This window comes from Streptomyces sp. GL_140 (assembly GCF_057834465.1).
This window is the reverse complement of sequence record NZ_CM174404.1, coordinates 4449144-4502433: the sequence shown is the minus strand read 5'-3', so window position 1 is coordinate 4502433 and position 53290 is coordinate 4449144. Positions and strand designations below refer to the sequence as shown.

At 72.7% G+C, this 53290-nt stretch carries 59 protein-coding genes (1 of these 59 running past the window's edge); 32 read left to right on the top strand and 27 right to left on the bottom strand.

From position 1 onward, the window contains the following. Positions 1 to 187 precede the first annotated feature (187 nt). Positions 188 to 391 carry a cold-shock protein gene (locus AC3IYJ_RS21050; RefSeq protein WP_202202768.1) on the top strand — a complete coding sequence of 68 codons (204 nt, stop codon included), beginning with the start codon at positions 188 to 190 and terminating at the stop codon, positions 389 to 391. Between the two features lie 200 nt (positions 392 to 591). Here the strand turns inward: AC3IYJ_RS21050 and AC3IYJ_RS21045 are convergent, their stop codons facing one another. Together AC3IYJ_RS21045 and AC3IYJ_RS21040 are read right to left on the bottom strand one after the other, a co-directional pair. Then, a complete protein-coding gene (locus AC3IYJ_RS21045) occupies positions 592 to 1479 on the bottom strand; it encodes an IS3 family transposase (RefSeq protein WP_489396336.1) in 888 nt (295 codons plus the stop codon). Beyond that, positions 1476 to 1775, bottom strand: a complete 300-nt coding sequence (locus tag AC3IYJ_RS21040) for a transposase (protein ID WP_489396335.1) — start codon at positions 1773 to 1775, stop codon at positions 1476 to 1478. The genes AC3IYJ_RS21045 and AC3IYJ_RS21040 overlap by 4 nt, the downstream gene beginning before the upstream one ends. A gap of 1221 nt (positions 1776 to 2996) precedes the next feature. On the opposite strand from AC3IYJ_RS21040, the gene AC3IYJ_RS21035 reads away from it, so the two are divergent. Beyond that, a complete protein-coding gene (locus AC3IYJ_RS21035) occupies positions 2997 to 3335 on the top strand; it encodes a MerR family transcriptional regulator (RefSeq protein ID WP_266879683.1) in 339 nt (112 codons plus the stop codon). Positions 3336 to 3406: 71 nt separating this feature from the next. On the opposite strand, the gene AC3IYJ_RS21030 is transcribed toward AC3IYJ_RS21035, so the two are convergent. The 8 genes from AC3IYJ_RS21030 to AC3IYJ_RS20995 all read right to left on the bottom strand — a co-directional run bounded on the left by AC3IYJ_RS21030 (position 3407) and on the right by AC3IYJ_RS20995 (position 7952). Beyond that, positions 3407 to 4615, bottom strand: a complete 1209-nt coding sequence (locus AC3IYJ_RS21030) for a PP2C family protein-serine/threonine phosphatase (RefSeq protein ID WP_489396334.1) — start codon at positions 4613 to 4615, stop codon at positions 3407 to 3409. Between the two features lie 330 nt (positions 4616 to 4945). Continuing rightward, positions 4946 to 5122 (bottom strand): hypothetical protein, encoded by a 177-nt coding sequence (locus tag AC3IYJ_RS21025; RefSeq protein ID WP_489396333.1) that lies wholly within the window; start codon positions 5120 to 5122, stop codon positions 4946 to 4948. A 67-nt stretch (positions 5123 to 5189) separates the two neighbouring features. Beyond that, the gene (locus AC3IYJ_RS21020) at positions 5190 to 5363 is read right to left on the bottom strand and encodes a CsbD family protein (protein WP_489396332.1); all 174 of its coding nucleotides are present in this window, start codon (positions 5361 to 5363) and stop codon (positions 5190 to 5192) included. A 579-nt stretch (positions 5364 to 5942) separates the two neighbouring features. Further along, on the bottom strand, positions 5943 to 6131 hold the full coding sequence (locus AC3IYJ_RS21015) for a DUF6381 family protein (RefSeq protein WP_489396331.1): 189 nt from the start codon (positions 6129 to 6131) through the stop codon (positions 5943 to 5945). Positions 6132 to 6261: 130 nt separating this feature from the next. Further along, positions 6262 to 6429, bottom strand: coding sequence for a hypothetical protein (locus AC3IYJ_RS21010; RefSeq protein ID WP_489396330.1), 168 nt, complete (start codon positions 6427 to 6429; stop codon positions 6262 to 6264). Between the two features lie 30 nt (positions 6430 to 6459). Next, entirely contained in the window at positions 6460 to 6816 is a 357-nt protein-coding gene (locus AC3IYJ_RS21005) for a PRC-barrel domain-containing protein (protein ID WP_489396329.1), read from the bottom strand. An 86-nt stretch (positions 6817 to 6902) separates the two neighbouring features. Beyond that, the gene (locus AC3IYJ_RS21000; protein ID WP_489396328.1) at positions 6903 to 7211 is read right to left on the bottom strand and encodes an STAS domain-containing protein; all 309 of its coding nucleotides are present in this window, start codon (positions 7209 to 7211) and stop codon (positions 6903 to 6905) included. Between the two features lie 72 nt (positions 7212 to 7283). After that, positions 7284 to 7952, bottom strand: coding sequence for an HSP18 transcriptional regulator (locus AC3IYJ_RS20995; protein ID WP_489396327.1), 669 nt, complete (start codon positions 7950 to 7952; stop codon positions 7284 to 7286). A gap of 129 nt (positions 7953 to 8081) precedes the next feature. On the opposite strand from AC3IYJ_RS20995, the gene AC3IYJ_RS20990 reads away from it, so the two are divergent. From AC3IYJ_RS20990 to AC3IYJ_RS20980, 3 genes are all read left to right on the top strand, one after another. Beyond that, on the top strand, positions 8082 to 8516 hold the full coding sequence (locus tag AC3IYJ_RS20990) for an Hsp20/alpha crystallin family protein (protein ID WP_489396326.1): 435 nt from the start codon (positions 8082 to 8084) through the stop codon (positions 8514 to 8516). 98 nt (positions 8517 to 8614) lie between these two features. Next, the gene (locus tag AC3IYJ_RS20985) at positions 8615 to 9010 is read left to right on the top strand and encodes a DUF2267 domain-containing protein (protein WP_489396325.1); all 396 of its coding nucleotides are present in this window, start codon (positions 8615 to 8617) and stop codon (positions 9008 to 9010) included. A 63-nt stretch (positions 9011 to 9073) separates the two neighbouring features. Continuing rightward, a complete protein-coding gene (locus AC3IYJ_RS20980) occupies positions 9074 to 9517 on the top strand; it encodes a DUF2267 domain-containing protein (RefSeq protein ID WP_489396324.1) in 444 nt (147 codons plus the stop codon). 317 nt (positions 9518 to 9834) lie between these two features. Here AC3IYJ_RS20980 and AC3IYJ_RS20975 read toward each other — a convergent pair whose 3' ends face one another. Further along, a complete protein-coding gene (locus tag AC3IYJ_RS20975; RefSeq protein ID WP_489396323.1) occupies positions 9835 to 10752 on the bottom strand; it encodes a hypothetical protein in 918 nt (305 codons plus the stop codon). Between the two features lie 693 nt (positions 10753 to 11445). Between AC3IYJ_RS20975 and AC3IYJ_RS20970 the strand changes: the two genes are divergently transcribed. The 5 genes from AC3IYJ_RS20970 to AC3IYJ_RS20950 all read left to right on the top strand — a co-directional run bounded on the left by AC3IYJ_RS20970 (position 11446) and on the right by AC3IYJ_RS20950 (position 13657). Continuing rightward, the gene (locus tag AC3IYJ_RS20970; RefSeq protein ID WP_489396322.1) at positions 11446 to 11910 is read left to right on the top strand and encodes a hypothetical protein; all 465 of its coding nucleotides are present in this window, start codon (positions 11446 to 11448) and stop codon (positions 11908 to 11910) included. 73 nt (positions 11911 to 11983) lie between these two features. Then, positions 11984 to 12214 carry a hypothetical protein gene (locus AC3IYJ_RS20965; RefSeq protein ID WP_489396321.1) on the top strand — a complete coding sequence of 77 codons (231 nt, stop codon included), beginning with the start codon at positions 11984 to 11986 and terminating at the stop codon, positions 12212 to 12214. Positions 12215 to 12451: 237 nt separating this feature from the next. After that, positions 12452 to 13027, top strand: a complete 576-nt coding sequence (locus tag AC3IYJ_RS20960; protein WP_489396320.1) for a DUF5994 family protein — start codon at positions 12452 to 12454, stop codon at positions 13025 to 13027. Positions 13028 to 13067: 40 nt separating this feature from the next. Then, positions 13068 to 13334 (top strand): hypothetical protein, encoded by a 267-nt coding sequence (locus tag AC3IYJ_RS20955; RefSeq protein ID WP_489396319.1) that lies wholly within the window; start codon positions 13068 to 13070, stop codon positions 13332 to 13334. 50 nt (positions 13335 to 13384) lie between these two features. Then, positions 13385 to 13657, top strand: coding sequence for a hypothetical protein (locus tag AC3IYJ_RS20950; RefSeq protein ID WP_489396318.1), 273 nt, complete (start codon positions 13385 to 13387; stop codon positions 13655 to 13657). A 49-nt stretch (positions 13658 to 13706) separates the two neighbouring features. Here AC3IYJ_RS20950 and AC3IYJ_RS20945 read toward each other — a convergent pair whose 3' ends face one another. Then, positions 13707 to 14546, bottom strand: a complete 840-nt coding sequence (locus tag AC3IYJ_RS20945) for an oxidoreductase (protein ID WP_489396317.1) — start codon at positions 14544 to 14546, stop codon at positions 13707 to 13709. Between the two features lie 117 nt (positions 14547 to 14663). Between AC3IYJ_RS20945 and AC3IYJ_RS20940 the strand changes: the two genes are divergently transcribed. The 3 genes from AC3IYJ_RS20940 (at position 14664) to AC3IYJ_RS20930 (ending at position 18029) form a co-directional block, all read left to right on the top strand. Continuing rightward, positions 14664 to 15119, top strand: a complete 456-nt coding sequence (locus tag AC3IYJ_RS20940; protein WP_489396316.1) for a MerR family transcriptional regulator — start codon at positions 14664 to 14666, stop codon at positions 15117 to 15119. 590 nt (positions 15120 to 15709) lie between these two features. After that, positions 15710 to 15898, top strand: coding sequence for a hypothetical protein (locus tag AC3IYJ_RS20935; protein ID WP_489396315.1), 189 nt, complete (start codon positions 15710 to 15712; stop codon positions 15896 to 15898). Between the two features lie 16 nt (positions 15899 to 15914). Beyond that, entirely contained in the window at positions 15915 to 18029 is a 2115-nt protein-coding gene (locus AC3IYJ_RS20930; protein WP_489396314.1) for an MMPL family transporter, read from the top strand. Between the two features lie 70 nt (positions 18030 to 18099). On the opposite strand, the gene AC3IYJ_RS20925 is transcribed toward AC3IYJ_RS20930, so the two are convergent. Continuing rightward, positions 18100 to 18624 carry a hypothetical protein gene (locus AC3IYJ_RS20925; protein WP_489396313.1) on the bottom strand — a complete coding sequence of 175 codons (525 nt, stop codon included), beginning with the start codon at positions 18622 to 18624 and terminating at the stop codon, positions 18100 to 18102. Between the two features lie 240 nt (positions 18625 to 18864). On the opposite strand from AC3IYJ_RS20925, the gene AC3IYJ_RS20920 reads away from it, so the two are divergent. The 4 genes from AC3IYJ_RS20920 (at position 18865) to AC3IYJ_RS20905 (ending at position 23417) form a co-directional block, all read left to right on the top strand. Next, positions 18865 to 19035: a hypothetical protein gene (locus tag AC3IYJ_RS20920; protein ID WP_489396312.1), complete on the top strand. Its 171-nt coding sequence runs from the start codon at positions 18865 to 18867 to the stop codon at positions 19033 to 19035. Further along, complete coding sequence (locus AC3IYJ_RS20915; RefSeq protein WP_489396311.1) at positions 19032 to 21353, top strand: TOMM precursor leader peptide-binding protein; 2322 nt, start codon at positions 19032 to 19034, stop codon at positions 21351 to 21353. Before AC3IYJ_RS20920 ends, AC3IYJ_RS20915 begins: the two co-directional genes overlap by 4 nt. Before the next feature lie 148 nt (positions 21354 to 21501). Beyond that, complete coding sequence (locus tag AC3IYJ_RS20910; RefSeq protein WP_489396310.1) at positions 21502 to 22740, top strand: sensor histidine kinase; 1239 nt, start codon at positions 21502 to 21504, stop codon at positions 22738 to 22740. Between the two features lie 68 nt (positions 22741 to 22808). Beyond that, the gene (locus AC3IYJ_RS20905; RefSeq protein ID WP_489402875.1) at positions 22809 to 23417 is read left to right on the top strand and encodes a response regulator transcription factor; all 609 of its coding nucleotides are present in this window, start codon (positions 22809 to 22811) and stop codon (positions 23415 to 23417) included. Positions 23418 to 23460: 43 nt separating this feature from the next. Here AC3IYJ_RS20905 and AC3IYJ_RS20900 read toward each other — a convergent pair whose 3' ends face one another. The 4 genes from AC3IYJ_RS20900 to AC3IYJ_RS20885 all read right to left on the bottom strand — a co-directional run bounded on the left by AC3IYJ_RS20900 (position 23461) and on the right by AC3IYJ_RS20885 (position 26549). Then, the gene (locus AC3IYJ_RS20900; protein ID WP_489396309.1) at positions 23461 to 24066 is read right to left on the bottom strand and encodes a response regulator; all 606 of its coding nucleotides are present in this window, start codon (positions 24064 to 24066) and stop codon (positions 23461 to 23463) included. Next, complete coding sequence (locus AC3IYJ_RS20895) at positions 24063 to 24782, bottom strand: sensor histidine kinase (protein WP_489396308.1); 720 nt, start codon at positions 24780 to 24782, stop codon at positions 24063 to 24065. Before AC3IYJ_RS20895 ends, AC3IYJ_RS20900 begins: the two co-directional genes overlap by 4 nt. Positions 24783 to 24784: 2 nt before the next feature. After that, positions 24785 to 25522, bottom strand: coding sequence for an ABC transporter permease (locus AC3IYJ_RS20890; RefSeq protein ID WP_489396307.1), 738 nt, complete (start codon positions 25520 to 25522; stop codon positions 24785 to 24787). Between the two features lie 85 nt (positions 25523 to 25607). Next, positions 25608 to 26549, bottom strand: coding sequence for an ABC transporter ATP-binding protein (locus tag AC3IYJ_RS20885; RefSeq protein ID WP_489396306.1), 942 nt, complete (start codon positions 26547 to 26549; stop codon positions 25608 to 25610). 388 nt (positions 26550 to 26937) lie between these two features. On the opposite strand from AC3IYJ_RS20885, the gene AC3IYJ_RS20880 reads away from it, so the two are divergent. From AC3IYJ_RS20880 to AC3IYJ_RS20835, 10 genes are all read left to right on the top strand, one after another. Next, the gene (locus AC3IYJ_RS20880; RefSeq protein WP_489396305.1) at positions 26938 to 27114 is read left to right on the top strand and encodes a thiazolylpeptide-type bacteriocin; all 177 of its coding nucleotides are present in this window, start codon (positions 26938 to 26940) and stop codon (positions 27112 to 27114) included. Positions 27115 to 27223: 109 nt separating this feature from the next. Continuing rightward, on the top strand, positions 27224 to 29902 hold the full coding sequence (locus tag AC3IYJ_RS20875) for a lantibiotic dehydratase (RefSeq protein ID WP_489396304.1): 2679 nt from the start codon (positions 27224 to 27226) through the stop codon (positions 29900 to 29902). Further along, positions 29899 to 31041 (top strand): hypothetical protein, encoded by a 1143-nt coding sequence (locus tag AC3IYJ_RS20870; RefSeq protein WP_489396303.1) that lies wholly within the window; start codon positions 29899 to 29901, stop codon positions 31039 to 31041. Before AC3IYJ_RS20875 ends, AC3IYJ_RS20870 begins: the two co-directional genes overlap by 4 nt. Then, positions 31038 to 32762, top strand: coding sequence for a hypothetical protein (locus AC3IYJ_RS20865; RefSeq protein ID WP_489396302.1), 1725 nt, complete (start codon positions 31038 to 31040; stop codon positions 32760 to 32762). The genes AC3IYJ_RS20870 and AC3IYJ_RS20865 overlap by 4 nt, the downstream gene beginning before the upstream one ends. Next, positions 32759 to 34762, top strand: coding sequence for a TOMM precursor leader peptide-binding protein (locus AC3IYJ_RS20860; RefSeq protein WP_489396301.1), 2004 nt, complete (start codon positions 32759 to 32761; stop codon positions 34760 to 34762). Before AC3IYJ_RS20865 ends, AC3IYJ_RS20860 begins: the two co-directional genes overlap by 4 nt. Positions 34763 to 34811: 49 nt before the next feature. Continuing rightward, complete coding sequence (locus AC3IYJ_RS20855) at positions 34812 to 36557, top strand: lantibiotic dehydratase C-terminal domain-containing protein (protein WP_489396300.1); 1746 nt, start codon at positions 34812 to 34814, stop codon at positions 36555 to 36557. Beyond that, entirely contained in the window at positions 36554 to 36925 is a 372-nt protein-coding gene (locus AC3IYJ_RS20850; RefSeq protein ID WP_489396299.1) for a hypothetical protein, read from the top strand. The genes AC3IYJ_RS20855 and AC3IYJ_RS20850 overlap by 4 nt, the downstream gene beginning before the upstream one ends. Beyond that, entirely contained in the window at positions 36906 to 38837 is a 1932-nt protein-coding gene (locus tag AC3IYJ_RS20845; RefSeq protein WP_489396298.1) for a hypothetical protein, read from the top strand. The genes AC3IYJ_RS20850 and AC3IYJ_RS20845 overlap by 20 nt, the downstream gene beginning before the upstream one ends. After that, positions 38830 to 39552 carry a hypothetical protein gene (locus tag AC3IYJ_RS20840; RefSeq protein ID WP_489396297.1) on the top strand — a complete coding sequence of 241 codons (723 nt, stop codon included), beginning with the start codon at positions 38830 to 38832 and terminating at the stop codon, positions 39550 to 39552. The genes AC3IYJ_RS20845 and AC3IYJ_RS20840 overlap by 8 nt, the downstream gene beginning before the upstream one ends. An 11-nt stretch (positions 39553 to 39563) precedes the next feature. Next, positions 39564 to 40796 carry a hypothetical protein gene (locus AC3IYJ_RS20835; protein ID WP_489396296.1) on the top strand — a complete coding sequence of 411 codons (1233 nt, stop codon included), beginning with the start codon at positions 39564 to 39566 and terminating at the stop codon, positions 40794 to 40796. A gap of 22 nt (positions 40797 to 40818) precedes the next feature. On the opposite strand, the gene AC3IYJ_RS20830 is transcribed toward AC3IYJ_RS20835, so the two are convergent. From AC3IYJ_RS20830 to AC3IYJ_RS20810, 5 genes are all read right to left on the bottom strand, one after another. Further along, positions 40819 to 42381: a multicopper oxidase family protein gene (locus AC3IYJ_RS20830; protein ID WP_489396295.1), complete on the bottom strand. Its 1563-nt coding sequence runs from the start codon at positions 42379 to 42381 to the stop codon at positions 40819 to 40821. Between the two features lie 137 nt (positions 42382 to 42518). Beyond that, a complete protein-coding gene (locus AC3IYJ_RS20825; RefSeq protein ID WP_489396294.1) occupies positions 42519 to 43925 on the bottom strand; it encodes an MFS transporter in 1407 nt (468 codons plus the stop codon). 149 nt (positions 43926 to 44074) lie between these two features. Then, positions 44075 to 44425, bottom strand: a complete 351-nt coding sequence (locus AC3IYJ_RS20820; protein WP_489396293.1) for an ArsR/SmtB family transcription factor — start codon at positions 44423 to 44425, stop codon at positions 44075 to 44077. Between the two features lie 78 nt (positions 44426 to 44503). Beyond that, the gene (locus AC3IYJ_RS20815; RefSeq protein ID WP_489396292.1) at positions 44504 to 45874 is read right to left on the bottom strand and encodes an FAD-binding oxidoreductase; all 1371 of its coding nucleotides are present in this window, start codon (positions 45872 to 45874) and stop codon (positions 44504 to 44506) included. A 109-nt stretch (positions 45875 to 45983) separates the two neighbouring features. Then, positions 45984 to 46496: an MgtC/SapB family protein gene (locus AC3IYJ_RS20810; protein ID WP_489396291.1), complete on the bottom strand. Its 513-nt coding sequence runs from the start codon at positions 46494 to 46496 to the stop codon at positions 45984 to 45986. Positions 46497 to 46665: 169 nt separating this feature from the next. On the opposite strand from AC3IYJ_RS20810, the gene AC3IYJ_RS20805 reads away from it, so the two are divergent. Continuing rightward, on the top strand, positions 46666 to 47031 hold the full coding sequence (locus AC3IYJ_RS20805; protein WP_489396290.1) for a hypothetical protein: 366 nt from the start codon (positions 46666 to 46668) through the stop codon (positions 47029 to 47031). Here AC3IYJ_RS20805 and AC3IYJ_RS20800 read toward each other — a convergent pair. After that, the gene (locus AC3IYJ_RS20800; RefSeq protein ID WP_489396289.1) at positions 46985 to 47458 is read right to left on the bottom strand and encodes a carboxymuconolactone decarboxylase family protein; all 474 of its coding nucleotides are present in this window, start codon (positions 47456 to 47458) and stop codon (positions 46985 to 46987) included. The two genes, AC3IYJ_RS20805 and AC3IYJ_RS20800, sit on opposite strands and share 47 nt — an antisense overlap. Before the next feature lie 230 nt (positions 47459 to 47688). On the opposite strand from AC3IYJ_RS20800, the gene sigJ reads away from it, so the two are divergent. After that, entirely contained in the window at positions 47689 to 48609 is a 921-nt protein-coding gene (gene sigJ, locus AC3IYJ_RS20795; RefSeq protein ID WP_489402874.1) for an RNA polymerase sigma factor SigJ, read from the top strand. A gap of 69 nt (positions 48610 to 48678) precedes the next feature. Here the strand turns inward: sigJ and AC3IYJ_RS20790 are convergent, their stop codons facing one another. After that, positions 48679 to 49632 (bottom strand): alpha/beta fold hydrolase, encoded by a 954-nt coding sequence (locus AC3IYJ_RS20790; RefSeq protein WP_489396288.1) that lies wholly within the window; start codon positions 49630 to 49632, stop codon positions 48679 to 48681. A 107-nt stretch (positions 49633 to 49739) separates the two neighbouring features. Between AC3IYJ_RS20790 and AC3IYJ_RS20785 the strand changes: the two genes are divergently transcribed. Then, positions 49740 to 50372 (top strand): TetR/AcrR family transcriptional regulator, encoded by a 633-nt coding sequence (locus AC3IYJ_RS20785; RefSeq protein WP_489396287.1) that lies wholly within the window; start codon positions 49740 to 49742, stop codon positions 50370 to 50372. On the opposite strand, the gene AC3IYJ_RS20780 is transcribed toward AC3IYJ_RS20785, so the two are convergent. Both AC3IYJ_RS20780 and AC3IYJ_RS20775 read right to left on the bottom strand, forming a co-directional pair. Continuing rightward, positions 50338 to 51555: a sensor histidine kinase gene (locus tag AC3IYJ_RS20780; RefSeq protein WP_489396286.1), complete on the bottom strand. Its 1218-nt coding sequence runs from the start codon at positions 51553 to 51555 to the stop codon at positions 50338 to 50340. The two genes, AC3IYJ_RS20785 and AC3IYJ_RS20780, sit on opposite strands and share 35 nt — an antisense overlap. Beyond that, positions 51552 to 52208: a response regulator transcription factor gene (locus AC3IYJ_RS20775; protein WP_489396285.1), complete on the bottom strand. Its 657-nt coding sequence runs from the start codon at positions 52206 to 52208 to the stop codon at positions 51552 to 51554. Before AC3IYJ_RS20775 ends, AC3IYJ_RS20780 begins: the two co-directional genes overlap by 4 nt. A 217-nt stretch (positions 52209 to 52425) precedes the next feature. On the opposite strand from AC3IYJ_RS20775, the gene AC3IYJ_RS20770 reads away from it, so the two are divergent. After that, complete coding sequence (locus tag AC3IYJ_RS20770; protein ID WP_489396284.1) at positions 52426 to 52956, top strand: hypothetical protein; 531 nt, start codon at positions 52426 to 52428, stop codon at positions 52954 to 52956. A 106-nt stretch (positions 52957 to 53062) separates the two neighbouring features. On the opposite strand, the gene AC3IYJ_RS20765 is transcribed toward AC3IYJ_RS20770, so the two are convergent. Next, a complete protein-coding gene (locus tag AC3IYJ_RS20765) occupies positions 53063 to 53260 on the bottom strand; it encodes a hypothetical protein (RefSeq protein ID WP_489396283.1) in 198 nt (65 codons plus the stop codon). Here AC3IYJ_RS20765 and AC3IYJ_RS20760 point away from each other — a divergent pair. Beyond that, positions 53232 to 53290, top strand: the start of a protein-coding gene (locus tag AC3IYJ_RS20760; RefSeq protein ID WP_489396282.1) for a peptidoglycan-binding protein. 937 nt of this gene lie beyond the right edge of the window; the window shows 59 of its 996 coding nt (coding positions 1–59); it begins with the start codon at positions 53232 to 53234; the stop codon falls past the right edge of the window. The genes AC3IYJ_RS20765 and AC3IYJ_RS20760 overlap by 29 nt on opposite strands.

Genomic DNA, 53290 nt, shown 5'->3' with positions numbered 1-53290 from the left:
AACCTTGCTCCCCATGGTGACGGGCTGTTGGGGCGTGTAGCGTCTGCGTTAGCTGTCGTGGTTCGGAAGTCCCCTTTACCCACGCCTTGGTGTGGTTCTTTTGCTGTGCAGTGCCGCAGGAACCAGGACGATCACCTCCGCCTTCCGCATGGAGCGGGAGGCGTTCATCGACTGGAAGGCATAAGACATGGCTACGGGAACTGTGAAGTGGTTCAACGCCGAAAAGGGCTTCGGCTTCATCGCCCAGGAGGGTGGCGGCCCGGACGTCTTCGCCCACTACTCCGCGATCAACTCCTCGGGCTTCCGCGAGCTCCAGGAGGGCCAGGTCGTCACGTTCGACATCACCCAGGGCCAGAAGGGCCCCCAGGCCGAGAACATCAACCCGGCCTAGCCCTCCCCACCACGCCCGCGCGGCCACCGCGATCGGCGCTCACGGCTGTCCATACAGCTCGCGGGCGCCGCCCAGCGGACATCTGCGATGCCGGCGGGATCCGAGGAGTACCAGATCAGGGCCGCGCAGCGTTTGCTGCGCGGCCCTGATCTGCATCTGTAGCGGACTGAAGTTTCCCCGTGATCTCGGACACTCGTTCGTTACGCGGCGAGGGTGTGCTGTTGCCGCTGTCGGGTCTCGGCTGGGGTGAGGTAGCCGAAGACCTTGTGCTTGCGGAGCCGGCGGCGGTTATAGAAGGTCTCGATGAAGTCGAAGACCTCGGCACGGGCGGTGGCCCGGTCGGGCCAGACGCGAGTGCCGATCTCTTCTTTGAGTAGGGCCCAGAAGCTCTCCGCGGCGGCGTTATCGAAGCAGGATCCGGTGCGTCCGCAGCTCTGGCGGAGGCCCAACTCGGCTATTTCACACCGGAATTGGTTGCTGGTGTATTCGCTACCGCGGTCCGAATGCACTATGCAGCCGGGCCTGAGGCGGCCGCGGCCGGCAGCCATCTTCAACGCGTCGACGACGAGGGTGGCGCGGTGGTGGTCGGCCATGGAGTAGCCGACGACCTCGCGGGTGGCCAGGTCCAGCCAGCAGGCGAGGTAGAGCCAGCCCTCGCCGGTGGGCAGGGCGGTGATGTCGCCGACCAGCTTCGCGCCGGGGATCTCGGCGTGGAAGTCGCGGCTGATCAGGTCCGGTGCCGGCTTCGCCTTCCTGTCAGGCCGGGTCAGCGATCGTCTCTTGCGACGGTGGGCGCCCTGGATGCCGTGCTCGCGCATCAGACGGGCGATGCGCTTGCGGTTCACGCACCGTCCCAGCCGCCGCAGTTCGGCGTGGATGCGCGGGACACCGTAGGTCTGGCGGGAGGCGACGTGGATGACGGCGATCTCGTGCACCAGGGCCTCGTCGGCTGCCAGGCGGGAGGCCCGGGACTTCGCCGCGGCGAGCCAGGCGTAGAAAGAGGAGCGGGCCACCTTCAGCAGCCTGCAGAGGAAAGCGACGCCGTGGGTGGTCTTCTCCGCCTCGATGAACGCGTACGTGTCGTTCACCGATCGCTCTCCTTCGCGAAGAAGACCGCGGCTTTTCGCAGTACCTCGATGGTCTTGGCCTGCTCGGCGGCGAGCTTGCGCAGCCGCTTGAGCTCCTCCCTCTCGGCCATGGTGAGCTCACCGGGCCGTCCCTCGCCCCGGTCCGTCTTGGCCTGGCGGTACCAGCCGCGCAGGGACTCCGAGCTGATGCCCAGGTCCCGGGCGACGGCGGTGACCGTCTTACCCGTGGAGTCGACGAGCGCGATCGCGTCCCGTTTGAACTCCTCGGTGTACCGCTTCGTGTACTTGCTTCCCACCTGGTGCTACTTCCTCTGGAACCTCGGGTCCCAGTCTCCAGGTGTCCACGATCAAGGGGAAGGTTCAGACCGACCGACGGGGAGACTGACCGGCGGCTGTCCGTCTCCTTCACCCCGTCCCGCGACGTCCTCGCGTGGGATCAGTGCCGCTCTGTCCCGCTTACCTCTGGCCGGCAGGGGCACGCAGGGCCATGACGGTGAGCCCGTGATCGCGTCAGGCCGGTTCGGTCAGGGCGTGGTCGGCATGGGGAAGCTCGGAGACGTGAGCCGCCGTCCCTTCCAAGGGCAGGAGAGGGCGCAAGGAGCACGAGACCGGGTTTCGGTCGTGATCGACTTCCCAGGTCGACAGGGCAGCGGGAGCGGCCGGGATCGACAACCGCTCGCCGCAGTGGCGTGGCGAATCCGGCGGGCGTCCGGTGTCCAGGTCCAGCTGGGCAGTCCCGGGAAGCAGCCGTGTTCGAGCCCGATTACCTTCCGACCAGCCGAGAGTAAATCTATCTCGGTCGGAGTAGACATTGGGCGGTGGCGTGGTTATGGTTTCTCTCGTAGCCCAGAGAGACAGCAGGGCCTGGCAGAGATGAACTGCCGGGCAGCAGTACACGCGGTACCCGTAGTTGCAGTGCGCAGAGCGGTGCGGTGGTGGAGTTCCGAAGCCAGGGCTGGTGCAGGACGGCGACGGGACTGACGACCGGACCGGGTGGCCCGCAGTGATCAGGGGCCACCACATGCAGTACCCAGCAGTGAAGTCAGTGAGCAGCACCTCGGTGAAGGCGTCGGCTGCGGGCGCGCGCACCGGGAAGTTCGGCAGTGGGGTTCCAAGCCAGAGCAGACGCACGACGGGCGACGGGGCTGGCTGCCGAAACGTGGCGCTAGGGCAGGCCGCAAGCAGTACAGGCGGTACGCAGTAGAGCAGTGAGCAACACCGGCAGTACGCAGTCCCCCGCTTGGTAAGCAGTTGATCACCGAGGGAAGAACGGAGGAGCTTAGCGCCATCAGGATCGCCCGGGCCGGCAGGTCGAAGCCCGGGTACCGCAGGACATCGTTAGTGAGGTGGTCTCCGGTCAAGCAACCGCGATCCCCGCATCCCGATCACGCATGAGTCGGGTCCGCGGACACAGGAGGCCGGCGCAGTATGAGGGCCGGCAGATGGTGTAGTAGTTCCTTCGGGGCCCTGGTGCCATAGGCACCAGGGCCCCTCCACGCGTTCCAGAAAGAGGTTCAATGACAGCAGATGACTCGTTCGGCCGTCTCGACGACGACGACTACCCCGCCTACACCATGGGCCGGGCCGCAGCCATGCTCGGCACCACCCAGGGATTCCTCCGCGCCCTGGGCGAGGCCCGCCTCATCACCCCGCTCCGCTCGGACGGCGGTCACCGCCGCTACTCCCGCTACCAGCTGCGCATCGCCGCCCGCGCCCGCGAACTCGTCGACCAAGGCACCCCGATCGACGCCGCCTGCCGCATCATCATCCTCGAAGACCAACTCGAAGAAGCCCAACGCATCAACGCCGAATACCGCCGCGCCAGCGAATCCTCCGCTCCACCCGCCTCGGCCTGAGGTGATCGCGCCCGTCGGCATCGGCGGGCTCACGATCATCTCGGCCCGCGGCTCGGGCGCTGGACGGAGTGCTACTCGGGCGGCGAGGCTTCTGCGAGGTCCGCCCCGGCGTCGGCGCTGCGCGTGGCCTGGTGCGTACCGTGCCAGTCCAAGCACATGACCGTCGCGTCGTCCTGGAGACGTCCGTCATGGGCGCGCAAAACCTCTGCGACCAGGGCGCGGGCGGCCTCACGTGGGTGGAGATCGCCTGTGCTCACGATCAGGGAGAACAGGTCGACATCAACGGCGCGGCGCTCCAGCATGCCGTCGGTAAGCATCACGAGCCGGTCACCCGGCCGCAGGTCCAGCCGCTGCACCCGGTAACCGGTACGTGGCCGGACCCCAAAGGGCAGATCCACTTGGGGAACCAATTCCTCAACCTTTCCCTGCCTCAGGCGCAGCGGCCAGGGGTGCCCCGCGTTGACGAACTCGGTGGACCCGTCGAGCAGGCTGACGCGCAGCAGCTGTCCGGTGACGAAGCCCCGCCTGCCGTCGTCCACGATCGCTTGGTTGGCCTCGACAGCCTGTTCTTCGAGATCGGCCCCGGCACGTCGCGCCCTGCGCAGGGCGCCCACGGCCAGGGTGGCGAGAAGCGCGGCTTCCACGTCGTGGCCCATGGCATCGGTGACGGAGAGCTGCATGGTGTCGCGGTCGACGACGTAGTCGAACGTGTCACCGCCGACGTACGTCGCCGGTTCCAGTGCTCCGGCGACCGTGAACTGGGCCGCCTCACATGCCAGTGAGGCGGGGAGGAGCCGGTGCTGGATCTCGGCCGCCAGGTTCAGGGGACGCGTACGGCGGCCCCATTGATAGACATCGGTGAAGGACCGGTTGGCGATGACGATGTAGGCCAGGGCGTGCGCGGTCGCGGCGATCTGCCTCATCCCGTCGTCGTCGGGATGGTCCGGCAGGAACAGTTCGAGCAGGCCGATGGCGTCACCGCGGTTGGTGACGGGCGCCACCACCCTGACCAGACCGTCGCCCTCCAGCTGGACGGCAGGCCGTTGTGTGCGCAATACGTCCGCGTAGAGGGTGCCCGGCAGAGCGATGCGCTCAGGGGGGTCACCGGCCTCGACGTAGTCGGCTGCCCCGAGCCGCACCACGGACGAACCGCTGAAGTCCACGATCAGGAACGTGACCGCAGCAGCGTTCAGGCGGTCCCTGAGCATCCGGGCGACGACATCCAACGACTCGACTGGGGAGGCGGATTCCGCTGCCGCGAGCGTGTCCGCGAGATCCATCTGCGCAGGCCGCTCACCGCCGCCGAGCCCCTGACCGGCGCCCCTATCTGGCTCCGTCGGGGGCATGGTTGCTCCTCTCCTCCTCCGACACGATGGGAAGTCGGCCTCTCCCGGGACCTGCTCCCCGTCGCTCTTCCCGGAGCACCCGAAGCCCACACCCGGCACTGATCCGGACTACCCGCTGGGCCGGCCGTTCCCAACCCTGCACGAGGACCCGTACGCCAGTAGGCCGCTACGCCCCGTGCAGGCCGTGCTGCCGAGCTGCTTCACCCGAACAGCGGGCAGCGGCCCGCGTACTCGGGGAGCGTCGTCGCCATCGCTGCCTGGGAGTCACTGTCCGGCCACAGGCGTAGCGCGCACGCCCGGCATGGGCCAGGTCAACACCCTGGCGGTGTACTCCTTGGACGTCTCATCACCTGAACGGGCTCCTGCGGACCCGCCGACCAGCGCGGCCAGCGCGGCCAGCGCGGCCAGCGCGGCCAGCGCGGCCAGCGCGGCCAGCGGCACCTTTCCTGATGGCCATACCTGGCACCTCCGGGGACCCGCCGTGCTGTCGGCAGGACGGGCGCAGTGGTCAGTGCTTGAAGGCGTCCTTGATCTTCGCCCCGGCCTGCTTGATGTTGCCCTTCACCTGGTCACCGCGACCTTCGGCCTGCAGGTGCCAGTTGCCGGTGATACGGCCAACGGCCTTCTTGGCACCGCCCTCGACCGCCTCGGCCTTGTGGGCGATCTTCTTGCCGATACTCATAGCTGGCCACCCTTCCTGAGTGCTCCGGCATGTGGAGACCTACCGGGGCTCCGATCGGTGTGTGAACGGGTTGAGCCCCCTCCGGTGCTCTCCGCCCGGGTTGGGCTCCCGCCCACCCGTCGCCTGTGGGCGGGCGATGCCACGCTGGTCCACGACATCGGCGCGGTCGTTGCCGACGGTGGTCCCCCGGCGCGACGTGTCGTCGTCGGCGTCCTCCTGTGGATCCTGGGATCCGTCGGACACAAGGTCGGCGGACGGCGGCATTACTGGTAGCCGCACCTGCCCCCGCGGGGAACACTCGTTCCCGCACGACCCCCGACGCCGAGGATGCGCACAGCACGGCCGCCCCACGGCCCCCGGCGCGCCTCCGGCACTCGCGTCCGCGAATCTCCGCCGGCGTACTGCTCCTCATCGCCGAAATGCTCTACCTCGCCGTGAGATCGGTACTGCACTGGCGCCGCCCGGCCCACTGACCCGCCTGCCACCACCCCGCCGTTGTACGCAAAACACCGGCCGGTGTCTCCCTCACGCAGAGAGGATCGCGTGGGAAGCCACCGGCCGGTACATGTCTCAGGGCCGTCACATGGGGTCGACGTCCCCGAGGCCCCGCTCGCTCTCCTTCTTGCTCTGCTCCGAGAGCCGCATCGCCTTGTCCTTCAGCCGCTGGCGCTCCGCCGGGTCGGTGGCACGCTCCGCGGCCTGCTCAAGCTTGGCCGCCTGGTCACGCATCTGTTGGGCACGGCTGCCGGACTCGCCTGCAACGCTCATGATCACTCCTGGGATCTGGGGGAGAGCGGATGCCACCAGCGAAACAGCACCCCCACGCCCGCGCATCCCGAACGGTCACCCACCGCTATCCCCGCAGCACAGGCCGGGTACCGAAGGTCACCCGGTGTTCTCAGCGGATGTGTCGGCGTCCGGCGCGACGCCCGCGCAGGCCCAGGTAGACCAGGGCCGCCACGAAGAGCAGGATGCCGATGAACAGCAAATAGAGCATGCCTTTGGCAGCAACGCCGATGATGCCCAGCACCATCGCCACGATGACCAGGATCAAGAAGACCTTCACGACGTGGACACCTCCTAGAGCGAATGGGGCTCAGCGGCGCGCGAGCTGCCGCTCGCCGCCCGCACCGGGCCGGTAGGTGAGGCCGTAGTGCTGGAAGATGCTCGCCTCTTCCTCCGCAGGCAAGACGTCGTCCGTACCGATCGATGGGCTCTTCTTCACCAGCGCCTTGTCGTAGTCGACCTTGACGTACCCCGGCCCGACGATCGCGCCGACCAGCGGAACGAAGACCAGCCGGTGCCGGGTGGGCAGCCCCACCAGCACGGTGGCCATGGCCGGTTCGTCCGTGCTGGTGTCCACGTAGATGGCCTCCAGGGCGCCGATCCTGTGCCCGCCCGAGTCGACCACGTCGTGGGTACGCCACTCGCGAATGTCCGCTGCCTGGATCATTCTCAGGTCCCTTCGCACGATCACAGCCCGGCCGGTGCACTTCCTAGCCTGCCCCCGCCTGACGGGGGAAACCAGTTCGGCACACCCTAAGCAAGGCCTCGCCCGTCACACCGATTCTGTGCATCTGGGCTGAGGGGGCTCCCGCCAGAGGGGTGCACACGCCGTGCGTCGAGGAGTGGGTTGAGCGCGGAGGAGTCGCAGAAGGTCAGGCCGCTGCAGTCGACCACCAGCGCTCTGGCCGGTGAGGCATGGGCGAGGGCCTCGGCCATGGCGAACCTCAGCGAGGGGGCCATCTCGATGTCGATCTCGCCGGTGGGCCGGACCGCCACCGTATGGTCCAGGACCTCTACGGCGATGTCGCCGGCACCGGCTTCCTGGGGAAAGCGTTCGCCCATGGTGGATCACTCCTTCGATCTACAGGCGTGGCCCCCGAAGGCGTGTTGGTCAGCGCCGGTACGGGGAACGGGTCACGTGCTGCGCTGGTCGTGAGTGTTCTGGCGGAGCTGGTCGGTGTGCCGGGTCAGGGCGTCGATGCGTTCGACGAGGTCGGCGTCTTCGGGTCGCAGGTGGGGCCGCGTGTCGGTCAGGGGGCGGACGAGGCGCGCGGCGTCGTTCTCGGCGAGGGCCTGGTTCAGGTCGCCGACGGCGCTCTCGGCGCTGGCGGGGAGACCGGTGAGGGAGGTGATCTGGCCGGCAAGCCGTCGCAGGTCGGCTGCGTTGTCGCGGGCCCAGGCGGTCACGGTGCGGTCGGCGGCGCGGGTGTCACGGGTGGCCTGGACACGCTGGTCGCCGGTGCTTCCGGCGGTGCCGGGGCGCAGTCGCAGGTAACGGCGTTCGGCGGCCTGACGGCTGGCGACCCCCAGGGGTCCCGCGAGATCGGCCCAGCTCGCTCCGTGCCCGCGTGCGGTTTCGATCAGTCCGCTCTCCCAGCCGGCGAGCTGCTCACGGACCTCGCGCAGCGTCAGCAGTGCGGCCAGAGCAGGGTGGGGGCCCGAGCCCGGTGGGGTCGTCGCTTCGGCCGTTTGCCATCTGGCGGAGGGTTGTTGCGCGTCCTTGACGGCCTGGTTGATGGCCTCCAGCGCCGCGGCGGCGGCAACGAAGGGGATGGATGCTGTCGACTCGGCAGACTCGTTCATGGCACTCCCCGCGACCCTGTCACCCTCCAGGTGACATCTTGCTTGTCATCGTTTCGATGACATGTTACAACGGGAGCACGTTGAAGCGCATTGGCAGTTTCTGCCTGAACCAACTGGAGGTGTTTCGCGATGTTGATGCGCACTGACCCGTTCCGCGAGATGGACCGGATCGTCCAGCAGCTGTCCGGTACGTCGGGCACGTGGTCGAAGCCGTCCGTGATGCCGATGGACGCCTACCGCCAGGGCGACGAATACGTGATCGCCTTCGACCTCCCCGGCGTGAGCACCGAGGCGATCGACATCGACGTAGAGCGGAACATGCTGACCGTCAAGGCCGAGCGCCGGCCCACGGGTAAGTCCGACGGCGTGCAGATGGAGCTCTCCGAGCGACCCCTGGGCGTCTTCTCCCGACAGATCATGCTGGCCGACACCCTGGACACCGAGCGCATCGAAGCCGACTACGACGCGGGTGTCCTGACCCTGCGGATCCCGATCACCGAGCGCGCCAAGCCCCGCAAGATCACCATCGGCGGCGAGTCCGGCCGCAGGCAGATCTCCGGCTGACCAACCCCGCCGGCAGCGGAGGACGGGGAACCGATTCCCCCTCCGGCACCCCGCCCTCCGCCCCCCTTCACCCTTCACCCCTCCCTGGAGGTGATGTGATGACGTTGCGCAGGGAAGCCTTTCTGGCCCACGTCCAAGAACATGGCGAATACCAGACTCCGGCTGAAGCAGAACGGGCGGCCCGCGTCGTCCTGGCCCTGCTGGGCGCGCACCTGGTGGGCACCGTTCGGGCCGAGCTCGCGGCCCGGCTTCCCGAGACCTACGCCCTGATCCTGCTCAACCCCCTGCAGGCCACGGAACCGCTCCCTCCCGAGCGTTTCGTCCGCGCGACCGCGGCCTGGATCGAAGGCGCCACCGAGAAGACGGCCCTGTGGGACATCGGCGCGGTCCTGTCCACCGTGGCCGCCGCTGCAGGCGATGTCCTCACGCGCGAGGTCCTGCTCCAGCTCCCGCCCGGCTATGACCTCCTCTTCGGCCACCCCCAACCCGCCTGACCACCCCCGCCCGCACCGTCCGCAGCGGGCCAGACCCTCGAAGAGAAAGGCAACCGCAGCACCATGTACGACCAGCCTCGACCGAACCCGGCCCCGCCCACCATGACGTTCGAGCAGATGCTGGAACGTGTGCGCTACGAGGGCGCGTACCCCACCCGCGAACGCGCCGAGGAAGCCGTCCGCACCGTCTTGGCCGCCCTCGGCCGGCAAATCACCGGAGACGAACGCGTCGACCTCGCACAGCGCCTGCCCGTCGAGGCCGCCCTCACCCTCACCGCCCAGATCCCCGACACCGAACAGCTCACCGGCTGGGGCTTCGTCAAGGACCTGGCCACCCGCACCGGCGCCACCCCCGCCGCCGCACGCTGGGACACCGGCGCCGTACTCGCCGTCGTCACCCGCCTCGCGGGACCCGACCTCCTCGCCCGCATCCTCCACCAGCTCCCCGGCGGCTACGCCCTCCTCTTCGGCCAGGCGGAACTGCGCCAGCCCCAGCCCGCCATCTGATCATCGGCGCCCATCCGGCCCCGGATCCGCGGCGGCCACCCCAGCCCCCACCTCGCCTGGTGTTCAGTACGGGCCATCACCTGAACGTTCCGGGCGCGGAACCCGGGACGGAGATGTCCCTGCAGAAACCCGGGGTGTTCTGCTGGTCGTGCCGTCAGGGGGGCGGCGTCATGGAGACCCCCGGGACGGAGGAGGACTAGGAGCGCGGGTTCGATTCCCGTCATCCGCTCCACAGCAAAGCCCCAGGTCGGCGACCTGGGGCTTTGGTGTTGCCGTGCTCTCCAGGCCGGTGCCCGGACCATAACGTCCTTTCGAGCTCAGCCTGACTGGACAGGGGGCGTTACGGCTGCCGCGTGCCGCCTCCGCCGGAGCACCAGGCCCACAACCAGCGCGGCCACGGCGGCGCCTGCCGCACCGCTGCCCAGGAGCCAGGGGTCCATGGCAGTTTCTGCCGCCTGGTCCTGACACGAGCGGCGGGCCGCATCGTCGATCTGCACCACCCGATATCGGGCCCAGACCTCGCCGCCGCCCACCCAGTGGACCTCGTACAGACCGGGCTTGGCATCGCAGCGGATCGCAGCCGCGGCCGACATTCCCTTGGCGCCGTGCATGACAGCTTGGCTGGTGAAGCCCCGCGAGGTGAGGGTGTCGCCGAACCTCAGGTCCGCGTCGGAGCCCGCGAGCGTCACCTTGTCGCCGGGCTTGAACGTCCGTACGTCCCAAGGCGATTGCGGCCAGGATGCCCCTGCGGGCCAGTGCTCCTCCGGCTGCTCCAGGGGAAGGGCCGCAACCTTGGCGGGGCATGCCTTGCGTTCGGCCTCGTCGATGTCCGCCACCTCTACGGTCACCCAGACGTTGCCCTTGGCGCCACCAGCGCGGCTGTCGGGCCCGGCCGTCTCGACCGGGTAGACACCAGGCCTGGTGTCACACCTCACGATGGCCGCAGCGGTGATCACCGGATCGTTCATCCTCAGCGTCCCGTGCTCGACGAAGATCTCGGAGACCACCCAGTCCCCGTTCAGCCCCGGCAGGTACGAGGGCATCGCAAAGCTGAGCCGCTCACCGGGGCGCGCGGACAGCCGCGCTCCCATGGGTGGCGTGGAGTCCGGCGGATCCTCGCTCTGCGTCGCGACCGCATGCGCCGCGTTCGCATGCGCCGCGTTCGCATGCGCCGCGGGCGATATCAGCAGCAGCAGCCCCAGCACAGCGGACCAGCCAACCCTCTTTCCCACCATGCCCATTCGGCTTCTTTCCGTATCCGTCTACGTGGCTGCGTATGCCCCCGCCTGGGTCCCTTCTGGCCCCGCGGGAGCCAAAACGAGGGCCCAGGTCAGCGGCCTGGACCTGCTCCATTGTCTTGACCTGTTCGGGAGTCCAGCGGCACTTGCGCACCGCTCGGGTCGGTGACCATGGCCCTGCCACGGTCGGTCGGTCATGAGCGCCCGTGCGTCCGCAGCCGTCTGCCGGCGCTCGTCCTGCCGGACGGTGCGCAGGGACACCCCGAGGCGTTTGCCGGCTGCACGGCCTCCACGTCCGGTCCCAGCCCCGACGATTGCAGCATCCCAGCCCCCCAGCTGATGTGACCGCGCATACCGGCGGCCAGTTCCGAGATCGTAAGCGACGGGCCCGGACGGACCGGCGAGCGCAGTGAACCCGGCCGCCACGCCCGGGACGGAGGAGGGGGACGTCGACCGATGGGCCACCGTCCTGAGGCTCCTGCCGGGGCCGGGAGGAGAAAGCCTTGGCAGCGGCGTCCGGCCATCGGCGCCTGGATCTTCTCGGGCCTGTGCGTCCTCGGTCTCCTCGGGGTGGTCCTGACGGTCACGTACGGCTTGCGGCAGCCGGATGGGGCCGGGCAGGCACGGCAGCCGTGCTGCTGGGCGGAGAACGCCACACCCGAATGGGTGGCCAGGACGATGGGGGTCCAGGTGCCGGAGACGGCCACCGATCGGCGGGCCGGGCTCCACAGCAACGGGCAGTACGACGTCGCGCTGCTCGCCTTCACCGTCACGACCCCCGAGGCGGACCGGCTTGTGCGGCCGCTTCGAAGCGAGGGCTCCGAGATGGCCCTCAACCGGCATCCGGAGAAGCCTGGTTACACCCGCGTCGACGGCTTCACCCACCTCGGACTCCCCGAACCCGAGACCTTCGTCGAAGGCATGCGTACGGGCAGCATCTGCCCCCACGACGCCAAGACGCCCCAAAGCGAGTCCCTCAAGGTTGTGCGCGAACGTCTACGTACACGAATTCCAGACCGGCACCACCCGCATCTACTTCTGGGCCGGCAGCGAGGCTCCCTTCGAGAAGCCGACGGTCTGACCGGAACGTCGGTGCCGATGCCGCCGCATCGGGGACGGACGTCACCCGTGCGCCTCGCTTCTTCGTCGACATGATGCAGTCCGTCGCTGTGCGTGCCAGCGTGATCGGGAGGAATCCGTACCCGACACGTCAAGAGGAGTCGCCGTCATGGGCGGTAGGCAGGACAAGCGCAAGGAACCGGGCAAGGAACCGAGCAAGGGCCGCGAGGCTCAGGAGCACCATCGCCCCGGAGACCCGGCGCACTCCCAGCCCGGCAGGTCATCCCGCGAGCAGGCACAGAAGCAGGGACAGGGCCAGGGGCAGGGACGGGAGGAGACCTCGCGCCGCCGCGAGGACGACCTGCTGCGCGAGGAAGACCTGCACGACGAGACGCTCTGACCGGAGCACTACTCGCCCACAAGCCCGGAGCCCGGCCGATCCGCAGTCACCCCGGACGGGCTCCGTCCGAACCGTCGCGGCCGGAAAATACCTGGTCAGAACCTGCTTCCTGGACCTTCGACCGGAGTACGGTAGAGAGACCGGGAGTATTTCGCACACCCGCTCCGCTGCGGGACGTCGTTTCCGGCGATCACTGCACCGGACCGCTCGCGAACGGTCCGGGGACGGGTCCGCGATATGACCACCCTTTACCGCGCCGAGTCCCGGGTGCGTGCTCCCCTCGCCCCGGCTCGCCTCTCGCTCACGCCTCGGACCACTCTCGCGGGCCGGCTGGACGGCGCCTGGTGGCCCCGTGCCCGCGACCTCGAGACCGAGCTTCCCGCGCTGGCCGCCGCCCTGGCAGAGCCCTGGGGGCGCATCACGCGCGTCACTGTGAACCCCACGCGCTGGCCCGTCATCCCGCACACGATTCCCGTGACCGGACAGCAGACGCTGCACGTGGGCTGGTTCACCGAACAGGACCCCGACAGCCTGATCCTGCTCTCCTACACCGTCGGCCGCTGGGACCTCCTCGTCGTCCCGCCCGAGACCGAGCCCGCCGCCGCGGCCCGGCTGATGGCCTGCGCCGCGATCCCGGGCAGCGTCCTCGCCCCGAGCACCCTGATGGCCAACGAAGCCGCCATCGGGCGCGGCATCCGCGAGGCCCAGCGCCAGGAAGCCGGCTGGGAGAGCGAAGGCGGAGCCTGCATGTCCCCCTTCGGAACTCCGCTCGACCGGCGCACCCTCCCGCTGCCCGGCAACGGCTGGAGGTGAGCTCCGAATCCGCCACCCACTACGAAGGGAACACGCCCCCATGAAGTACATCGAGACCCAGACGCTGCCGTCGCTCGGGCAGGCCGAAGTACGGATCATCGCGCACACGCCCGAAGCCGCGCGAGCGGTCGCAGAAGCGCTGCGCGGCTGCTTCGCCGGCGCGGAACAGCGCAGCTATCCCGGCCTCGACGGCAACACCCGCCTCCACCTCACCGTGGACACGGCCACACCCGCCGGCCCCGTCCGCTCCTGGCTGGCCGCCAGCCGGACCCCCGTCGGCACCGGCGCCCACTCCGACGAGACCTGAGAAACCCCACAGCCCCCGGAGCCCACCCACACCCACGAAAGGACGCGGTCATGGCCACACTGCGCGAACGCAGGACCTACCGCGACGAGGTGCTCCGGGTCCTGTACGAAGCCGTCGAAGGCAACCGCCTCCTTGGCGTCACCGGAACACAGCTACGGCGCGACCTCCACGTACCTGAACAGGACCTGGCCGCCGCCTGCACCTACCTGGCGGGCGAAGGCCTGATCAGCGTCGACTGGGAACCGGGTAACACCCCGGCGATGGTCACCCTCACCCACGAAGGAATCCGCCGCATGGAGGCCGAAGAGGAAGAACACGGCTGAATCTCCCTGCACACGTGAAGGGCATGGCACGCACGTGGGTAGTACCCAGTCACACGGCTTCTCCGGTTCCGGTGGAGAGTGCGACGTGGCGCCATTGGTCGAGTTCACGTCGCACCAGATCCAGCTTCGCCTCGATGCGCTCCACCGCGTCCGCACCCAGCTGCAGGCGCAGCGGCGGATCGGCCGCCTCCGTGATGTCGACGACGGCTTTCGCGGCCTTCACCGGATCACCCGGCTGGCGGCCGTCGTTCGCGGCCAGCGCCTCGCGCACCGGACCCGCACCGGCGGCGTAGTCGGCGATGGAGGCCGGTTCGACCCGCATGCTCAGCTTGCTGAGGAAGTCGGTGCGGAACCCGCCCGGTTCCACGATCGTGACGCGGACACCGAGCGGGGCCAGCTCGCCGTGCAGCGCCTCGGAGATGCCCTCGAGGGCGAACTTCGACGCGCCGTACAGACCCACCGCCGGCGCGGTGGCGAAGCCTCCCACCGAGCCGATGTTCAGAACGTGTCCGGAGCGCTGGGCGCGCAACGTCGGCAGGGTCGCCCGCAACGTGTTGAGCACGCCGAAGACGTTGACGTCGAACAGTGCCCGGACGGCCGCGTCGGAGGTCTCCTCGATCGCGCCCACGAGGCCGTAACCGGCGTTGTTGGCCACGATGTCCAGCCTGCCGAACCTCGCCAGGCCGGCCTCCACCGCAGCCCTCAGCTGCTCCGGTTCGGTCACGTCCGCGTCCACCGCCAGCAGCCCGTCCGGCTCGTGCGGGTAGGCCCGTAGCACCGCTGACGCGTCCCTCGCCGTAGCGATCACGCTGTGCCCGCGGTCCAGCGCCTCCCGGGTTATCTCCGCGCCGAGCCCCCGCGATGCTCCGGTGACAAACCAAACGCTCATGATCTCCCCTGTTCCTATGCCCGGATGGGCCGATGGACCGATGGCCGATGGGCCGACATCTCGACGCTAGAACCTAGAGTCGTGTCTAGATCAACAGCTGCGTGAGGGAGGGGGCTCATGGACCTGAGCATCGGTGAGGTGGCACGACGCAGTGGGCTGAGCGTGCACGCGTTGCGGTTCTACGAGCGGGAGGGCCTGTTCGCCAACCCGGTGCGCCGCCTGTCCAACGGCCGCCGGATCTATCACGAGGAAGACCTGGAGTGGCTGGCCGTCTGCACGAAGCTTCGCTCCTCCGGCATGCCCCTGGCGATGATCCGGCAGTACGTCGAGCTGGCCCGCCGGGGCCCGGGCAACGAACACGAGCGCCTTCAGCTGCTGCGCCGGCACGAAAGCCACGTGGAGGCGCAGATCCGCGAACTGCAGGACACCCTGGCCGTGATGCGGCACAAGGTGCGGATCTACGAGGACCATGTCGCCCGCGGTGAAGCCGACCGGCTCTGGAACCCATCCCGCCCGGCCGCCGCCACGCAGGCCGACATCCCCCAGGAGTGCCATCCGCCGGCCAGCGCATGACCACCATCCAAAAGGCCGGCACCACATCTCCGTCGACCAGAAGTCCTGGGCGCCCGGCACGCTCGACTTCACGACGTCGCACTGGGGGTACAGCCCACTGAGTGTCTACTCGGAGGACTACGGCCTGATCGTCGTCTCGGACACCGAGGTGGGCATGTTCTGGAACTTCTCCGACTACTGAGAGGAGACCCCCACTGAACCAGGCCCACACAGGGGCGGTGGTCGGCGAGTGGTGGCGACCTGGACGGCTCGGTTCGGTGGTCCGCGCGAAGGGTGGGTCGTAGGTGGCACCGCTGCGGAGGGCGTCCAGGGCGGCCGCAGACACCTCGTCGTCACCAGCCAGCAGTCGTTCCAACTCGTCTCGCTCCATAGCCACCCCCACCCGGATCCTGCGGTACAGCAGCGCAGTGGCGCAGTGGCGCAGCAGCGCAGTGGCGCAACCAGAGCAGCCACCCCGTCGGGGGTGGTGCGCGCTCGCTTGCGGCGGGGGGTTGGCGTGTGGCTTGGGTCACATTTTGGGGGTGGGGCCTCACACTCCGGGGGGCTGAATCGCTCGGAGTCCGGAACGCATCCGTGACGGGAGACCCTCCATGTCCTATAGCCCGCCCGCCCGACCGCCCGACCCACCGGCCGTCCTGTGCGGAGGGAGCCGCCTTGAGCCGCTGTTCGTCGGCGGCGTGCGCCGTGCCGGTCTCGTCCTCGATCTCGCTCCGGACGGGAATCAGGTGCGCGGGAACCGCGCCGTCGCCGATCCCGACGCGTTCGCCCACGTCGACTGAACACTGAGGAATCAACATGATGCGAAGACTGGCTTCGTTGCCCGGTGGAAGAGTGGGGAAGTGGGTCGTCCTCGCGGTCTGGGCGGCCCTGCTGATCCCGGTTCTGATGCTGGCCGGGCAGCTCGGCGACGTCGAGAAGAACGACAATTCGGCCTGGCTGCCCGGGAATTCGGAGGCCACCCAGGTCGTCGCCCGGGCCGAGGGCTTCCAGCGCGCCGATACCGTGCCCGCGATCGTGGTCTACGACCGGCCCGAGGGCGTCACAGCCGCCGACATGGCCGAGGCACGGGCCGACAGCGAGGTCTTCAAGGGCATGGAGGGCGTCGTGGGGCCGCCTCAGGGGCCCTTGAAGGCCCAGGACGGCAAGGCCATCCAGACCGTGGTGCAGGTCCGCAAGGACAAGACGGGCTGGGAAGGGATCGGAAAGACCGTCGACGCGATGACCGAGGTGGGTCGGGCGAACGCCAACGGGCTCGGCTTCCACGTCACCGGGCCGGCCGGTCACGCGTCCGACTCGATCAAGGCGTTCAGCGGAGGGGGCGCCCTGACCACGATCACCGCATTGGTGGTCGTCGTGATGCTGCTGCTCACCTACCGCAGCCCGTTGCTGCCCCTGCTGCCGCTGCTGACCGTGGGCGTCGCCCTGGTCACGTCGGAGGCGGTGATCTACCTGTTGGCGAAGAACGCCGGCCTCGTCGTCAACAAGCAGACCAGTTTCATCCTGACGGTATTGGTGTTCGGCGCCGCCACCGACTACGCGCTCCTGCTCATCTCGCGCTACCGGGAGGAGTTGCTGCGGCACGAGGACCGGCACGAGGCGATGGCGGAGGCCCTGTACCGCGCCGGTCCCGCGATCATCGCCAGCGCCGCGACCGTAGCGGTCAGCCTGATGCTGCTGACGCTGGCCACCCTCAGCTCCACGCAGGGGCTCGGGCCCGCCTGCGCCGTCGGCATCCTCGTCGGGCTGCTCGCCATGGTCACCCTGATGCCGGCCCTGCTGGTCGTCTGCGGCCGCTGGATCTTCTGGCCGGTGAAGCCGTCGTACGGGTCCGCGGAGGCGACCGGGGAGGGCATCTGGAACCGGGTCGGCGCCACTGTCTCGCGCCGGCCGCGGATCGTGTGGATCGGCACCACGCTCGTCCTCGGCGCCATGGCGATCGGGGTGTTGGGGCTCAAGGCCGACGGGCTTTCCAACAAGGACCAGTTCACCGGCACGCCGCAGACGGCCGTCGGCGAGAGGATCCAGTCCGAGCACTTCCCGGCCGGGGCGGGCGACCCCGTCCTCGTCGTGGCCGGAGCCGCCTCGGCGGAGCAGGTGAGGACCGCGCTGTCCGGCGTACCGGGAGTCGTCGGTGTCTCCGAGCCGATGGTCAAGGACGGCGAGGCCATCATGCTCGGGGAGCTCGAGGACGACCCCAGCAGCAGGGCCGCGATACGCACCGTCGAGAAGGCCAGGATCGCGGTCCACGGGATCGAGGGCGCGGACGCCCAGGTCGGCGGCAGCACGGCGATCATGCTCGACACGCACGAAGCGGCCGCCCGTGACTCCAGGGTGATCATCCCCATCGTGCTGGTGGTGGTGCTCCTCATCCTCGCGCTGCTGCTGCGGGCGGTCGTCGCACCGCTGTTGCTCATGGCGACGGTGGTGCTGTCGTTCGGAGCGGCCCTCGGTGTGAGCAGTCTGGTGTTCAACCACGTGTTCCACTTCGCCGGCGCGGAAGCCTCCTTCCCGCTCCTGACGTTCGTGTTCCTGGTCGCCCTCGGCATCGACTACAACATCTTCCTGGTCACCCGGGTACGCGAGGTGGCGCTGCTGCACGGCACGCGGCGCGGCGCGCTGCTGGGTCTGTCCACCACCGGGGGTGTGATCACCTCAGCGGGTCTGGTGCTGGCGGGCACCTTCGCGGCGATGGCCTCGCTGCCGCTGGTGTTCGCGGCCGAGCTCGGGTTCGCGGTGGCGTTCGGCGTGCTGCTGGACACCATGATCGTCCGGTCGGTTCTGGTCACCGCGCTGACCCTGGACGTGGGTCGATGGATGTGGTGGCCCAGCAGGCTGTTCAGGGACCACGACGTCCCCCGGCCGTCGGCGGCGGCCGAGCCCGACCTCGAACCCGCCCTCAGAGGCGTGTGACGGCCTTCCGTCGCGGCTAGGGGTGTCTCTTACAAGAAGGCCCAGGTCAGCGACCTGGGCCTTCTTCGATCTAAGCCGTCTGGCGGCGAACGGTGCGGCGGTAGCCCTGGACGAGGGCCACCGTCGCGGCCGTCAGCGCGATCGCGGCGAGTTGGGGTCCGTAGGAGATTTCCATGAGGCCCGCGGCGCCCGGGTGCGACCGGACCTCGATGGAGCCTTCGGGGACGGTGTCCTCCAGCAGCCCGTACGCCCAGGCCAGGACCGCCGCGCCGGCCGCGCCCGCTGCCAGCAGGGCCCCGGTGCTCATGCCCGAGCGGCGGCCGGCCTGCCACCAGCCGCGCACCGTCGCCAGCGCCCCGATGACCAGCGCGATGCCGAGCGCACCGGCCGCGGCCATCCAGGACCCGGCGGTGACCGCGCCCAGCATCGAAGCGGCGAGGCTTGCGGATCCCCGCCCCGTCAACGCCTCCATGGATCCCTGCGGCGGGGCCACGGCGCGTGCCAGCAGCCAAGCGACTGCGCCCAGGGCCGCCAGGCCGGCCGCGGCCCGTGCCCACAGGACCGCGGCGCCCCGGCGCCCGATTCGTGTCCCCATCCCGATCCCCCCGACTGCCTCGTTGCGGATGCCAACCTACCAACGGGTAGAGCCTCTGCCGCCTGTGATCTGCGTCCCGGGCACCGGGCCCTCCCGGGCACCGGGTGCCGGTATGAAGAATTCATACCGGGAACGTGAGGGTCGGCAACTGGTGACGGACCCGAGCGATCATGAAGACTCTGTTGCGGCAGAGAAAAGGCCCGCCGACCCGCGGGCCGCCGCTACAGGGGGAGACCGCTCATGAACGCCACCGCACTGCTCACACTTCCGGTTCAGGCCGACGCCGAATGCGGCATCGTCATCGAGGACCTGGACGCGCTGGGCCCGGACGCGGTCGCGATGCTGACCTTCTGCGTCCGCCAGAACGAGCTGCCGGCCCACACCGCGAGGACGGCCGGGATCGCGGCATGACGGACGGGGGGACGGCGGAAGCGCCGCTCGGGTTCAAGCGGCACCTGCGGCTGACGGTCGTACCGGACGAGGCCGCCTATCTGGTCTCGCCCCGAGCGGTGACCGCCCTGCGCGGCCGGCCGGCCGAGGTGCTGGCGCCGCTGCTCGACGGAAGCCGGACCTGCGCCCAGATCCTCGACGAGGCGGCGGCGGAACTGCCCCGGGAACAGGCCGTGCCGGCCCTGCGCAGCCTCGTGGCCGGCGGTCTCGTACGCACCGTCGCCGCGCCCGCGGCGGACCCGGCGGACCCGGTGGCCAGGGCGGCCGGGGCGGCCGGGGCGGCCGGGGCGGCCGAGGCGTACTGGGACCTCGCCGGCCTCGACGGCGGCCGGGCCGGCGAGGAGCTGGCCCAGGGCTGCGTGCAGGTGGTCGCACTGGCCGGAACGGACGCCGGGGAGGCCGAAGAGGCCTGCCGCCGCTCGGGGATCCGGGTGGCGGGCGACGGCGAGGCGGCGGCGCTCTCGCTGGTCCTGTGCGCCGACTACCTCGACCCGGAGCTCGCCGAGGTGGACGCCCGGCACCGGGCGGCGGGCCGTCCCTGGCTGCTGGCCAGGCCGGTCGGCGCCGAGCCGTGGACGGGGCCGGTCTTCCAGCCGGGGCAGGGGGCCTGCTGGCACTGCCTGCGCACCCGGCTGCAAGGGCACCGGCGTTCCGAACTGCCCCTGCAGCAGGCGCTCGGGGTGACGGGACCGCTCGCACGGGCCGAGGCCTCGCTGGAAGCCGGACGGGCCATCGGCCTGCACACCGCCGTCCTGGAGGCCGCCAAGTGGCTGGCCGGGTTCCGGCACGAGGGACAGGGCGCGGTCCACACCCTCGACACGCTCACCCTGCGCGGCGGCCCGCACCCGGTCACGCGCAGGCCGCAGTGCCCCGAGTGCGGTGACGGAGGACTGGTGGCGGCCCGGGTGCGCCGCCCGGTCGAACTGTCCTCGCAGCCGAAGAACCGGCTGCCGGGCAACGGACACCGGGTGCTGACCCCGGAGCAGATGCTCGCCCGGTACGGGCACCTGATCGATCCGGTGACGGGCATCGTCAAGGACGTGCGCCGTGACCCGCGCTGCCCCGCCTTCGTGCACAGCTACGTGTCGGGGCACAACCTGGCGCTCGCCCCGGAAACCCTCGGCGGTCTGCGGGCGGGACTGCGCGCCCTGTCGGGCGGCAAGGGCCTCAACCCCGAGGAGGCGAGGGTCGGCGCCCTGTGCGAGGCCGTGGAGCGGTACTCCGGTTCCTGGCAGGGTGACGAGCCCTCGCTGCGCGCCCGTTACCGGGAGCTGGGCCCGGTGGCCGTGCACCCGTCGGAGATCCAGCTCTACGACGAACGGCAGTACCGGGACCGGGAGGTGTGGAACGCCGCGCACTCCGCCTTCCACCACGTCCCGGCGCCCTTCGACGAGGACGAGCTGGTGGACTGGACCCCCGTCTGGTCCCTGACCGCGGAACGCCAGCGCCTGGTGCCGACCTCCCTCCTCTACTTCTCGGCCGGCGCGGGCCGGCCGGGGACGCCACGGGCCGACTCGAACGGCAACGCGGCGGGCGGCACCCTGGAGGACGCGATCCTCCAGGGGTTCCTGGAGTTGGTGGAACGCGACGCGGTCGCGCTCTGGTGGTACAACCGCACCCGGCAGCCCGCGGTGGACCTGGACGCCTTCGGCGAGGACCAGCCCTGGCTGGGCCCGCTGCGCGAGGAGTACCGCTCCATCGGGCGCGAGGTCTGGGTCCTGGACCTGACGGCCGACCTGGGCATCCCCGTGATGGCGGCGCTGTCCCGACGGACCGACAAGCCGGCCGAGGACGTGCTCTTCGGTTTCGGCGCGCACCTCGACCCGGGCGTGGCACTGCGCAGGGCGATGACGGAGATGGGCCAGTTGCTGCCCGCCGTCGCGGACGCCAGGGCCGACGGCAGCGGGTACGCCCTCAAGGAAGAGGAGCCGTACACCTGGTGGACCACCGAGACGGTGGCCCGTCAGCCGTACCTGCTGCCGGACGGGACGCGGCCCGCCCGGCGGCCCGGCGGCTGGGAACACCCGCCGCGGACGGACATCAGGGACGACCTGGACGCCATGGTCGAACTGACCCGGCGCCACGGCCTTGAGGTGCTGGTCCTCGACCAGACGCGGCCCGACATCGGGTTGCCGGTGGCCAAGGTGATCGTGCCGGGACTGCGGCACTTCTGGGCCCGGTTCGGCCCCGGACGGCTGTACGACGTACCGGTGGCGCTGGGGCGGCTGGAGACGCCGACCGGCTTCGCCGACCTCAATCCGATTCCGCTGTTCGTGTAGTCCCGGCCCGTCGAGGAGTGGCTGGTCAGATCGGGTGGACGGCGGTCCGGCAGAGGCGTTCCGCTTGGCCTTCCGTTTATTTCCGCGGACGGTACTCATATCGTATGCTCCGGTCCGGAATGCGGACTGGGCAGCGAGGGGGCCGGGAATGAACGACGACCACAGCGCCTCCCAAGCACCCCGGACACCGCAGAGGCTGGCCGACGCCGCCGAGAGCATGGCTCCCAGACTGGCCCGCGCCATGCTCTACGCGATCCTCGCGTCCTACCTGCTGATCACCCTGCTCAACATCCTGAGCGAGAGCCTCAGCATCCTCGCCGTGCTCGCCAGCATGGCCGGGGTCCTCGGAGTCTTCGCACTCCAACTCCTGCACTCCTCACCGGACACCCGCCGCGCCCCGCTGCGCCGCAGGATCGTTCCGCTCGCCGTGCAGGCGGCGCTGACCTTCCTGCCGCTCATGGTCCTCCACTGGCAGTGGGGCAGCATGGGCGGCTTCTTCGCGGCCTCCTGCCTGCTGCTGCTCCCCACCCGGATCGGCTGGGCGCTGTTCGGCCTGACCGGCGTGCTGATGATGCTCTACGCCGGCTTCGCCGGGCTGCCGGTCGCCGACATCATCTACATGGGCCAGTCCACCTGGCTCACCGGCATCGTGGTGTACGGCATCTCCCGGCTGACCGAACTCGTCGTCGTGGTCCACGAGACCCGCAGCGAGCTGGCCCGGCTCGCCGTGACCAACGAACGGCTGCGCTTCGCCCGCGATCTGCACGACCTGCTCGGGTACAGCCTCTCCGCGATCTCGCTGCGCAGCGAACTGATCCGCAGGCTGCTCCCGGCCAGCCCGGAGCGCGCCCGCGAGGAGGTCTCCGAGGTGCTCGACATCTCCCGTCAGGCGCTCGCGGACGTCCGGCTGGTGGCCAGCGGCTACCGGGACATGTCGCTGGTGCAGGAGTGCGCCTCCGCGCGGGAGGTGCTGCGGGCCGCCGAGGTCGATGCGAGCCTGACCGTCTCCGTCGGCGAGCTGCCGCCCGCGGTGGACACCGTACTGGCGACCGTGCTGCGGGAGGGGATGACCAACCTGCTCCGGCACAGCCGGGTACGCAGCTGCGTCATCGAGGCCGTCCAGCGGGACGGCTCCGTCCGGCTGTCGGTGGTCAACGACGGCGTCGAGGCGGGGGTCCGCGAGGTCGATCCGCACGGCGGCAGCGGGCTGGGCAACCTGGGCCAGCGGGTCCGGGCCATGGGGGGCGAGCTCACCTTCGGCCTGTGTCCCGACGGCCGCTTCCAGCTGATCGCCACGGTGCCCGCCGAGCCCGCTCCGGCGTCCCCGGGGCCGGAACTCCAGCCGCTGAAGGTGCTGCGCAGGCTGTCGCGAAGGATGGCCGCCTGATGGCCGTACCCGGTACGCCCCCCGAGAAGCCCGTGACGTCCGAGACCTCCGAAGCGCCCGAGTCGCCCGTGGTGCGGATCCTGCTCGCCGAGGACGTGCACATCGTCCGCGGCGCACTGGTCGCGCTGCTCGGGTTGGAACCCGACTTCGAGGTGGTCGCGGACGTCGCCCGCGGCGACGCGATCCTGCCCGCCGCCCTGCTGCACAAGCCCGACGTGGCGCTGCTCGACGTCGACCTGCCAGGCCTCGACGGACTGGCCGCGGCCGCGCAGCTCGCCGCGCAACTGCCCTCCTGCCGCACGCTGATGCTCACCAGCCTCGGGCAGCCCGGCACCCTGCGCCGCGCCCTGGACGCCCAGGTGTCGGGCTACATGCTCAAGGACGCCCGGCCGGAGCAACTGGCCGCCGCGGTGCGGTCGGTGGCGGCCGGGCAGCGGGTGATCGACCCGCAGCTGGCGATGTCGGTCTGGGAGAGCCTGGAGTGCCCGCTCACCGCGCGCGAGACCGAGGTGCTGCAGCTGGCCTCCCCGGGCGCACGGGTCGCGGAGATCGCGCGGGCCCTGCACCTGTCGGAGGGCACCGTCCGCAACTACCTGACGTCGATCGTGGTCAAGGTCGGCGGCCGCAACCGCATAGACGCGATCCGGATCTCCCGCGAGGCGGGCTGGATCTCCTGACGGGCCCGGCGGTACGGGTCCCAGGGCTCGGGGCAGAGACGGCCTAGAGCCAGCCGCGTTCGCGGGCCGCCCTGGCGGCCTGGACGCGGGTCCGGCTGCCGGTCTTCGCGATCGCCGCGGAGAGGTGGTTGCGGACCGTGCCGTGTGCCACGTGGAGCCTGGCGGCGACTTCGGAGAGCGGGGCACCGGACTCCGCGGCCTCCAGCACCTCGCGTTCGCGGGGAGTCAGCGGATTGGGAACGGCGGTCAGGGCCGTCAGGGCCACCGTGGCGTCGATCACCCGCCGACCGGCCGCCACCTGGCGGATGGTCTTCACGATCTCCTGGACCTCGGTGTCCTTGGCGAGGAATCCGTCGGCCTGGACCGCCAGGGCGCGGGTGAGGTACCCGGGCTGTCCGAAGGAGGTCAGGAGGATCACCCGGCACTGCGGGAGGTTCTGCTTGACCCAGGCGGTCACCGCGAGGCCGTCCTGCCCCGGCATGTCGATGTCGAGCAGGGCCACGTCGGGCCGGTGCCGCTGGATGGCGGCGACCGCCTTGTCGCCGTCGCGGGCCAGGGCGAGGACGGATATGTCCTCCTCCTGGTCGAGCAGCTGGCCGAGGGCATCGGCGATGACCCGCTGATCGTCCGCGAGCACGACGGTGATCACCGAATGTCTTCCTCTCGTCGGGGCGGCCCGGAGGCCGGGGCGAAGGCGGTGGGCCCCCGGCCGGTGGACCCGGGGCCGATGGGCGCCTCGGCGACGACCTCGAAGTCCGTGCCGGAGTACTCGATTCGGAGCGTCCCGCCCAGCACTGACACCTGGGTCAGCATACTGGGCAGTCCGCTGCCCGCACCGTGCCCGACCGGTGCTTCCGGGCGGGCCCGCGGGGCCCCGTTGTTGGCGATCGCCAGCCGGACCCCGTAGGCGGTGACGCCCACCGTGATCCGCACCCGATCGGCGGTGCTGTGCCGCAGGATGTTGGCGGTGCACTCGCGCAGCACCCATCCCAGCGCGTCGGACACCCGTGGCTCCAGGGCGTCCAGGACGGCCCGTAAGGCCGGTGCGTCGGCCGCGTCCGGGCCGTGGGGCGGCTCCGGCGTCATCCGGCTGTCGACCTCGATGCCCACCGCGCGCAGGGTGGTGACCGTACGGTCGAGCGCCGCCCCGAGGCGGACCTGGCGGTAGCCGGGGGCCGCGAACCGCACCTCGTGCAGGATCACCCGCAGGTCCCTCTCCAGCCCCGGTAACTCCGCGCTCCGGGCCGGGTCCGCGGCGGCCCGGTCCCGGGCGGGTCCGAGACGGCCCGCCAGCGCGGCGAGCCGGTCCCCCACCGGGTCGGCCACCGGGGCCGGCCGCAGGCGCCACGGGGCGTACCAGGCCACCGTTACCGCTTCCGGGCGGCCCGGCGGAACGCTGCCAGCGCGAGGGCCCCGAACGCCGCGGTCCAGGCCGCGAAGACGACCGGGGTCTGCCAGCCGGGCATCCCGCCGGCGATCAGGGTGCGTCCCGAGTCGGCGATCTGGAAGGAGGGCGTGAGCGTGGTCAGCTTCGCGACCCAGGCGGGCAGGATCTCGGTGGGCAGCCACAGGCCGCCGAGCAGGGCGAAGAACATCAGCGCGATCATGCTGGCCGCGTACGAGGTCTCGCCGCTGGTCAGCAGGCCGATCACCACGCCCAGCGCGCTGAAGGCGAAGGATCCGACGGCCACGACCGCGAGGGCCAGGGCCCAGCGGGCCGGCGGCAGGTGAACTCCGTTGACCAGGGCGCTGGTCACGAACACCGCGATGACGGCCGGGACGCCGACCGAAACCGCCGACAGGAGCTTGCCCAGCACCACCTGCGCGGAGGTCAGGGGGGTCAGGGTCAGCTGCTGGAACCAGCCGCTGCCGCGTTCCTGGGAGAGCCGGTGGCCGGCGGTCGAGAGGCAGGCGGACACCGTGGCGAAGGCCGCCATGTTCATCATGTAGTTCGAGGCGAAGTCGGCCGCCGAAGTATCGCCGATCCGGCCCTTGTTGAGCTGGACGAACACGATGTTCATCATGACCGGCATCAGCAGGGTCATCACGAGGAACCGGGGGTTGCGCAGGGTGCGGCGCACCTCGAAGAGCAGGTAGGAAACCATCGGGGACTGAGCCTCCGTGAGGGGTGGGGACCGGGGGGAAACGGGGCCGGAAGAGCGGCGTGCGTGGGGGGAGGGGGAAGGGCGGTCAGAGGCCGGCCGAGGCCACCACGGACAGGTAGGCCTCTTCCAGGTCCACCGCCTGGACCTGGAGGTCGGAGGCGTCCGGCACCTGGACCACCAGGGCGCGGACCGTCGCGTCGGGGTCGACGGTGGTCAGCTTCAGGCCGTCGGCCTCCTCGCTGCACCCGGTCACGCCGGGCAGGGCGAGCAGTTCGGCCGGGGGGACCGGCCGGGCGGAGCGGAACCGGACGGTGGATCCGCCGGAGCGGCGGCGCAGCTCCTGCGGGGTCTCGTCGGCGATCGTGCGGCCGCCGGCGATGACCACGACGCGGTCCGCGGCCTGTTCCACCTCGCTCATGTGGTGGGTGGAGAAGAGGACCGACCGGCCGTCCGCCGCCGCGGCCCGGACCTGCGCCCAGAACGACTGCCGGGAGGCCACGTCCATCTCGTTGGTGGGCTCGTCCAGGATCAGCAGCTGCGGCCGGCCGACCAGCGTCAGCCCGAACCGCACCCGCTGGCGCTGGCCACCGGACAGCTTCTCGACCCGGCGGCCCGCGATGTCCTCCAGCGAGGCGGCGGCGAGCACCTGCGCCAGCGGCATCGGGTCGCGGTGCAGCGAGGCGACGAAGGAGATCAGCTCCTTGACCGACACCTGCTCGGCGAGCCCCGCGGTCTGCAGCATCGCACCGACGCGGCCCGCCTCCAGCGCGCCGCGGGGCGTGGAGCCGAACACCCGGACCGAGCCGGTGCTCGGCTCGATCAGGTCGAGCAGGGTGCCGATCAGGGTGGACTTGCCCGCGCCGTTCGGGCCGAGCAGCGCGACGATCTCGCCGGGGCGCACCTGGAAGTCGACACCGTCCACGGCGTTGACGTCTCCACCCGGATAACGGACCTCAAGGCCGCGGACGTCCACCGCGAGAATTCCCGCGTTTTCATCCGGCGATGTGCTCGTGCGTTCCGTTTCCATCAATGTCACTCTCCTGCTCCGTTCTGCGCGTGGGGGCGAATCCGAGCCTATTCCGGTGAAAGTGGAGTTGCCCAGGGTCGCTTGTGACGACTGCCTCGTGACAGTTGTCATGGGTCGGCGCGGATTGGCCTGAAATTCCTCGCGAAAAGCGGTTTCGGCAGCCCTTTTGCCGCTCTTGCGTGACAGCTGTCATGGCACGTGGGTGACTTGTGGATGGCCTGTCACCGGGCCCCTCTGACAATTGTCATCGGAATTCGAAGATTTATTGACGGGACATCGTCAGGAGTGCGAGAAATGAGTCACCGGCCGAACGGGACGAACGAATCCGAAAAAGGCCGGCCCGTGCGCTGAGAAACCACTTCAGCGAATCACCGAAAGAGGAAACACCATGGCGAACAACATCGACGCGGCCGCCGGCATCGACTTCGACGGCCTGGACCTGGAGGTCCTGGAGGTCGGAGAGGTCCGCGACGCCGTGCAGCTCCCGGAGACCGGCGCCTCCTCCGGCAGCAGCAGCTGCGACTCGCACTCCACCTGCGGCTCCACCTCCACCTGCTGCGTCTGATCCTCCTCGCGGACGAACGACAGCGGATGACCTCACTCGGGGGGCGGCGGCACAACCGCCGCCCCCCGAGGGGGCGCCGTCGACAGACCTGACGCCAAGGAGACCCCGTATGCCGCGTGCAGCGACCACCCACCCGGCGGGGCCCGACGCGGCCACTGCCGGGGCAGCTCGGACCGGGGCGGCGCCCTGGGTCCTGGTGCGAGCCAATCTCGTCACCGCCCCGCCCCGCCCCCGACTCCACCACCACGAACTCGACGGCATCCAGCTGCTCCGCGACGAACGGCACCGGGAAGCCCGCGCACTGCTGGCCGAGCTCTACCCCCTGGGCGCCCGCGACCAGCAGCCCGAACTGCGCCGCGCGGCCGTGGCATTGGCCCGCCGGATCCAGCGCGACCTGGACTCCGCGGCGGCCCTGCCCGCCGTACCGCCCGCGCCCGGGGAAGAACTCCCCGAGGCCGTCCGGGCCGCGGCCGAACGATGGCGCACGGCCCTCGGCGTCGAACGCGCCGCCCTGGAAAGGCTCTCCGCCCTCGTCGATCAGCAACTCGCGGGTGAGCGGGCCTGGTTGTCGGCAACCCTGGCCGACCCGGCGCTCCAGCTCGCGGCCACCATGTCCAGCGCCTCGCTGGCGGCCACCGCCCGCCGCTACGCGGCTGCCGCGGGAGCGCCCGACAAGCAGCTGCGCAAGCGCGAACCCCGGCTGCTGCGCACCGCCGCGCGCGCACTGCACCGCACCAGCCCCTTCTCCCACTACACCGCCGTCGGCCTGGCCTGGGACGAGCGCCGACGTGGCGACCTGCCGCTGTCCGACGGCCCCCTCGACCTCGACCCCGCCACCGGCCTGGGCATCCGGCTGACCACCGATCTCGCCGCGCTGCACCGCCTGGTCCGCGCGCGCCTGGCCGCGCTGGACGGGGCCGAGCCGCTCGTCGCCGCCACCCTCACCGCCGACCACGGCACCACCGTCGCCTTCCAGCAGCCCGTGGACGACGCCGGCGGCCAGTCCCGGATCGTGGACGGCCGCAGCCGCACCGTCACCCTGCGCGCCACCCTCGCCGTCCGTGCCGTGCTCGGCGCGCTCACCGCCGGCCCCCGCACGCGCGGGGAGCTGGCCGCACTGCTCAGCGGCGGCGACCCCGAGCGGACCCCCCGCGCGGCCGCCCTGGTCGACCAGCTCCTGGCAGCAGGGGCGCTGCGCCGCTGGGACCCGGTGGACCCCGACGACGCCGACCCCGTACGGGCCGCCGCGGCCCGGCTGCGCGCCCTGGTGATCCCCGGCGGCGACGCGCTGGCCGACGACCTGGCCGCCATCGCCGACGCCACCGACGCCCTGCATCCGCACCGCGGCTCCGGCGACCGGGCGGCCGCCGTGGAAGCGCTCGCGCAGGCGTGGAGCGCCGCCGGGGCGACGCCCGCCCGGCCCGCCTACGAGGACGTGTCGGCCGCCCGCCCGGTGGTCTTCCCCACCGCGGCATGGGCCGAGGTCCAGGAGGACCTGGCCGCACTCACGGCCGTCGCCGACATCTTCGACAACACCCACATCGGACACGCGATCCTGCACCGCTCCCTCGCCGCGGAGGTCGGCGTCGGAGGCCTCATACCCTTCGCCGAACTCGCCCGGCGGCTCCCGGAGTTCCTGGCCGGGCAGTCCCTCGACCGCGACCGGCTCGTGGCCGAGGTCTGCGCCGGCTACCCCGCCGTCGCGAAGCTGGTGGAACTGCGCGCGCAGGCCGCCGCCGAACTCGCCGCCGCCGGCCGGGCCGGACAGCGCGAGGTCGTCTGGACACCGGCCAGGCTCCGCCGCTGGGCCGAGTCCGTACCGCCCGAACTGCGCCGCGAACGCCAGGCGCTGGCCTACTTCGTCCAGCCCACCGGACAGAACACCCGGCCCGACGGGGCGCCCCGGATCGACGGGGCCGTGCTCAACGCCGTGCACGACGGCTACGCCCAGATGACCTCCCGCTTCCTCAGCGGATGGGGCGACGGGGTCGTGGCGCGGATCCGGGCCCGGCTCGCCGAACTGCTCGGCCCCGACGCGGTCGAGCTGCGTCCCGTGCACGGCTTCAACGCCAACGTCCACCCGCCGCTGCTGGAGCGCTCGTTCACCACCACCGACCGGCCCGGCCCCGACGCGCCGGGCGCGGCCGTACTCGATCCGGCGACCCTGAACATCCGGGTCGGCCCCCACACCCTGAGCGCCGAGGACCCCGGCGGACGCCCCGTGCACCCCGCCTACTTCGGCTTCCTCGTGCCCTTCCTGCTCCCCGCGCGGGACGCCGCCCTCTACATGCTCGGACGCGGCCCGCTGGTCCGGATGGACCTCGGCGCGGACGTCGAGCGCGAGAGCGACCCCGAGTCGATCGTGCACCACCCGCGGGTGACGGCCGGCCGGGTCGTGGTGACCCGCCGGGCCTGGACCATGCCGGCCGGGGCGTTCCCCGTCCGCGGTCCCGGCGACGACGACACCACCGCCCTGCTCGCCATGGAGGCCTTCCGCCGGCGCCACTCCATCCCCGCCCGGGTCTTCGTCCGGGCCGAGCCGCAGGCCGAGGGCGCCTGGCAGCAGTTCGTGGCCATGCGCACCAAGCCCGTACCGGTGGACCTCCGCTCGATGCTCGACCTGCGCTCGCTCCCCGCCTGGACGGCGGGAGCGGCCCGGATCCGGATCACCGAGGCGCTGCCCGACACCGAGGGCCGCCCCACCGACCTGCTGACCGGCGACCGCTGCACCGAGTACGTCCTGGAGACCGTCGTGGCCCCCGGACCAGCCCCTCGTGAGGACTCATGACGAACGACCACAGCGCCGGGCTCCCCGTCCTGGTGATCTCCCACCACGCCGAAACCAAGCTGGACCTCAGCACCGACCTCGCCGCCGCGCTGCTGGCGGAAGGCGCGGGCACGGGCTCCGGGCTCGGCCTCGAACGGCACTGGCTGCACGGCCCGCACATCCGGGTCTGGGGCGCCGAGGACCGCTTCGAGGCCGTGGCCGCACGCGCCGGGGCCGTGCTCGGCCGCCACCGCTCGCCACAGCCGCTGGACGAGCCGACCCACCTGGCCCGCTCACAGGCCCTCGGCCGCGCCGAGCTCGTACCCGGCCCCTACGGGCCGCTGCGCCCCGACAACACCGTCGCGGTCGAGGAGCTGCCCGCCGAGCAGATCACCGGACTCATCGGCGGCGCCGGACTGCGCCTGAAGCAGCGGGTGATGGCCGAGTTCCTGCCCGCCCTCGCGGTGTCCCGGCCCCTGGGCAGCCTGCCCGGCGCGATCCGCGCCATCGCGCCGATGGTCGCGCTGGCCGCCGGCTGGCCGGTCGGCGGAGTGCGCTCCGGACACCTCACCTACCGCTCCCACCTGGAGGAGTACCTCCACCTCAACGACCCCGACGGACGGCTGCGGACCCGCTTCGCCGAGCAGCACGCACGGGTGTCGCCCGCCGTCGACCGGATCGTGGCGGACGTCCTCGACGGCATCGACGACGACCACCCGGACGGCGCCCGGCGCGGCCCGTACACCGGCGCCGACGAGACGACCGCCGCCTGGTCCGCGGCCTTCGGCCGCGCCCTCGCGCACGCGGGCGCCGCCGCCGGACGGGGCGAACTGGGCGAGGACCTCGGCTCCGGGTACGCCGCCCGCGCCGCCCGGCACTGGCCGGGGGAGCGGGCCCGCTGGGAGTTCGGCGCGGACCGCGGCTACAGCGAGTTCCACCGGACCCTGCGCGGCCTCGACCACCTGCCCGAACGCGTCCACGTCACCGAATTCGCCGCCTACCGCTTCGTCGTCAACCAGTTCCTGCGCACCGTCCCGCTCCTCGACGTCTCCCCCGTGGAGCGCTACTTCGCCGCGTTCGCGCTGTGCGACTCCGTCGAGCGACTGCTCGGCGTCGACTGGCGCGAACTCCTCGCCACCGGGGCGGAGGCCCACTCATGACCGCACCGTCCACCACAGCCCCCGACGCACCGTCCGCGACACCGTCCACCGCAGCGCTCGAAGAACCGCTCGACACACCGTCCGCCGTGCGGCCCGACGCCCCGCGGCTGCGGCCCGGGGCCCGGGTCCGGGCCGTCGAGGACGGGCTGGTCCTGCACCGCGCGGGCGGCACCGTGCGGCTGCGCACTGCCGCCGGCCTGCCCGCGCTCTGGCGGGCCGCCGGGATCGACCTCGTCAGCGGCCCGGAACCGGAGCGGGAAGGCGCCCGGCGGGCGCGGTCCGTGCTCACCCGGCTGCTCGACGAGCACGGCCTGCTGGTCCGCCGGGAGGTCGCCCCGACCGCAGCACAGACCGCGGCCCTCGCCACCGACGACGCCTGGCACGATCCCGCCGGTCTGCACTGGCTGCTCAGCGGCGCGCCGCAGTGGACGGACGCCGCCCACGCCGGCCTCGACGGCCAGGCCGACCCGGCCCGGATCACCACCGGCGCACCCGAACCGGGCCTGCTCCTGCGGGTGTCGGTGCGCGACGGCGCGGACCGGCCGGTCGCCGGGGCCGCCGTACTGGCCCACGGCGAAGGCGTCGCCGTCGTCGACGGAGCGGACGCCGCCGGAACCTTCACCCGCTGGACGCGCGGCCGGGACGACTTCGCCCCGCAGGCGCCGGGTCCGGTCGCCCCGGCCCTGGCGGCGGCCGTCGCCGTCCACCGGGTGCTGCGCGCCCTCTCCGGCCCGTCGCAGCCCCACTTGTGGCACTGCGTCACCCGCGAAGGCGTCCAGCTGCGGGCCCTGCCGGAGCCCGCCGACCTCACCCCCCGCACGCCGCGCCCGCTCGGCGCGTCCCCGCGCACCGCTCCGGACGACTTCGGCCCGGTCATCGACGCGCTGTCCTGCGACTGGGACCCCGAACTCGGCCCCTGGCGCGAGCCACACCCCGGCCGGCTCCTCCAGATGCCCACCGCCATGACCTCCTGCACCCTGCCCGCCACCGGCCCGTTCCCGCCCGGCGGGCGGACGGTGGTCGGCCTCGGCGACACCCACGACGCGGCCTGGGTGGCGGCCGCCCTCGGCGCGGCCCGGCTGGCCGCCGCCGCCGTCGCCCCGCCCGGCGCCCACGCGGTGGCCGGGCTCGGGGACCTCGGCCTGGTCGCCGACCTCGCCGCCCGCACCGCCGTGGCCCTGGCGCCCCCGGCCGCCGGGGCGCCGGAGCAGTGGCAGCCGGTCGAACCCCTTCCGGAGGCGGCCCGGATCCGCTGGGCGGAGGGCATGGCCGTACTGACCCGTTCCGCGCCCGCCGTGGCCCCGCCCCGCCTCGGCCGGGTCCGGCTGCACCGGGGTGGTCCGCTGCCCGTCGCCGAGGCCGAGCTGTGGCCGGCGGACGCGGCCGCGCCCGTCCTGCACCGGGCCGCGGCCGCCGACGAGGACACCGCCGTGGCGGAGGCGCTGCGCCTGGCCGCCGCCCGGACCCAGCTGCTGGCCGGGGACGGGGACGCCGACGCGGAACTCACCGCGGAGGTCGTCGATCCGCGCGCCGCCGCGCTCACGGCACTGGCCGGGGACGCGGACCTGGTGGCGCGCCTGGAGGCCGGAGAGCACGGGGCTCACCGGCAGGCCCTGGACCGCCTCGCCGCGGCGGTCCCGGGAACGACCGTACGCCAGCTGCTGGTCGGGCCCCGGTGGCAGGAAGCCGCCGTTCACGTGGGATGGGTAGGTACGACATGAGTCTCCTGGCAACCGAGTCGCCGACAGGCACTCCCCCGGCGACCGGGCCCTCGGCTACGGGTCCTTCGGCTACGGCCCCTTCAGTTACGGGCCCTTCGGCGACCGGGCCCTCGGCCGCCGGCCCGCGCTCCGTCGCCGCGCCCGCCCGGCAGCGGCTCCTGGACGAGCTGCGCACCTGGGCGGCCGGACAGACCCCGGCGCCGGAGGTCGTCGGCTTCGACGGATCCCCCGCCGAGGAGGCGAGCCCCCTCGACAACGCCGCCCGGGACCGGGGCCGCACGACCCTGGCGGCCCGCCTGATCGGCGACGTGCTCCAGCTCGGCCCGCTCCTGCCCCCGGACGGCCGGGCCTGCCTGCTCTGCGCGGACAGCCGGCACCGGGCCGTTCTCGACGACACCGGGCTCAACCCCTCCGAGACCGGGGCCGGTCCGGAGATCGCCGACGACCTCGGCCGCGCCCTGCCCGGGGCGCACTGGCTGCCCGCCCTGCCCGCCCTGCTCGACGAGCTCCACCAGCGCACCCTGGCCTGCGACGAGGCGACCGGCCGGCCCGTGCTCTGCCTCGACCTGGTCACCGGGACGCTGACCTGGCACCGGCTCACCCCGGTGGTCGGCTGCCGGGGCTGCGACCGCGGCGCCGAGGACCCGCAGCCCGGCCCCTTCGTGCCACGGACCATGAGCGGACCCGGGTCGCTGCGCTGCCAGGAGGTACCCGACGGGGAACGGCTGGAACGCCTGCTGGTGGACCACCGCTTCGGCCCCATGCGCCGCGCCTACCGCGACGCCTTCGCCCCCGGCGCACTGGTCGGCGTAGAGGTGGCCCTGCCCAACGTTCACCGGCGGCTGTGGGGGTACGGGCGCGGCGACGACCACGCCGACGCCCGGACCGTCGGGCTCCTGGAGGCCGTCGAGCGAGAGAGCGGCTGCCGCCCGCAGCGCAAGCACCGGCGGATCACCGCGAGCTACCGGGACCTGGGCGACCGGGCCCTCGACCCGGCCGTCCTCGGGCTGCCCGCCGCCGGGTACGAGGACCACCCGGCCACGATCCTCGACCCGTACCGGCCCGACACCGTCACCACCTGGGTGCCGGCCTGGTCCCACGCCGAGCAGCGGGAGGTCCTGATCCCGGAGCACGTGGCGCACTACGGGGTGCCCTCCCGCCCTGACCAGGCGATGTTCCTCTACGAGTGCTCCAACGGCTGCGCGGTGGGCTCCAACCGCGAGGAGGCCACCCTGCACGCGGCGCTGGAGGTGCTCGAACGGGACGCCTTCCTGCTGCGCTGGTACGCCCGCGAGGCGGCGCCGCCGATCGTCCCCGAGGCGCTCACCGACCCGACCGCGCTGCTCTTCCGGCAGCGGGCCCTGGCCGAGGGGTACAGCGTCCACCTCTTCGACGCGACCACGGACACCGGCGTGCCGGTGGTCCAGGCCCTGGCGATCGCCGCGGACCGTCCCGACGCCGCCAGCTTCTCGGCCGCGGGCGCCCACTTCGATCCGCAGCGGGCCGCCCGTGCCGCGCTGCTGGAGGTCGTCGTGATGATCCTGCTCCAGGGCAGGCGCCCCACCGTGGACCGGGAGCAGCGGCTGCGGATGCTGGAAGACCCCACGCTGGTCCGGGACATGGAGGACCACGTCGCGCTGTACACCCTCCCGGAGGCGCTGCACCGCTTCGACTACCTGCTGGATTCCGGCCTGCCCGCCACGGACCTGGGCGACCGTCAGGAGGCCTGGGAGCGCACCCGGCGCAGCGACGACCTGACCGGCCTCCTCACCCGGGTGCTGGACTCGATGACTGCGGCGGGGATGCCGCCGGTGGTCGTCGACCTGACGAGCCGGCGCGACGCCGCCCTCGGCCTGAGCACCGTCAAGCTCATCGCGCCCGGCGCGGTGCCGGTGACCTTCGGGCACGTCCACCACCGCACCACCGGCCTGCCCCGGCTGGACCGGGCCAGGGCCCGCACCGGACACCGCGGCGCGCCGTTGCCGCACCCGTTCCCGTAGGGCCCGCCGGCCCGCCGCCGCCCCCGCACCCGCCCCTGAGGAATCCCCCATGCCCACCACCACGGACACCACCACGGACACGACCGCGTGGGAGTCCCTGCACGTGTTCGCCCACGGCGACCGCAGCACCGCCGACCACCTGTACCTCGCCGCCGCCGCGGAGGGCCGTCGGGCCGTCGAAGGCGGGCTCGCCACCGGATGGTTCGCCCTGCGGTACTGGGAGGGCGGACCCCACGTACGGCTGCGGCTGCGCGACGCCCGGCCGGGGGCGGCCGACGCCGTCGCCGACCGTCTCGCGGCCCTCACCGGCACCCTTCCGGGTGCCGCGCCGCTCGACCCGGGCGCCTTCTACGCCCACACCGCCGACCCGGACGGGGCCCGGAACCTCGGCTGGCAGCCGTCCGGCACCGTCCTTCGGCCCGCGTACCGGCCGGAGACCGGGCGCTACGGCGGCCCCCGCGCGCTGCCGCTCGGCGAGGAACTGTTCCAGCTCTCCAGCGAGGTGGCCGCCGCCGTCCTCCCCGCCGTCCTGGCGGGCACCTCGCGGACCGGCGCCGCCCTCGGGCTGCTCGCCGGGCACGTCGCCGGTCTGCTCGACGCGGGCTTCGACGAGTACACCGTCGCCGCCGTGCTGCGCCGCTACGCGCTGTCCTGGGCCGCCCTGCCCGGGGCGCCCCGGGTGGACGTCGCGGCCGCCCGGTCCCGTGCCGAAGCGGAACACGACCGGCGGCCCGAGCAGTTCCGCGCGGCGGTGGACCGGCTGCGCGGCCGGGGCGGCGAAGCGGCCGGGCTGCCCGGCCGCTGGGCCGCCGCCGTGGCCCCGTACGCCCGTGGCCTGGAGGCCCTCGGCGACGACCTGCACCACGGTCCGTGGCCCGCACTGACCAGCCAGTGGCACATGCTGGCGAACCGGCTGGGCGTACCGGTCGCCGACGAGGCCTTCCTCTCCTGGCTCGCGAGCCTCGCGCTCGTCGGCGCGGACGGCCCCGACGCCATGCACGCGGGCGGCCGCAGCGCCGCCGGCGACTTCCTCCAGGCGGCCAAGTTCCGGCGCGGCGCCATGGACCGCCAGGCCCCCCGCAAGGAGACGGACCGCCCCGACCCGGCCGCGGCCCGCGACCTGCTGCCCGGCGCCCGCGTCCCGCTGCCGGCCGCCGACCCGGCCCGGCTCGCCGCCCCGGACCTGGCGGAAGCCCTCGGGCTGCGCCGCAGCGCCTACGGCCGCTTCGGCGGCGAACTGGACGCCGCCGACCTCGCCACCCTGCTCGGCCTCGCCGCCGGTGTCACCGCCACCGTGGACGTCGAGGAGGCCGGCCGGCCGGTACGGCTCGACCTGTACGCGCACCCCTCCGCGGGCGCCGTCCGCCCGGTCCTGCTCGACGTCGTCGTGCAGCGGGTGACCGGGATCGCCCCGGGCGCCTACCGCTACCTGCCCGGCTCGCACTCCCTCGCCCCCCGTACGGCGGTGGACACCACCGCCCTGCTCGCCGCCTCCCCGTACACCGAGCCGCGCGGGGGCGGGCCGCGGCCGGTGGCCGCCGAGGAGGCACCGGTCCTGCTGCTGCTCGGCGTCGCGCCCGCCGCCATCACCCCGCGGTACGGGCAACGCGGGATCCGCTTCGCCCTGCTCGAAGCGGGACACCTCGCCCAGAACCTGCTGCTCACCGCCACCGCCCTCGGTCTCAAGACCCTTCCGATCGGCGGCTTCTACGACGACGAACTCGCCGTGGCGGCCGGGTGGGACGGCGTGTTCACCCAGCCCGTCTACCTCGTCCCGGTCGGGGTGAAGCCGTGAACCGGACCGTGGACCCGGCAGCGGACCCCGCTGTCGACCCGGCTACGGGCCCGACCGTCGTAGCCGTTCCCAACCCCGACCTCCGCCGCCTCCTCGCGGCGCGCGGGCGGGACCACCGGTTCGTCGCCGCCGAGCACCGCGCGAGGGCACGGCTGGCCGTGGTGGAGCGGTCGGGCTGGCTCGTGGCCGGCGACGCCGCGCTCGCCGACGCCCACCGGCCCGTACCGACCGGCGCCCTGCCGCACCACGCGGCCGTCGCGGCCGGGCTGCTGCGGCAGCTCGACGGGGCCCGCCCCGGGGACTGGTACGCGCTCGACCTCGACGGGCAGCGGATGCGGGGAGGCAACGGTGCCCCGGATCTCGGTTGACCAGCGCATCCCCGCGCTGATGGAGGCGGTGCGCAGCGGTCGGCTGCCGCCGCGCCCCGCGCCGGGCCGCCCACCCGCCGGTCTCGGGGTCGGGGTCGGCCCCGCCGGTCTCCTGGTGACCGGCGGCCCCCGTACCTGGCGGCTCGGCGGCGCGGCGGGCACCCGGCTCGGCGAGGTCCTGGACGGCCGCCCGGCCGACGCCCGCGAGGCTGAACTGCTGCACGCCCTCGGCCTCTGGGAGCAGGACGACACCCTGCTGACCGGGGCCCAGGACGGCTCCTTCGACGACGCGACGGTACGGGACGCGGCCCTGCGGTTCTGCGGCCGCTGGGCCGCGACCACCCGACACCACTCCGGTGGAGCGGGCGTGGTCGACGCCTGGCGGCAGGTCCGGCCGGTCGTCGTCGGGGACTCCGCGCTGGCCCGGGAGCTGGTCCGGGAACTGGCGCGGAGCTGGCCCGCCACGACGGGGGCCCGGGAGCTGCTGCTGGTCGTCGACCGCGCTCCGGACCCGGCCGAGACCAGGCCGCAGCTCCCGGTGGGCGCCCGGGGCGGGACCGTCGCGGTGGGCCCCTGGACCGAGCCCGGCGAGACACCGTGCCCGACATGCGTCGCCCTGCGCCCCACCGCCACGGGCCCGGTGACCGGGGACCTCGCCCTGCTGGCCGCCCTCGCGGTCGCCGAAGCCGTCCACACCGTCGCCGGGATCGGCCGCGGCGCCCGCCCCGGCCTGGTGGTCGAGCACACCCCCGGCTCCGGCACCACCCGGGCCCACGGCCTCGGACCGGCCCCCGACTGCTCCCGCTGCGCGGGCCGGCCCGCCCGGCCGGACCGGGCCCGCGGCGCCGCCGAGGCCCTGCCCGCCGTGCTGCTCGCGGCCGCGCCGCCCCGCCGCTGGCGCGCACCGGCCGCGGAGGAGGTCCACTTCACGGAGGCCGCCGTCAGCCTCCAGCACGCGGTGCTTCCCGGCGAGCCGCTGACCGCGGACCTGGTGGCGCTGCCTGCGGAGCCCCGCTGGACCCGGTTCCTCGTCAGGGTCGCGGGCCGCCGGTCCGCCGACCCCGCGATCGACCGCTGGGCCCCCTCGGCGGGCAACCTCGGCGCGGGCACGCTGATCGCCCCCGGCCGCGACGGGGCCCTGCTCCTCCAGCCGCGGCACGCGTCGGACGATCCGGCCGCCCTCCAGGCGGCACGCCTCCCCGACGGGCTCTCCGGCGGGCTCCCCGATGTGCTCCCCGGCAGTGGCTTCGGCCTGGCCGTGGATGTCGCCCGGCTGGTGGGCAAGTACGGCGACGCCGGGCGGCGGATCGCCTCCGCCGAGGCGGGCGCGCTGCTTGCGCAGACAGTCACGGCGGCTTCGGCGGCCGGTCTGCGGGCCCGGGTCTCCGACGGCCGACTGCCCGAACTGCCCACCGGATTCCTGGGGTTCGGCGGCATCGAGGTCACACCTGGGCGCCGGCGGAGCCTCCTGGCCGAGGCCGGGCTCCGGGCCCGTCGCAGCCGGCGCGACCTGGGCTGGCGGCCCGCCGACCGGGGCTCCCTCGCGCTCGCCCTGCGCCGGGCCCGCGCCCGCGCCCGCGCCGCCGGGATCGACACCTCCGGCATCCGCCTGACACTGCTCGCACCCGGAACCACGGGCGACGTCCTCATGCAGCCCGACCTGCCCGGACGGGCCGCGCTCCTGCTGGCCCACACGGACCTCACGCTGCGCCCCGACCCCGGCGTCCTGCGGGACGCGGCCGCGCTGCTGGCCCTCGTCGCGCTCGCAGGCGGTGCGGCCGGCCTGGGCTCCTGCCTGGTGCACGGCATCGTCCCGGTCGTCGCCGCGGCCCGGCTCGGCGGGGGTCTGATCGACCGCGCGGCACTGATCGGCCTCCTGGTGGGGCACGAGATCGGAGAAGGACATGCCTGACCCCGCAACCCTGACGACGCCGACGCGGGTGGTGGTGCTGCGGCCCGCCACGGTGGCCGTGGCGACACCGGACGGCCTGTTCGTCCGCACCCTCCAGGGCGAACACACGCTCCGCGCTCCCGCCCTCGGCCGGAGCTGGCCGCGGCTGGCGGGCCACCTCGAAGCGGGCATCGGCCCCGAACGGCTGCCCCGTTCGCTCCTCGACGCCCTGCTCGGCACCGGGGCGGCCGTCCTGGTGCCCGCCCCCATCGCTTCCTCGGAACTGCCCTGGCACCGGTACGCCCTCGCCTGGGCCGCCGACCCGACGGCCGCGATCGACCGCATCGCGGCGACGGTCTGGGAACCGGTCGGCGACCGGGTCGAGACCGGCGCGGTACGGGCCGCCGCCCACGACTGGGGCATCGAGCGGCTCCTGCCCACCCGCCCCGGCACCGGACTGACGTTGTACGCGCACCGGGGCGGAGCGACCGCCGGGTTCCGGCTGACCGCGACGGGCGGCGGCCTCGTGGCCGAACGGGTCGGTCCGGACGCGGCGGCCGACCGGCTGCCGTCCTCCTTCGCCCCGCCCGTCCGCGCGGTGGCCGCCGCGGCCGTCCTGCACGCCGCGCTCGCCCTCACCTCCGGACCCGACGGATGGAGCTGGCCCGAGCTGCCGGTGTCCATCGACCCCCGGACCCTGACCATCACCGGCGCCGAAGGCTCCTCCAGCCGCTAGGAATCACCCCGTTGACCCTGACCACCGACACCGACCCCACGGCCACCGCCACCGCCACCGCCACCGCCGGACGGAAACTGTGGGACCTCGTCGCGAACGGCCGCCCGCAGGGCCGTCCCGTCTACGACCGGCCCGCCCCGGAACCCGGCCCCGCGCTCGGGCTGCCGTACCCGGGGACGGATCCACTGGTCGGCACCGAGACCCAAATAACCCTTTCCGCGCGGCAGTTGCAGCCACTGACGGCTCTCACCGCGATCGTCGACGGCACCCTCGGCCTGCGCCGGCTGGAACCCCGGGACCTGGTCGGACCGCACGCCGCCACCGCCTCCATCCGGGGCGTCCGCGTAGCCCGGCTCACCCTCGCCGCCGACGGACACCGCGCCGAGTACGACCCCGCGCGCCACGCCCTGGTGCCCGCGCGGGCCCCCTTCGCCCCCACGGGGCTGCGCCTCGAAGCGGATCTCCGCCGCGTCCCCGAGGGCTACGCTCCCGTGCGCGAGGTCGTCGGCCTCCTGGAAGCCGGGATGCACCACGCCACCGCGGCCTGGCTCACCGGCCTGCTGCTTGCCGAGTGGCGCCGCACCGGCGCCGAGTCGGCGCCCGGCCGCTCCCCGGTCTCCGCCTGGGACGCGCCCGGCACTCCGCCCGCCCTGCCCCACCCGGCCGCACCGGCCTGGCCGCTCGACCCCGACTCCTTCGCCCGCCCCTTCGGCGAACTGCTGGCCGGTCGCGGGGTGCTGGACGTGCTGTGCCGCCGCAGCGCCGGGCGGGGTCCGCTGGGCCTCGTACCCAGTCGCAGACCCGACCCCCGGGGACCGCGGGTGCTCCCCGACCTGCTGCGGGCGGCCGCGGCGGACATCGGGCTGTCGGCGTCGAAGGGCGCGGCGCTGCGGCTGGTGCCGGTCTCCCCTGACGCGGTCGCCGCGGCCTTCACCTATCCCGCGCACCGGGTGGACGCGGCCGCCTGCGACACCGGCTTCCTGCTGGTCGCCCGCCAGGACCCGGCCGCCGGACCCGAAGCCGTCCGCGGCGCCCTGCTGGCGGCCGGTGCCTGCTACCAGCGGCTCGCCCTGGCAGCGGGCGCCCACGGGTACTTCCTGCGGCCCGTACGCAGCGTCCGCGCGCCCGAACTCGCGGCCGCCGCACGGCTGGAGACGGACGAGACGATCCTGCTGACCCTCCTCGCAGGGCGCGGCCGGTACACCGAACTCTCCCTCCCCAGCGGCTACCCGCCGACCCGCTGACGGCGGCCGACCGCGAGACGGTCTAGTGCTGGTGGGAGCCCGACGGGGTCAGGGGCTTCGGGGTGGTGGGCGGCCGGCCCGGGTCCACCACGACGAACTGGCCCATCATGCCCTTGTCCTCGTGGTAGAGGAGGTGGCAGTGGTACATGTACGGGGTGTCCGGGTCCGCCGGGCCGTCGAAGCGAAGTGCGATGCGTACCGTCGAACCGGACGGGATGAAGACGGTGTCCTTCGGCCCGCGCAGCGGCGGTGGCGGGGCGGCGCCGTCGATGTCGAGGATGCGGAACTGGACGTCGTGGACGTGGAAGTTGTGCGGCATCCCGTCTTCGTTGCGCAGGGTCCAGGTTTCGGCCGTGCCGCGGGTGACCGTCTCGTCGACCCGGGACATGTCCATCTTCCGGCCGTTGATGCCGGACATCTTGAGCTCGAAGAAGCGGCTGCGGACCGAGTCCTCGCCGGTCGGGAGCGCCGACGTCACCAGCGCCTGCGGCAGCTCCGCGGTCGGCCTCAGGGTGGGCTCCGCGCGCAGTTGCATCACGTCGAAGGAGTCGTCGCCGCCTCCGAAGCGCTGGTTCCAGAAGTCCAGACCGGCGTCCAGCGGGGAGGAGCGCAGGACCGTCCGCTCACCGGACTGCATCCGCACGACTATCTCTGCGCGCTCCCCGGGCGACAGGCGCAGGCTGCCGGTGCTGTGCGGGGCTTCGAGGAGGCCGCCGTCCGAGGCTATTTGCCGGAACGTGCGGCCGTCGTCGAAGCCGAAGGTGTGGACGCGGGCGGTGGAGGCGTTCAGCAGGCGCAGCCGGACCAGTTCGTCCCGGACGGTGACGTACGGGTCCAGCGTGCCGTTGACCATCGTCCGGTCGCCGAGGAACCCGACGTTGCGCATGAGTTTGTGGCCGTGGTCGAACTTCGCGCCGTCGAAGGACACGTCCTGGACGATGACCGGTATGTCGTCGACCCCGTACGTCCTGGGCAGGGGCAGGGCCGCCGAGTCCGCGTCGTCCAGGAGGAACAGGCCCGCCAGGCCGCGCTGGACGTGCGTCTCGGTCGCGCCGTGCGGGTGGGGGTGGTACCAGAGGGTGGCGGCCGGCTGCTCGATCGTCCACTCGGGGGCCCAGCTGCCGCCCGCCGGCACCATCTGGTGCGGGCCGCCGTCCATCTTGGCGGGCAGGTGCATGCCGTGCCAGTGGACGGTGGACTCCTCCGGCAGCGTGTTGGTCACCTTCACCCGGACCTTCTCGCCCTTCGTCGCACGGAGGGTGGGACCGAGATGGCTGCCGTTGAACCCCCAGGTCGGTGTCTTGGCCCCGGGAGTGAACTCGGTTTCCCCCGCCTGCATGCGCAGGTCGAACACCCGGGTCCCGTCGGCTTCCACGGTGGACGCGGCGAGGGGCGGCACCGCGAGGGCGTTGCGGAAGTCCACCGCGCCGACGGTGGACACCTTGGCTCCGGTGTAGAGCCAGGTGAAGAGCGCGCCGATGAGGAGGGCGAAGCCCACCACGAGCGAACCTAATATCAGCAACGCCCGCTTCCAACGCGGCATTCGCTGCTTTCCGCCGGTCCCGTCCTTCACGTCTCTCCTCATGACCAAGACGCTACGGACGGTGCCCGCGACCCCACATCGGGGACGTACCCGGGGCCGACCCCGACAGCACCCCCGAGACGGTTCAGGGACGCGGGCCCCGACACACCCCCGGCAGACGACCTGGACGTGCGTGACCGTCAGCGCGCCTTGACGCGCCAGGGGCGGGGGCCGGACGGGAGGCCCTCGTGGCGGTCCGCCGACAGCGGGCGGGGCCAGTGGTGGTGGTAGCGGTCGATGACGTAGTGGTGGTCGTGGCGCCGGCCGCCCTGGCCGGGGCGGGCGTCGGCGAGGTGGGGGTGGTCCGGGGGCAGTTCGGGGTGGACGTGCTCGATCTGCGACGGGTCGCGGGCGGGCCAGAGGGCCGTCGCGGCGACGGCTCCGGCCAGGGCGATGAACCCCAGAACGGCGGCCGCGGCGGGAAGTCCGGCAGCCGCGGCGAGCCAGCCCGCGAGGGGGTAGGTGAGCAGCCAGCAGCTGTGGGAGAGGGAGAACTGCGCGGCGAAGGCGGCGGGCAGGTCCGCGTCGGCGGTGGAGCGGCGGATCACCCGGCCGCCCGGGGTCAGGACGGCGGAGCAGGCGGCGCCGATGGCGGCCCACGCAGCGAGGGCGGCGGCCCAGGTCCCGGCGCCGGCGCCCGTGGCGGTGAGCGCGGCCACGCCCGCGAGGACCACCGGGAGGCAGAACGCGGCGGGCAGCATGACGGCGCGGTCGGTGAACCGGCGCAGCAGGCGGGGCAGCAGCAGCGCGCTCAGCATGGACCCGGCGCCGTAGGCACCGAGGGCGAGCGAGACGGCGGTGGCGGGGCGGCCGAAGTGCCCCCGGACCAGGACGACGGTGTTGACGAAGACGACGGCCCCGGCCGCGGCGGCCGCGAGGTCGAGGGCGAGCAGGGCCCGCAGGCGGGGCGTGGCCCGGAACAGGCGCGTCCCGAAGGCGGCCTTGGCGTACGCGCCGCCGGTGCGCTCGACCGGGGCCGGCTTGGGCAGCACGGTCGCGGCGACGAGCACCGCGGAGGCGGCGAAGCCCGCCGCCGTACCGATGAACAGGCGGCTGTAGGAGACCAGGGCCAGCAGGGCGGCGGCCAGTGCCGGGCTGAACAGGCTCTCCAGGTCGTAGGCCAGCCTCGACATCGACAGGGCCTGCGTGTAGTCGCGTTCGGCGGGCAGCACGGTGGGGATGGTGGCCTGGAAGGTGGGCGTGAAGGCCGCCGACGCGGCCTGGAGCAGGAAGATCAGGACGTAGATCTGCCAGATCTGGGTGACGAACGGCAGGGCGAGCGCCACGGCGGCGCGGGTGAGGTCCATCGCCACCATCAGCGTGCGGCGCGGGATCCGGTCCGCGACCGCGCCGGCCAGGGGGGCGATGGCGACGTAGGCGGTCATCTTGATCGCGAGCGCCGTGCCGAGCACCGCTGAGGCGTCCTTCCCGGCGAGGTCGTACGCGAGCAGGCTCAGCGCGACGGTCGCCAGCCCGGTGCCGGCCAGGGCGATCACCTGGGCCGTGAACAGGCGGCGGTAGGTGCGGTTGCTCAGTACGGAAAGCATCGGTCCCGTCCCGGTCGGAGGCCTGGGGAGCCCTGGGGAAGCCCGGGGAGTCCTGGGAGACGACACCATCGTAGCCAACATGTGCGTACGCATGCACGCGTTTGGGCGGGGTCCGGTACGAGCGAAAGCCAGGACGGGAGGGGCGGCGGTCAGTCGTGGGGCGGGAGGGAGCCGAGCTGGTGGTCCGCGACGTTCAGGGCCTCGTCGACCAGCCGGCGCAGGTGCCCGTGCCGCAGGGCGTAGACCACGCGGCGGCCGTCCTTGCGGGTGGTGACCAGACCGGCCAGTCGCAGCTTGGCCAGGTGCTGGCTGACCGAGGGGCGGGCGGCCCCGCACGCCCGCGTGAGCGTGGTGACGTCGGCCTCGCCCCGGCCGAGCTCGTCCAGCAGCGCCAGACGGGTGGCATCGGCGAGGAGCGTCAGGACCGAGACCGCGGCCGCCAGCCGCTCACCCTGCTCCTGCGAAGGGTGCGCACCTGCCGGATCCGTGCTCGCGCTCATCCGCACATCGTAGGGCGGCGGGGCCCGGACCCGTGCATCCGTGCGCGCCCGTGCGCACAGGGCCGCCTCTCTCAATACCTAGGGCTTGATGTTCTGGTTGAGGTGGAACAGGTTCCCCGCGTCGTACTTCCGCTTGACCTCGACGAGGCGGTCGTAGTTGGCCTTGTAGTTGGCCCTGATGCGGTCCTGGTCGTCATCGGCCATGAAGTTGACGTACCCGCCCTCCTCCGAGTGCGGGGCCGTGGCCTCGTAGTAGTCGCGCACCCACCCGGTATTGGCCTCGTTCTCGGCGGGGTCCGGCCACATGCCGGCGATGACGGTGGCGAACGAGGCGTCCCGGTAGGCGAAGGCCGTCGCATCCGGCGCGACCCGGTGGCAGGCCCCGTTGATGGGGTAGATGTGGCACGTCGAGTTCACGGCCGGCAGTCGCGGCCCGTGCTCCAGGTGCGCCGCGATCGCGGCGTCGCTGAGCTCGGTCACGAAGTTGGCCTTCCAGTAGTGCTGGAGGCCGGGCGGTACGAGTGCGTCGAAGGCGCTGTTGAGCGCCGGGTACGGCATCGGCCCGACGTGCTCGGCGACCACCGGCGCGAACTCGTGGAAGGCCGCCAGGGCCCGCTCCCCCTGGTCCAGCGGCCCCGCCCAGCACGACACGATCAGGGCGAAGGGGTCGCCGTGCCGGTCCTCCGGGATGAACGGGAGCGGCGGGGCCAGTTGGAAGGCCGGGAACGCGCCGAGTTCCTCCGGCGCGTCGGCGATGTAGTCCGCGAAGGAGCGCAGCACGGTGGCGGCGTCGTCCAGTTCGAAGAGCATCGGTCCGCCGTAGATGTCCTTGACGGGGCTGAGCCTGAACTCGAAGGAGGTCACCGCGCCGAAGTTGCCGCCGCCGCCGCGAAGGGCCCAGAAGAGGTCCTCGTTCTCCTCCTCGCTCGCGACGAGGAGCCGGCCGTCGGCCGTCACCACGTCGGCGGAGATCAGGTTGTCGCAGCTCAGCCCGAGTCCGCGGCAGAGGTAGCCGATGCCGCCGCCGAGGGTGAGCCCGCCGACGCCCGTGGTCGAGATGATCCCCCCGGTCGTCGCCAGGCCGAAGGGATACGTGGCCGCGTTGAAGTCACCCCAGGTCGCGCCGCCTTCGGCGCGTGCCGTCCGCCGCTCGGGGTCCACGCGCACGCCGCGCATCGCGGACAGGTCGGCCACGACTCCGCCGTCGCAGGTGCCGAAGCCGGGCACGCTGTGGCCGCCGCCGCGTACCGCCAGGTCGAGCCCGTTCTCCCGGGCGAAGTCGACCGTCGCCATGACGTCGCCCGCGTTGGCGCAGCGGACGACGGCCGCCGGCCTCCTGTCGATCATGGCGTTGTAGACCTTGCGCGCCTCGTCGTAGGCATCGTCGTCAGGTGTGACGACCGCCCCGCGGACACGTTCACGCAACTGCTCGATCGATGGCTTGCCCATGGCGATCGCTCCTCGCGCTTCTGCCCTCCACGCGCCCTGCTACTGAGCCCGGACCCATTCCACGCTACGCCGATGGCGCTGGGCCTCAACCCGGGAGACAAGAGACGGCCTAGTCCTCCGCGCTCGGGCTGCTCTCCCCGTGGCTGTGCAGGACCTCGGCGTCGCTGCGGAAGCGGTGGGCCCAGTGGCGGCCGTCGAAGAGGCGCAGGCCCGGGATGTGGCGGGTCTCCAGGGCGAGGATGACGAAGGCCGTTCCCGCGGTGGCCAGCACGAGCCGGCCCTGGCCCGCGGCGGCCCCGATGGCGGCCGCGGCGAAGATGGCCCCGGCGGTGGTCACCCCGTGGACGAGGTCGCCCTGCGTGCGGTTCTGGCGGAAGACCAGGCCGCCTCCGATGAACCCGACGCCGGTGATGACTCCGGCGAGGGCGTTGGGCGCGCCGTCCAGGGCCAGGGTGGCCACCAGGGCGGCGCCGACTCCGATCATCGAGAAGGTCCGGTTGCCGGCCGCGGCCCCCCTCAGGGTGCGTTCGAAGCCGAGGAAGTACGTGAGGACGAACGCCACCGTGAGGTGGACGAGCGTGACGAGGGTGGAGGGGTCGGGCTGCCGGTAGTCCACCGTCACCGGCCGCTCTGCTCGGCCCGCCGGCGCGGGCAGCCGGGCAGGGCCGTGCCGGGACGGTCCGGGGCGTTCCTCATACGGCGGCCTCCATGCGCGGGGGACACGGCTGTCCGGGCCAGTAGAGCGCGCGGCGGACCGGTGGAGCCGTTCGGCACGCGAGAGAGTGCACGTCATGTCACCCACCGCACGCACCACCGCCCAGCGCTACCCCGAACGCGTCACCTACGACCGCGAGGCGGCGTACGCCATCCTGGACGAGGCCCGCCGCCCCAGCACCGAGGAGGCCCGGTACACCGCGGTCCTCACCATGCCCATCGAGGAGTTCTCGATCAAGACGCGCAGCGGCTTCGCCCGGGACGAGCCCAAGGACGACGCGGTCGAAGCCTGGGCGGGGTTCATCCCCTACGCCACCACCACCGGCGCCCCCGTGCCGGACGCCGTCACCGGCACCCGTTTCCCCGCCCCCGACCCCGCCCTCCTGGACCGGACGGTCAGCCGTGCTGGCCGGGCCGGTAGTCGCCGGCCGGCTGCTGGGTGATGACGTTGACCCGGTTGAAGGCGTTGATGACGGCGATCTGGGTCACCAGCTCGGCGAGCTGGTCGTCGTCGTAGTGCTTCGCGGCGTTCGCCCAGACCGCATCGGAGACCCCGCCGGCCGCGTCGGCGATGCGGGTGCCCTCCTCGGCCAGCTCCAGGGCGGCGCGCTCGGCGTCCGTGAACACCGTGGCGTCCCGCCAGGCCGCCACCAGGTGGAGGCGTACCGCGCTCTCGCCCGCGGCCTCGGCGTCCTTGGTGTGCATGTCGATACAGCCGGAACAGCCGTTGATCTGGCTCGCGCGGAGCATCACCAGCTCCCGGGTCGAGGCCGGCACGGTCGAGTCCGCGAGCGCCCTGCTCGCCGCGACGACGTGCTTCATGGCCTTGAGGGCGACGGGGCTGGCCATGAAGTTCAGACGAGCGTTCATCGTGTACTCCTCGGTTGTCTTTCGCTGTTGCCCTCTAAGACAGGGCATCCCGGCGGCCTGTGACAGGGGCGGGTGTGACCTACGTCATCCCGCCCGGAGGGGGCGGCCGGACAGGGCGGCTCGGGTACCCTGCTGGGCGTTGTGTGGATCTTGGACGGGCCGGGGGAACCGGCTCGACCGGGCTCCGCCGTAAGCGAGTTGGGGGTGGATCCGTGTCGGCATCGGCGAGCATGGTGGAAGAGGCCGGGTACCGGCCTCTGATGTTCTCCATCGCCTACGGGATGACCGGATCGGTGGGCGACGCCGAGGACATCGTGCAGGACGCCTTCCTCGGCCTGACCCGGGCCCACCAGGCGGGTACCGAGATCGCCGCGCCCAAGGCGTACCTGACCACCGCGGTGACGCGGCTGGGCATCAACCACCTGACCTCGGCGCGGGTGAGGCGGGAGACCTACGTGGGGAACTGGCTGCCCGAGCCGGTCGTCGTGAGCGAGGACCAGCCGGGTCCGGTCGAGCACGCCGAGCTGGCCGACTCGCTGTCCATGGCGTTCCTCGTGCTGCTGGAGGCCCTCTCCCCGATGGAGCGGGCGGTGTTCATGCTGCGCGAGGTGTTCGGGTACGACTACGCGGACGTGGCGCGGACCACCGGCAAGTCCGAGGCGAACTGCCGCCAGATCTTCGCCCGCGCCAGGAAGCACATCGCCGCGGCGGGACCGGACGCGCCCAGCGCCGCCGCCCCGGCCCCGGCACAGCGGGCGGAGGGCGAGGAGCTCGCCCGGAAGTTCTTCGAGGCCGCCGGGGGCGGCGACCTGGACGCGCTGCTCGGCATGCTGGCGCCCGAGGTGGTGTTCCAGGGCGACGGCGGCGGCAAGGGCCGGGCGGCCAAGCATCCGGTGGCCGACCCGCTGCGTGTGGGACGGCTGCTCGTCGGCGGGATCCGCCGGATCCGCACCTTCGGCGCCGAATTCCGGCCGGCCTCGATCAACGGCCGTCCGGGCGCGGTCTGGTACGACGCCGAAGGCCGTGTGATCAGCGTGCTCGAACTCGACATCGCCGACGGCGCGATCCGCTCGATCCACGCCATCTCCAACCCCGACAAGCTCGGCCACCTCGGCCCGGTCTCCGACCTGGGCCTGCTCTCGCACAAGTGACCGGTCGCTCCACGACCGTGACTCCGCGGCCCCTCTTGCGCGCGGGAACGGGCGCGGTGCGAAGGGGTGTTACGCCTCCACGGCGCCCCGGCGCCCGGCGGCCGGGTCCAGGGAGTCGACGTCCTCCATGAAGGACAGCATCCGGGCGTTGACCACGTCCGGGTGGTCGATCTGCGGTCCGTGGCCGGTCGCCGCGATGATCTCGGCGCGGGCTCCGGCCACGAGGCGCGGTACGCGTTCCAACTGCCGCTTCGGATGCACGAGCAGGCTGCGCTTGCCCAGGATGACGTAGAGCGGGGTCCGGATGGAGCGCAGCGCGTCCTCGGCCAGCGGCAGGGGTGCGGGGCGGCGGATCCGGTACGCGCGGGCGCCGAGCTGGATCCACTCGCGCATCTCGGGGATGGCGAGGACCGGCTGGTCCAGCCAGGCGGCGAGGCGCGGGCGCAGGGCCTTGGGGGCGAAGGTCGCGAACAGACTGATGAAGATCCAGACGAAGAAGCGCAGTCCCACCTTCTCCAGGCCGCCGGGGTCGAGGGCGGTGACCGAGGCGAGCCGCTCCGGGCGCCGGTGGGCCTGGTTGAGCACGAGCCAGCCGCCGTAGGAGGAGCCGACGAGGTGGACCCGGTCCAGGCCGAGCGCGTCGAGGGCCTCGTCCATCCACTGCGCGGCGCGCTCGGGCTGCCACATGGGCTCGCGGTGGACGCTGCGGTTCGCGTCGCCGGGGGTGTCGAGGGCGTAGACCGGGCGGTCGAGGCTGAGTGCGGGGGTGTTGGGGAACCACATGGCGGAGGAGTAGGCCGCGCCGTGGATCAGGACGATCGGCGTACGGGACTCGGCCGCGGGGTCCGTGGGCCCGTACCGGTAGACGTGCGTGGTGCCGAAGCTCGTCTCGACGTCCGTCTCGGAGCGGACGGGCGCCCCCATCGCGAAGAGGACGTCGGCGGCGGCGAAGTAGCGGTCGCGCAGGGAGTCGTTGACGTATCGGCCGATGTCGCGGCGTACGCGGTTCGTGTTCTCGGGCACGGCAGGCACCTCCGGGAGGATCCGTTCTTCGCGATACGACCGTATCACGATGTTGATACAGCGGTACCATGAAGGGGACCCACACCGACGGGCGGAGACCCCAGCACATGCCAAAGCGCGTGGACCACGAAGAACGCCGCACACAGATCGCCGAGGCACTCATCCGGGTCGCCGGACGGCGCGGACTGCACGCGGTCGGCATGCGCGACGTGGCAGCCGAGGCGGGAGTCTCCCTGCGCCTCGTCCAGTACTACTTCCAGACCAAGGAGAAACTGCTCTTCTACGGGCTCCAGCACCTGACCGACCGCTTCACGGCCCGGGTGGGCGCCCGGCTCGCCGCCGCCGGTCCGGCCCCCGGCCCGCGCGCGACGATCGAAGCGCTGCTGCTGGCCTCCCTGCCGACCGACGAGGAGAGCCGCACCTTCCACCTCCTCTACAGCTCGTACGCGATCCTGTCCGTGACCGACGAGGCGCTCGCCGCCCAGCCCTTCATCGACAACCCCGACGCCGCCGAGAACGCCCTGACCGGCCTGATCAACGGCGCCCAGTCCGCGGGCCTGGCCGATCCCGGCGCCGACGCACGCACGGAGGCGATCAGCCTGCTCGCCATGGCCGGGGCCATGGGCACCAGCATCCTGGTGGGCCAGCGGGGCCCGGAGTCGGCGATCGCCGTGCTCCGCCACCACCTGGACCGCATCTTCACCGTCACCCGCGCAGGGGCAGTTCCACCCGGACCGTGAGGCCCCCGGCCGGGCGGGGGACGGCGCTGATCCGGCCCTGGTGGGTCAGGGTGATGGCACGGACCACGGCCAGCCCGAGTCCGGAACCCTCGCCACGGCGCTCCGGACCTCGCTGGAACGGTTCGAAGAGGGCCGGGACCTCGTCCGGGTCCAGGACGGGCCCGGTGTTGGCGACCTCGACGAAGGCGGAGCCGCCAGCGGTACCGGTGCTCACCGTCGCCGTACCGTCGGGGTGGTTGTGACGCACCGCGTTGGTCAGGAGGTTGAGCGCGATCTGCCGGAGCAGGGAAAGGTCGCCCGCGACCGGGGCCGGCCGGAGGTCGGAGCCGATGCGGACGCCCGCGGCCCGCGCCTCCCCGGCCACGTCCGCCAGGGCTTGTCCGGCGGCGTCCGCGAGGTCGGCCGGATGCGGGGTCAGCCGCTCGCTCTCCCCGCGCGCCAGGGTCAGCAGCGCCGCGATCAGGCGCTCGGTCCGGGCGTTGGCTTCAAGGGCCCGCTCGATGGAGGGCATCAGGTCGGCCGGAACCCGGCCCTGGGCGAGCGGGATCTCCAGTGCGGTGCGCTGCAGGGTCAGCGGGGTGCGCAGCTCGTGCGAGGCGTGGGCGGTGAAGCGGCGCTGCGCGGTGAAGCTGTGGTCCAGGCGGTCGACCATGGCGTCGAAGGTGTCGGCGAGCTCGCGGACCTCGTCGTTCGGGCCGGTCAGGGCCAGCCGCTCGCCCAGCGCGCTGCCGGCGGCGATCCGCCGGGCCGCCGCGGTGACCTGGCTCAGGCGGTGAAGCGAGCGGCGGCTCGCCCACCAGGCGAGCACAGCGGCCAGCACGGTGAAGACGGCGAGCAGGAGCAGGGACCGCGTCAGGAGATCGTCGAGGACGGTGTGCCGGAAGTCCTCGAAGGCCTCGGCGGGACTGGTGGTCGCGGCGGGCAGGGAAGTTTCCTGCCCGGTGGCGGCAGGGGTGGGGACGCCGGTCGGCGTGAGCTCGGTCGTGGGCGTGGGCAGCGGGCCCTGCGACGGCTGGAGCGGGTCCACCAGATCCGCCTGGGGGACGACCAGCCCGCGGTTGGCCTCCATGAGGTCGCGGGAGCTCAGCCAGTTCAGCAGGAGCAGCCCGCAGCCCAGTACCGCGAACAGCGCCGTGGTCATCAGGGTCAGCCGGCCGCGCAGCGGCAGCCGGTGGCGGGTCACAGCCTGTACCCGAATCCGGCGTCGTGGGTGATCAGCGGTGGTTCGCCGAGCTTGCGGCGCAGGGAGTGCACGGTGACACGTACGGCGGTGGTGGCCGGGTCCAGGGCCGCGTCCCACAGGCTGTCCCGCAGCTGCTCGGTGTCGACCGGGGCCCCGTCGGCGGCGAGCAGCAGCTCCAGTACCCCGAGTTCCCTGGGTGTCAGCCTCAGGGGCCGGCCGTCGCGTTCGGCGATCCGGCGCACGGTGTCGAGGCTGACCCCGCGCCTGCTCAGCACGGTGGCGGCGCTGCCGGTCGCGGTGCGGCGGCCCAACGCGCGCAGCCGGGCGATCAGTTCGAGGTACGAGAAGGGTTTGGCGAGGTAGTCGTCGGCGCCCTGGCCGAGCCCGTCGACCAGGTCGGCGAGCGTCCCGGCGGCGGTGAGCATCAGGATCCTGGCGGGGTAGCCGGCCGTGTTCAGGGCCCGGCAGACGGCGTCCCCGCTCAGCTTCGGCAGGTCCCGGTCCAGGAGGAGGATGTCGTACTCGGCGGCGGCCGTCATCTCGAGCGCGCGGGCGCCGTCGTGGGCGACGTCGCACGCCATGCCCTCGGCGCGCAGCCCGTCGGCGAGCATCGCGGCGAGCTCCACCTCGTCCTCGACGATCAGTACCCGCATGCTGTTCCACTCACTCCGCTCGGCCGTGCCGGGCAGCCCCGTGCCGGCCTCTCCGACCGCGTACCGTCCGGCCGGCCGTCCGGCCCGGTGACGCGTCAGCCAAGGATGCCCCGGCCGCTGTGAGCCGGCGGTTAGGCACACGCTCACGGGTGGCTCACCGGGCGCTCCGTAGAACTTTCCGGAGCAGATGAGGACGTCCAGCAGGGAGAAGCGAGCGATGCGGACCGAGATCGTACGGACGACGGTACTGGCGGCGGCCGCCGTGACCGCGGCCCTGGTGATGAGCGGCTGCTCCTCACCGGCCCCGGCGCCCGATGTGGCGGGGGGCGACGGTACGGAGAAGAGCAAGCCGCAGGACGACAACGCGGTGCGGCGGGCCTGGGTGGACTGCATGCACCAGCAGGGGCAGAACAGCGTCGAGCAGGACAAGGAAGGCAACATCAGCTTCCCCGCCAGCGGCACCGGGGAGTCGTCCGGGACCGACGCCTACGACGCGGCGAGCAAGATCTGCGATGCCAAGGTGCCCGGCATCCACCAGGCCGTGCGGAAGAACAACGAGAAGTTCGTCGAGCAGGGCCGGGCGTTCGTCGCGTGCGCGCGCAAGAACGGGTACGCGGACATACCCGACCCCGATCCCAAGACCGGGCTCCTCGCCTTCAGCGCGGCCTCGTTCAACGCCGAGCGGTGGGACGCGATCCAACCGGCCTGCGGCAAGCTGCCGATGCCCGGCTACTCGATCGGCCAGTGAGCGCATGAGCAAGCCCGCCGGGCCCCCGGCTCCCGCCGAAGACTCACCCATCTCACCCGTCTCACCCATCTCGCCCAGCTCATCCACCGCACCCGTCTCATCTGCCTCACCCGCCTCGTCCGTCCCCGTGCGGAGGGCGCGGCGCAAGGTCCTCGTACCGCTCGTCCTCGTCGCCGTGCTCGGCGGCGGGGGCGTGCTCGCGGCCCTGCACCCCCTGGGACCGCCACCGCTCCCCCGCCGCGCAGGGGTCCGCCGACCAGGCCGCCACGGCCCCCGTGCAGCAGGGTTCCCTGTCCAGCGGCATCCAGGTGGGCGGCTCCCTCGGCTACGACTC

Excerpts from the sequence above, each read along its gene's own strand:
- AC3IYJ_RS21050 (WP_202202768.1), top strand. The coding sequence starts at position 188 with ATGGCTACGGGAACTGTGAAGTGGTTCAACGCCGAAAAGGGCTTCGGC.
- AC3IYJ_RS21035 (WP_266879683.1), top strand. The coding sequence starts at position 2,997 with ATGACAGCAGATGACTCGTTCGGCCGTCTCGACGACGACGACTACCCC.
- AC3IYJ_RS21030 (WP_489396334.1), bottom strand. The coding sequence starts at position 4,615 with ATGGATCTCGCGGACACGCTCGCGGCAGCGGAATCCGCCTCCCCAGTC.
- AC3IYJ_RS21020 (WP_489396332.1), bottom strand. The coding sequence starts at position 5,363 with ATGAGTATCGGCAAGAAGATCGCCCACAAGGCCGAGGCGGTCGAGGGC.
- AC3IYJ_RS21015 (WP_489396331.1), bottom strand. The coding sequence starts at position 6,131 with ATGAGCGTTGCAGGCGAGTCCGGCAGCCGTGCCCAACAGATGCGTGAC.
- AC3IYJ_RS21005 (WP_489396329.1), bottom strand. The coding sequence starts at position 6,816 with ATGATCCAGGCAGCGGACATTCGCGAGTGGCGTACCCACGACGTGGTC.
- AC3IYJ_RS21000 (WP_489396328.1), bottom strand. The coding sequence starts at position 7,211 with ATGGGCGAACGCTTTCCCCAGGAAGCCGGTGCCGGCGACATCGCCGTA.
- AC3IYJ_RS20995 (WP_489396327.1), bottom strand. The coding sequence starts at position 7,952 with ATGAACGAGTCTGCCGAGTCGACAGCATCCATCCCCTTCGTTGCCGCC.
- AC3IYJ_RS20990 (WP_489396326.1), top strand. The coding sequence starts at position 8,082 with ATGTTGATGCGCACTGACCCGTTCCGCGAGATGGACCGGATCGTCCAG.
- AC3IYJ_RS20985 (WP_489396325.1), top strand. The coding sequence starts at position 8,615 with ATGACGTTGCGCAGGGAAGCCTTTCTGGCCCACGTCCAAGAACATGGC.
- AC3IYJ_RS20980 (WP_489396324.1), top strand. The coding sequence starts at position 9,074 with ATGTACGACCAGCCTCGACCGAACCCGGCCCCGCCCACCATGACGTTC.
- AC3IYJ_RS20975 (WP_489396323.1), bottom strand. The coding sequence starts at position 10,752 with ATGGTGGGAAAGAGGGTTGGCTGGTCCGCTGTGCTGGGGCTGCTGCTG.
- AC3IYJ_RS20965 (WP_489396321.1), top strand. The coding sequence starts at position 11,984 with ATGGGCGGTAGGCAGGACAAGCGCAAGGAACCGGGCAAGGAACCGAGC.
- AC3IYJ_RS20960 (WP_489396320.1), top strand. The coding sequence starts at position 12,452 with ATGACCACCCTTTACCGCGCCGAGTCCCGGGTGCGTGCTCCCCTCGCC.
- AC3IYJ_RS20955 (WP_489396319.1), top strand. The coding sequence starts at position 13,068 with ATGAAGTACATCGAGACCCAGACGCTGCCGTCGCTCGGGCAGGCCGAA.
- AC3IYJ_RS20950 (WP_489396318.1), top strand. The coding sequence starts at position 13,385 with ATGGCCACACTGCGCGAACGCAGGACCTACCGCGACGAGGTGCTCCGG.
- AC3IYJ_RS20945 (WP_489396317.1), bottom strand. The coding sequence starts at position 14,546 with ATGAGCGTTTGGTTTGTCACCGGAGCATCGCGGGGGCTCGGCGCGGAG.
- AC3IYJ_RS20940 (WP_489396316.1), top strand. The coding sequence starts at position 14,664 with ATGGACCTGAGCATCGGTGAGGTGGCACGACGCAGTGGGCTGAGCGTG.
- AC3IYJ_RS20935 (WP_489396315.1), top strand. The coding sequence starts at position 15,710 with ATGTCCTATAGCCCGCCCGCCCGACCGCCCGACCCACCGGCCGTCCTG.
- AC3IYJ_RS20930 (WP_489396314.1), top strand. The coding sequence starts at position 15,915 with ATGATGCGAAGACTGGCTTCGTTGCCCGGTGGAAGAGTGGGGAAGTGG.
- AC3IYJ_RS20925 (WP_489396313.1), bottom strand. The coding sequence starts at position 18,624 with ATGGGGACACGAATCGGGCGCCGGGGCGCCGCGGTCCTGTGGGCACGG.
- AC3IYJ_RS20920 (WP_489396312.1), top strand. The coding sequence starts at position 18,865 with ATGAACGCCACCGCACTGCTCACACTTCCGGTTCAGGCCGACGCCGAA.
- AC3IYJ_RS20915 (WP_489396311.1), top strand. The coding sequence starts at position 19,032 with ATGACGGACGGGGGGACGGCGGAAGCGCCGCTCGGGTTCAAGCGGCAC.
- AC3IYJ_RS20910 (WP_489396310.1), top strand. The coding sequence starts at position 21,502 with ATGAACGACGACCACAGCGCCTCCCAAGCACCCCGGACACCGCAGAGG.
- AC3IYJ_RS20890 (WP_489396307.1), bottom strand. The coding sequence starts at position 25,522 with ATGGTTTCCTACCTGCTCTTCGAGGTGCGCCGCACCCTGCGCAACCCC.
- AC3IYJ_RS20885 (WP_489396306.1), bottom strand. The coding sequence starts at position 26,549 with ATGGAAACGGAACGCACGAGCACATCGCCGGATGAAAACGCGGGAATT.
- AC3IYJ_RS20880 (WP_489396305.1), top strand. The coding sequence starts at position 26,938 with ATGGCGAACAACATCGACGCGGCCGCCGGCATCGACTTCGACGGCCTG.
- AC3IYJ_RS20875 (WP_489396304.1), top strand. The coding sequence starts at position 27,224 with ATGCCGCGTGCAGCGACCACCCACCCGGCGGGGCCCGACGCGGCCACT.
- AC3IYJ_RS20870 (WP_489396303.1), top strand. The coding sequence starts at position 29,899 with ATGACGAACGACCACAGCGCCGGGCTCCCCGTCCTGGTGATCTCCCAC.
- AC3IYJ_RS20865 (WP_489396302.1), top strand. The coding sequence starts at position 31,038 with ATGACCGCACCGTCCACCACAGCCCCCGACGCACCGTCCGCGACACCG.
- AC3IYJ_RS20860 (WP_489396301.1), top strand. The coding sequence starts at position 32,759 with ATGAGTCTCCTGGCAACCGAGTCGCCGACAGGCACTCCCCCGGCGACC.
- AC3IYJ_RS20855 (WP_489396300.1), top strand. The coding sequence starts at position 34,812 with ATGCCCACCACCACGGACACCACCACGGACACGACCGCGTGGGAGTCC.
- AC3IYJ_RS20840 (WP_489396297.1), top strand. The coding sequence starts at position 38,830 with ATGCCTGACCCCGCAACCCTGACGACGCCGACGCGGGTGGTGGTGCTG.
- AC3IYJ_RS20830 (WP_489396295.1), bottom strand. The coding sequence starts at position 42,381 with ATGAGGAGAGACGTGAAGGACGGGACCGGCGGAAAGCAGCGAATGCCG.
- AC3IYJ_RS20825 (WP_489396294.1), bottom strand. The coding sequence starts at position 43,925 with ATGCTTTCCGTACTGAGCAACCGCACCTACCGCCGCCTGTTCACGGCC.
- AC3IYJ_RS20820 (WP_489396293.1), bottom strand. The coding sequence starts at position 44,425 with ATGAGCGCGAGCACGGATCCGGCAGGTGCGCACCCTTCGCAGGAGCAG.
- AC3IYJ_RS20815 (WP_489396292.1), bottom strand. The coding sequence starts at position 45,874 with ATGGGCAAGCCATCGATCGAGCAGTTGCGTGAACGTGTCCGCGGGGCG.
- AC3IYJ_RS20805 (WP_489396290.1), top strand. The coding sequence starts at position 46,666 with ATGTCACCCACCGCACGCACCACCGCCCAGCGCTACCCCGAACGCGTC.
- AC3IYJ_RS20800 (WP_489396289.1), bottom strand. The coding sequence starts at position 47,458 with ATGAACGCTCGTCTGAACTTCATGGCCAGCCCCGTCGCCCTCAAGGCC.
- sigJ (WP_489402874.1), top strand. The coding sequence starts at position 47,689 with ATGGTGGAAGAGGCCGGGTACCGGCCTCTGATGTTCTCCATCGCCTAC.
- AC3IYJ_RS20785 (WP_489396287.1), top strand. The coding sequence starts at position 49,740 with ATGCCAAAGCGCGTGGACCACGAAGAACGCCGCACACAGATCGCCGAG.
- AC3IYJ_RS20775 (WP_489396285.1), bottom strand. The coding sequence starts at position 52,208 with ATGCGGGTACTGATCGTCGAGGACGAGGTGGAGCTCGCCGCGATGCTC.
- AC3IYJ_RS20770 (WP_489396284.1), top strand. The coding sequence starts at position 52,426 with ATGCGGACCGAGATCGTACGGACGACGGTACTGGCGGCGGCCGCCGTG.
- AC3IYJ_RS20765 (WP_489396283.1), bottom strand. The coding sequence starts at position 53,260 with ATGCCGCTGGACAGGGAACCCTGCTGCACGGGGGCCGTGGCGGCCTGG.